Genomic DNA, 57,525 nt, shown 5'->3' on the forward strand with positions numbered 1-57,525 from the left:
GCGGCCGCCGCCGCGGCGGTGCTGATCGCGGTGCCGGTGACGGCCGCGGTCACCGACCGCGCTACCGCGCCCGTCCAGCAGGTGGTGGCGCAGGGGCCGCTGGAATCACCGGACCCGATCCCGATCACCGCGACCTTCGAACTGCTCGCGGTGAACGGGGAATCGCGCGTGGACATGTGGTGCGCTTACGCGGCCAGCGACTACGCCTATCAGTGGCGGCTGTCGCTGTGGGTGGTGCGCACGGACGGCACCGAGTCCAAGCTGGCGGAGTGGACCGCTGCGCCCGGACAGGAATTCACCCCGGACGGAACGACTTCCGTCCCCCCGGACCGGTTGCGGACCATCGAGGTGCGCGACGACGCGGGGCGGGTGCTGCTGTCGGCGGTACTCGAACAGTGACCGGACGCGGCGAAACCTCCTGCCGCGGCAGGAGGTTTCGCTCGGTCGATCAGTTGGCGCGCTTGCGGAACATCGCATTCGACCAGAGGTAGCCGAGCACCGCGAGGGCTACGCACCAGGCGATGGCCAGGATGCCGTTCTTGCCGATCTCGGTGCCCATGAGCAGACCGCGCAGGGTTTCGGTGATCGGTGAGAAGGGTTGGTACTCGGCGAACTGCCGCACCCCGGCGGGCATGGTGTCGGTGGGCACCAGACCGCTGCCGAGGAAGGGCAGCATGGTGATGGGCAGCGGCAGATTGCCCGCGCTCTCCGGAGTCTGGGCGACCAGGCCGATGCCGACTGCCAGCCAGTTCAGGGCAATGGTCACGAGCAGGATCAGGCCTAGGGCCGCGAGCCATTCCAGCGGATTCGCGTTCGTCCGGAAGCCGACGGCGAAGGCCACCAGGGTCATCACGATCACGCCGAGCAGCGCCTGCACGGCGGTGCCGATGACCTGGCCGTTCAGCATGGCCGACTGCGAGATCGACATGGAGCGGAACCTGTTGACGATGCCCTTGGTCATATCGCTGGCCACCATGACGGCCAAGCCCGCGCAGACGAATGCCGGGACCATCAGCATCATGCCGGGGGCCAGGTAGTCGATGTATTTCGCGTCCCCGGTGGCCGCCTTGAGCGCGCCGCCGAAGATGTAGTTGAACATCAGCAGCAGAATGATCGGCATCAGGACGACGCTGGCCGCCAGCCCGGGATAGCGCTTGGCGTGCAGCAGATTCCGGCGCAGCATCGTCGTGGTGTCGGCGATGCCGTGCGATCTGGTGTCATAGGTCCGGGTCGCGGTCGTCACGGTGCTCATCGCACGATCTCCTGTTCGATGCGGTCGGTGTCGGCTTGGTCGGATTCGGCGCGGTCGGTGTCGGCCGGTTCGGAGCCGGTCAGGGCGAGGAAGACGTCGTCGAGATCGGGAGTGTGCACGGACAGTCCCTCGGGTTCGATGCGCTCGGCGTCGAGGCGGTCCAGCACCTCGCGCACCGAACGAACACCGCCGTCGCTGGGAATCGCGAGGGTCAGGTCGCCATTGACCTGTGCGGCGCCGCCGAACACCCGGGCCGCGGCGGTCAATCCGTCCCGGTCGGCGAAGTCGAGGCGGATGTAGCCGCCGGGGACGAGGCGCTTGAGTTCGTCCGCGGTGCCCTCCGCGACGATGCGGCCGCCGTGCAGCACCGCGATGCGATCGGCCAACTGATCGGCCTCCTCCAGGTACTGCGTGGTGAGCAGCACGGTGACGCCACCCGCGACCAGGTCGCGCACGATCTCCCAGACCACACGGCGGCTGCGCGGATCCAGTCCGACGGTGGGCTCGTCGAGGAAGATGATGCGCGGACCGCCGACCAGGGTCATGGCCAGGTCCAGGCGGCGGGTCATGCCGCCGGAATAGCTGCTCGCGGGCTTGTCGGCGGCCTCCTCGAGGTCGAAGCGGCGCAGCAGCTCGTCGGCGATGGCGGCGCTCTCGCTACGCGGCAGATGGTGGAGGTCGCCCATGAGCAGCAGGTTCTCGCGGCCGGTGAGCAGTTCGTCGACGGCGGCGAACTGGCCGGTGACCCCGATGGCCGAGCGCACTCCGGCGGGCTCGGTCGCGAGGTCGTACCCGTCGACGGTGACCACGCCGCCGTCCGGGCGCAGCAGGGTGGCGAGGATGCGCACGGTAGTGGTCTTGCCCGCGCCATTGGGGCCGAGCAGGGCGAAGATGGTGCCCTCGGGGACCTGGAGGTCTATCCGATCGAGCACGATGTGTTCACCGAAGGATTTGCACAAGCCGTCGGCCAGGATGGCCGGGGTGCGGTGTGCGGCGGTCATGGGCGCCTCTCTCATTTTCAGATAAATGGATACGAATAAACGCATGGGTCAGGTAGGCCGTGACAGCCCGGTGGGCCGGTCAAGGTTTGTCGCGTTCGCTATTCGGTTGAGGGAGGGACGTCTCGACTCAGATGTCGAGGTCCTCCACCGGCGGCCGGTCGGCGATATCGGCGACGCGTCGGAACAGCTGGCCGGGGATCAGCCCCCGCAGCTCCTCGATGTCGTCCACGATCGTCAGGTTGTAGTCACCCCAGTCCGGGTCACCGACGCCGAACATGCGTCGCCAGCTCTTCATGTCCTTCAGCGATCCGGTGACCATGTCGTCCCATTTGGCGACATGCTCGTGGGCGACGAACTTTCCCTTACGGCTGCGGTACACCCGCACGTGCTGCTGCGCGACGGTGTCGTTCATGTCGCGCCATTCCCCGAGCAGCGCCCCGGAGAAGCGGACCTGGCGCACACCGTTGTGCCCCACGGGGAGCACAATCTCCTCGAAACCCTCGAGCCGCCCCTCCTCCAGTTCGATGTAGCGACGCAGCGCCGTCACGATCGCACCGGACAGATTGCCGCCGACCAGCTCCTGAGCACGGCTGAACAGCGTCAGGTCGTCATCGGATACATAGATCGTCTTGTTCGGCATGACTTCACTATACGTAGACGTATACGTACACACAAGACCCAGCTTCCCCGCCCCGGTCGGACCGCCGATAGTGCAGCGTTGAACCACTCGGAGATCAGCTCCGTATCTCCCTACACGCGGCGGGCACCGGCTCTCGGCAGCCCGCCGGCATCGAGAGGAACGTGTATGGACAGCGGGGCCCGGGTCGCCGACTACCTGGTTCGAGCCGTTTCGCGACTGGGGATCCGGCATCTGTTCGGCGTGGACGGCGCGAATATCGAAGACCTCTACGACGCCGTATTCGACCACAACGCGTCCATCGGCCCGGATGCCGCCGACGATCGCGTACCGCTCACCGCTGTGGTGGCCAAACACGAATTCTCCGCCGCCACCATGGCCGACGGCTACGCCCGCTCCACCGCCGGACTCGGCGTGGTCGTCGCGACCTCCGGCGGCGGCGCGGTGAACCTGGTCGCCGGACTGGCCGAATCCTTCGCCTCCCGGGTTCCCGTCCTCGCGCTCGTCGGGCAGCCCCCGACGGTCCTGGAAGGCAGGGGCGCCTTCCAGGACTCCAGCGGTCGAGCGGGGGCATTCGACGCCGTGCGGTTGTTCTCACCCCTCACCCGCTACTGCGCGCGCGTCGAATCCCCCGCCGACCTCCCGGCACAGCTGTACGACGCGGTGGCGGCGGCCCGGTCCGGTGGCCCCGCAGTGCTGTTGCTGCCCAAGGACATTCAGCAGGCCGAGCTGTCGACGCCGCCCGAATTCCAACCGCCCGCACGGGCGCACCGCCGCGATCACGACGGGCTGGAGCGGGTGCTGCGGGCGCTGCGCACCGCCCGCCGCACCGGCAAGGTGGTGATCATCGCCGGTGACCAGATCGCCCGCGACGACGCCCGCGACGAATTGGCCCGGCTCGCACGCCTGCTCGACGCCTCGGTCGGCGTCGCGCCCGACGCCAAGGACGTCTACGACCACCACGCGCCCGGATACTGCGGGGTGGCTGGCAGCATGGGGCACCCCGAACTGCTCGACGCCCTGCACCGGGCGGAGCTGTGCCTGCTCGTCGGCACCCGGATGCCGATCACGGCACGGGCCGGGCTGGAGGACGCGCTGAGCGCGGTCACGCTGGCCGGTATCGGAGCCGAACCACCGTTCCTGCCCGGCCTGCACGCCCACACCACCGAACTGGCCACCACTCTCGCCGACCTGTGCACCGATCTCACCCGCCCCAGCCTCACCCAGCCCCACGGCGACCTCACCCGCGCCAACGGCGGAACCGCACCCGCCGTCCGCGATCCCGGCCACACGGCACGGCAATCCGATGTTGTGACAAGCGAGTCCGCGACCACGGACGTGCCGCGCGGTTCCGGATCGGAATTGCCGACGACCGCCGCGGAGTGGCGGGTGAACATGCTCACCCCGCTCGACGTCCCACCGTCCGACGGACCCGGCCTGCGGTATCGCGCCATCGTCGAGGCCGTCAACGACGCGCTGCCCGACGGCACGGACGTCTTCGCCGACGCGGGCAATACCGGTGCGTCGGTGGTCCACCATCTGCGCATGCCGCGCGGCGGCCGCTTCACCGTCGCGCTGGGCATGGGCGGTATGGGGTACGCGTTCGGAGCCGGAATCGGGTCCGCCTTCGCCCGGTGCCGCCGCGCCGACGGCGAGGTGCGGCACACCGTCGTCATCGCCGGAGACGGCGCGTTCTTCATGCACGGCATGGAGATTCACACCGCCGTCGAACACCGGCTGCCCATCACCTTCGTGGTGCTCAACAACAACGCGCACGCCATGTGCATCACCCGCGAACAGCTCTTCTACGGAGACCGCTACAGCTACAACCGTTTTCGACCCGCCGATATCGGCGCGGGCGTGGCCGCCATGTTCTCGGGCCTGCGCACCCACCGACCCACCACCCTCGCCGAACTGGCCGCGACGCTGCGCCGGTGCGTCGAGACCCCGGGGCCCTCGTTCGTGGCCGTGGACTGCGATCCGGACGAGATTCCCCCGTTCACCCCCTTCCTGACCGCTTCGAGGAGGCTCCCTTGACCACCGCCCTGCCCGCTCTCAGCGATATTCCGGAGGAGGTGGTGCCCGGAGTGCTGCGGATCGAGAACTCCGACCGGGAGACCACCACACCGATCATCATGGACATGCTGCGGTCGGTATATCCGCACGATCAGATCTTCGGGCAGTACTGTCCGGTCCAGGACTACATCGCCGCGCCGCCCCGGGAGGTCTACGAATACCTCGCGGACACCAGGAGTCTGGAGGAGTGGACCTACAGTCTGCGCGGCTTCACCGAGACCGAGGAGCCGGGGCTGTGGTTGGCCGCCGACCGGCTGGGTCCGAATACGAAGATCTACACCCGCACCGTCGCCAATCCGGACGCCATGACGGTGGACTACCACTGTGCCTGGGATCAGGGCGAACACCTGTGGATGATCTACCTGATGCGCGTGGTCGACGCCCAGGTGGTGTTGAACAAGCCGGGATCGGTGGTGCTGTGGACTAATTGCCGCCACCCGTTCTACGACGAGAACCCCTATCCGGAGGCCGCGCCCCCGGGCCGCTCGGTCTGGGTGGGTGACTTCTGGGAGATGTTCTCCGCCGGGCACAAGCTCGAACTCGACAATCTCAAGGCGATCTGCGAATACCGTGCCGCGCACGGCCTGCCGATCAAGCCCGACTGGATGAAGTGAGGTAGCGCAGTGGATTTCACCGACCCGGAGCTCGCACTGCCACCGGTCAGCCTGGTGGACGTGGCGAGTTATCTGCCCGGCGACCCGGTCGGCACCGAGTACTTCACCCGGTTCTCCCGCTCGGAGCGGATGGCGAAGAACGTCATGTTCCGCGCTCCGCGCGCCCGCCATCACATCGGCCGTGACGAGACCGCGGTGGACATGGTGGAGCGTGCCGTGCAACCACTCATCGAACGCCATGGGCGCGAATACATCTCGTCGATCGACATCCTGCTCACCCATACCCAGCTGCCGGACAATCCCGTGCTGGGGGCCGGTCCCGAGGTCGCGCGGCGGCTGGGTATGCGCCCGCGACACGTGATCGACGTGCACAACGGCGGCTGCGCGGCGTTCGTGCACATGATGTCGCTCGCACGGGATCTCATGCGCGCCACCGACGCCCGCACCGCGCTCATCGCCGCCACCCAGAACTGCGCCGGACCGGTCTTCACCCAGTCCGAGATTCGTGGCAAGGCACAAGCCCCGGTGCCCGGTGACGGCTGCGGCGTGGGCCTGCTGGTGAAGGACAACAGCGCGCCCATTCTGGATGTCGAATGCCGTACCTATCCCGAATTCGCCGGGGATATGGACTTCTCCACCGGTTCCGAGCGCAAGTACTGGGAGCCGGGCGAGGGGCAGGGCTGTGTGACCTTCAGCGAATCCAAGATCACCAAGGTGTTCGCGCGCGGCAATCGGCTGGTGCCCGAGGTGGCGCTGGCGGTCTGCGACCGCATCGGGGTGAAGGGCCGCGATATCGACACCTTCGTCACCAATCAGCCGAACCGGCTGTTCCTACGCAACTGGCACGACGCCCTGGAACTGCCCGCCGAACGTCACCCCGACACCTTCGACGAATGCGGAAACCTGTTCGCCGCGGCCATTCCCGTCACCCTCGACACGGAGCAGCGGGCGGGGCGGCTGCGGCCCGGATCGGTGGTGCTCCTGTCGGCCTTCGCCCACGCCGGGGATTTCGCGGGCGCGGCGGCCGTGCGCTGGGGTGCGGTCGGATGACCGCGCTGCCGGTGCCCGGCACCCCGGAACCGGGTGGCGCACCGGTTCGCTACGACCTGAGTCTGAGCGAGAATCCCTTTCCCCCACTGCCTTCGGTGCTGCGGGCGCTGAGTGCGGAACTGCCCCGCACGAATCTGTACCCGGAGTTCGAGCCGCGGCGGCTGCCGCGGCTCATCGCCGAGCACGTGGGGGTGACGCCGGACCAGGTGGTGGTCGGGACCGGAGCCACCGGGGTGACCATGCAGATCATGCAGACCCTGGCCGCCCCCGGCCGTCGCATGGTGTTCGCGACGCCCACCTTCGACGGCTACCCGATCATGGCGGCCATGACCGGGCTGGAATCGGTGGGCATACCGCTGGATTCGTCCGGTCGGCAGCGACTGTGGGAGATGGCCGCGGCGATCGACGACCGCACCGATCTGGTGGCGGTGTGCCGCCCGCACAATCCCACCGGAACCGTGGTCTCCGGCAGCGAGCTGAAGGCGTTCCTGCACGCGGTGCCCGCCCGGATACCGGTGATCCTGGACGAGGCGTACGTCGAATTCCTCGGGGCGGCCGATGTTCTCGACGTGGTCGAGCTGGCCCGGCGACATCCGAACCTGCTCGTGCTGCGCACCTTCTCCAAGGCGTACGGGCTGGCCGGACTGCGGGTCGGCTATGCCTTCGGGTCCGAGGAACTGATGCGGCGGGTGCGGCGGCTGCAACTGCCGTTCGGGATGCCGAGCGGCGCGGTGGCGGCGGTGGCGGCCTCCTACGCGGCGGACGACGAACTCGCGATGCGTGTGCTGCGCATCACCACCGAGCGGGAACTGCTGCGGACCCGGCTGCGCCGCAGCGGTATCCGGGTTCCGCGCGGCAGCGGCAACTTCCTCTATCTGCCGGGCAGCGATGTCGCGGCCGCGCTGGCGCGGGCCGGGATCGTGGCCAAACGCTATCCGGACGGCAGCGCGCGCATCGCGGTCGGCGAGCCCGCGGCCGGACGGGCGGTGCTTCGGGCGCTCACCCACGGGCCGGGGGCGGCGCGCCGCCCGCTCTCGCCCGAGGACAGTATCCGTGCCCGCACCGTGCGCGCGGCTGACGACCTCAGTCGGCGGTCCGCGCCCACCGCTGCGCCAGGGCCGCGCAGGTGATCAGCTGCACCTGGTGAAAGATCATGAGCGGCAGCACGATCAGGCCGACCGGCGCGCCCGCGAAGAGCACCGTGGCCATGGGCAGACCCGTGGCCAGGCTCTTCTTCGAACCGCAGAACACCACCACGATCCGGTCGGCCCGATCGAACTTCGCGAGATCGCCCACGAAGGCCGTCGCCGCCAGCACGATGGCCAGCAGCACACAGCACACGGCGGTGAGTCCGACGATCCGCCACGGCGACATGGACTGCCAGATGCCCTCCACCATGCCCGCGCTGAACGCGCTGTACACCACCAGCAGGATCGAGCCGCGGTCCACCAGTTTGGTGGATTCGGCGTGGCGCACCATCCAGCCGGAGATCTTGGGCCGCAGCAACTGTCCGGCGATGAACGGCACCAGCAGTTGCAGCACGATGTCCACGATCGCGCCGGGATCGACCTCGGCCTGGCCGGTGGTGTTCATGAGCAGGAGCACCAGCGCCGGGGTCAGGAAGACGCCCAGCAGATTCGACAGGGTGGCGCTGACGATGGCCCCCGCCACATTGCCCCTGGCGATGGAGGTGAACGCTATGGAGGACTGCACGGTGGAGGGCACCAGGGTCAGGAAGAGCAGACCCGTGTACAGATCCTCGGTGAGCACGGTCGGGACCAGCACGTGGGAGGCCAGGCCGAGCAGCGGGAACAGCACGAAGGTGCAGGCCAGCACGGTGAGGTGCAGACGCCAGTGGGTGAGACCGGCCAGCGCTTCCCGCGGGTGCAGGCGCGCGCCGTACAGCAGGAACAGCAATGCGATGGCAATTTTGGTCAGCCAGCCCACCACCTCCGCGCCGTCACCCCGGGCCGGAAAGACACTGGCCAGGACGACTACCGCGAGTATCGACAGGATGAACCCGTCGATGTAGAACTTGCTGAGAAATCGCACCGGTCGAGATTAGTCCTGAATGTCGGACCGCTCGGTCGCGGAGGTTTGAAATGATGCGTGAGTGCTAATGTCAATATGAGTTAGCTGACAGGACCGGAATGCTTCGGAAAGGAACCTCGATGACAATGGCTCACGCAGTTCACGAAGCGCACGACCACAAGCACGGCCCCGAATGCGGACACGTTGCCGTACCGCACGGCGATCACACCGACTACGCCCACGACGGCCACCTGCACCGCGCCCACGACGGGCACTACGACGAATGCGAGCCCGCCGGGCACGCCGCGCACGACGCCCACGAGCACGCCCACGGCGAGGGCTGCGGCCACGTGGCCGTGCCGCACGGGGACCATGTGGACTACATTCACGACGGCCACCGCCACGCCGCACACGATGGGCATTACGACGAGCACTGAGTACCGACCGAATCCCGCGCCCGCGACGGGGACGGCCAGCCGCGAGCTGGTTCGCTTCACCCTCGCCGGGCGCGAGTTCGTAGTGCGGCAGACCATTGTCGAACCCGGTGGCCAGAGCGGCTGGCACTATCACGACGGCACGCTGTTCGTGCTGGTCACCGGGGGCGACCTCGACCACCCGTGGACCGATTGCGTACCGCTCACCCATCGGCGCGGGCGTATCTTCCGAGAGCCCAGCGGACCGGAACACGCGCATCTGGCGCGCAATCTCGGGACGAAACCGCTGCGGCTGACCGTCCTCTACGTCAATCCGGCCGGAAGTCCACTGTCGCGCGGTATCCCTCCCCCGCCCTGCGCGCGCTGAACGACGACTCCGGCATGCTGGCACCATGATCGAGATCGTCACCGTCGCCAGCGAGCGGGACCGGGCCGACGCCTACGCCATTCGCATGGCGGTATTCGTCGAGGAGCAGGGCGTGCCCGCGGAGATCGAACTCGACGAACTCGACGCGACCGCCGACCACTTCCTGGCCCGCCTCGACGGGGAGCCCATCGGGGCCGGTCGGCTGACGCGCCGCGACGACATCGGCGTGCTCGGACGGCTGGCGGTGGCGAAACGGGCGCGTGGCACCGGTTTGGGTGCGGCGCTGGTGCACGCCATCGAGGAGCGGGCGCGCGAGCGGGGACTGGTCGCGGTGGAACTGCACGCGCAGACCCAGGCGCAGGGCTTCTACGAACGGCTCGGCTATTCGGCCTTCGGCGAGCCGGACTGGGAGGACGCGGGGATCGAGCACATCTGGATGCGTAAACCGCTGTGAGCCGCGCAGGCTCGAGGAAGGTCACGGCCGGATGCGTCGCGACGAGGGGAACCAGGTTCGGTGTGAACGGTGCGCCGAAGCCTCGCTCGTATCAGCACGCGGCGGATGGAATCAGTGCGCGGCGGGTTCGCAGGCGTCGCGCAGCGAGCAGGACCCGCAGGCGCTGCCGCAGCCGCCGACCTGCTCGGCCGGTGCCAGCCCCTCGATGGCCTGGGCGGCGGCATTGGCTCCCGCGCCCAGCGTGAGGAAGGCGATCACCGCCGCGCCGCCCGGCACCAGAATCGCGGCGAGACCACCGGCGACCAGCGCCACCACCCCGCCCGCGGCGAGCAGGACCCCGGCCCCGATGGATGTGGGCCCGGCCACCCGATTGGCCAGCCGAAAGGCTTCCTCCGAGGCCAGCGCCTCATCGGTGTGCACCCCGAAGTAACGGTTCCCGGGCAGTGTGCCGGTCAGACCGAGCACCCCGGTGACGACGGCGACCGCCGCCAACACGAACAGGATCATTGCCACCACGAACACTCCAGCAGCGTAGCCCAGGGCCATCGGGACACCGCCGGGCCGGTCGGCGCGTCGACACGGTATGTGACCTGGGGCTCAGTGCGCTACCGACCGGTCCTACCCTTTTTGGGCGGCGGCACCACGACGCTTTACCCTGGTGAGCGACCTTATCGGGGATCGGCTAGAGCAGAAGGCAGGACCGTGCAGGACACTCGTGCGACCGACAGCACCGGCACCATCGAAGCCGGGAACGGAGACGTGCCCGCACACCGCTACAACGCCGACCTCGCGGGACGGATCGAACGCAAGTGGCAGGACAACTGGCGGCAGCGCGGAACCTTCCACGCGCCCAATCCGGTCGGCCCGCTGGCGGGTGACACCCCGGCCGACAAGCTGTTCATCCAGGACATGTTCCCCTACCCCTCGGGCGCGGGCCTGCATGTCGGCCACCCGCTGGGCTACATCGCCACCGACGTCTTCGCCCGCTACCACCGCATGCACGGCCGGAATGTGCTGCACGCCCTGGGCTATGACGCCTTCGGCCTGCCCGCCGAGCAGTACGCGGTGCAGACCGGCGCGCATCCGCGGGTGACCACCGAGTCGAATATCACCACCATGCAGCGGCAGCTGGATCGCCTGGGCCTGGGCCACGATCGCCGCCGCTCCTTCGCCACCACCGATCCCGAGTACTACAGGTGGACGCAGTGGATCTTCCTGCGCATCTACAACGCCTGGTACGACGAGAAGCTGGGTAAGGCCCGTCCGATCGACCAGCTGATCGCGGAGTTCGAGGGCGGCACGCGGTCCGCCGACGGCCGCGATTGGGCCGAGCTGACCGTCGCCGAGCGCAATGCCGTGATCGACTCGTATCGCCTGGTCTACCAGACCGATTCGGTGGTCAACTGGTGCCCGGGGCTGGGCACGGTGCTGTCCAACGAGGAGGTCACCGCCGACGGCCGCTCCGAGCGCGGGAACTTCCCGGTGTTCCGTAAGCGCCTGTGGCAGTGGATGATGCGCATCACCGCGTACTCCGACCGCCTGGTAGACGATCTGGACGAGCTGGACTGGCCGGAGAACGTGAAGGCCATGCAGCGCAACTGGATCGGGCGTTCCCGGGGCGCGCAGGTCACGTTCGAGGCGAACACCGCCGCGGGCGAGGGCGACGCCATCGAGGTGTTCACCACCCGGCCCGACACCCTGTTCGGCGCGACCTATGTGGTGCTGGCGCCCGAACACGAACTGGTGGACCGGCTGACCGCCGCCGACTACCCGGCGGGCACCGATCCGCGCTGGACCTTCGATTCCGCGAATCCCGCCGAAGCCGTTGCGGCCTACCGCAAGTCGATCGCCGCCAAATCGGATCTGGAGCGGCAGGAGAACAAGGAGAAGACCGGCGTCTTCCTGGGCTCGTACGCCACCAATCCGGTGAACGGCGCGCGCGTGCCCGTCTTCATCGCCGATTACGTGCTGAGCGGCTACGGCACCGGCGCGATCATGGCGGTGCCCGGCCACGATCAGCGCGACTGGGAATTCGCCACCGCCTTCGGCCTGCCCATCGTGGAGGTCATCTCCGGCGGCGACATCTCGCAGGGCGCGTACTCCGGTGACGGCCCGCTGGTGAACTCCGGTGAGCTGGACGGCATGACCGTGGAGGCCGCCAAGGCCGCCGTCATCGAGCGGCTGGAGGCCGACGGCCACGGGCACGGCAAGATCCAGTACAAGCTGCGGGACTGGCTGTTCGCGCGGCAGCGCTACTGGGGTGAGCCCTTCCCCATCGTCTACGACGAGGACGGCCAGCCGCACGCGCTGCCGGAATCCATGCTGCCGGTGACGCTGCCGGAGATCGAGGACTTCGCACCGGTCACCTTCGACCCCGACGACGCCGACTCCGAGCCGTCGCCGCCGCTGGCCAAGGCCACGGACTGGGTGAATGTCACCCTGGATCTGGGCGACGGCCCGAAGCGGTACCGCCGCGACACCAATGTCATGCCCAACTGGGCGGGCAGCTCCTGGTACCAGCTGCGCTACGCCGACCCCACCAATGCCGAGGCGTTCTGCGCGCCGGAGAACGAGAAGTACTGGCTGGGACCGCGTACCGCCGAACACGGCCCGAAGGATCCGGGCGGCGTGGATCTGTACGTGGGCGGTGTGGAGCACGCGGTGCTGCACCTGCTGTACGCGCGGTTCTGGCAGAAGGTGCTGTTCGATCTGGGTGACGTGTCCGGCTCCGAGCCGTACCGCCGCCTGTTCAACCAGGGCTACATCCAGGCGTACGCCTACACCGACGAACGCGGTGCCTACATCCCGGCCGCCGAAGTGGTGGAGCGGGACGGCAGGTTCTTCTGGACGCCGCCTGCGGCCGACGGCGAGTCCGGCACCGAGATCGAGGTCTTCCAGGAGTACGGCAAGATCGGCAAGTCGCTGAAGAACGCCATCTCCCCCGACGAGATGTGCGATCTGTACGGCGCGGACACCTTCCGCTTCTACGAGATGTCCATGGGTCCGCTGGACACCTCGCGGCCCTGGGCCACCAAGGACGTCGTCGGTGCGCACCGCTTCCTGCAGCGGGTGTGGCGACTGGTGGTGGACGAGGAGACCGGCGCGGCCAAGGTCACCGACGCCGCACCGTCCGGCGAGACGCTGCGACTGCTGCACAAGACCATCGCCGGGGTGGACGACGACTACGCCAATCTGCGCGACAACACCGCGGGCGCGAAGCTGATCGAGCTGACCAACCATCTGACCAAGCACTACCCCGACGGCGCACCGCGCTCGGTGGCGGAACCGCTGGTGCTGATGCTGGCCCCGATGGCCCCGCACGTCGCCGAGGAACTGTGGGAGCGCCTGGGCCACACCACCGCCCTGGCCCACGGCCCCTTCCCGGTCGCGGATCCCGCACTGCTGGTGGCGGATTCGGTCGAGTACCCGATCCAGGTCAACGGCAAGGTCCGCTCGCGTGTCTCGGTCCCCGCCGACGCCGACAATGCCGCGGTGCAGGCGGCGGCGCTGGCGGACGAGAAGATCGCGGAACTGCTGGGCGGCAAGGAACCCCGCAAGGTGATCGTGGTGCCGGGGCGTTTGGTGAACGTGGTCGCCTGACAGCTGGGACGGCCGGGCTCAGCCACGCCCGGTGGCGCTGCCGTCAGAGTCGCTGCGCCGCGCGGTATTCCGCCGGTGATCGCCCGTGCTGGCGCTTGAAGGCGCGGGAGAAGGCGAACTCCGAGGCGTAGCCGACGCCGTGCGCCACGGCCGCGACGGAGTCCGCGCTGTCGCGGAGCCGCCGGGCGGCCAGCTCCATGCGCCAGCGCGCCAGGTAGGCCAGCGGCGGTTCGCCGACCAAGGCGCTGAACCGCCGGGCGAGGGTGGCGCGGGAGACGCCGACCTCGGCCGCGAGTTCTTCCACGGTCCAAGGGCGAGCGGGGCTTTCGTGCAGCAGCGCCATGGCCTTGGCGATCTCCGGATCGCGCAGTGCCATGAGCCAGGAGGCCCCGTCCTCGGCGCGGTGCTCGGTCCACACCCGCAGCGCCTGCACGAACAGCACATCGACGAGCCGGTCGGTGACGGTCTGGGTGCCGGGCCGGTCCTCACCGATTTCGGCGGTGAGCATGCGCAGCGTGTCGGCGAGTTCACGGCCGGCCGCCGATTGGTCGGCGGGCAGGTGCACCAGCGGCGGCAGCAGGCGCATCAGCGGATGCGCCGGGTAGGCGTCGTAACGGTAAGAGCCGCAGACGATCCGGGTCTCGCAGCCGTCACCGGGCAGCCGGATGACGCGCTGGCCGGGCGACGGCGCGATCCGCTCGAACGGCAGCAGCGGTACCTCCGGTGAACTGCACAGGGCATGTCCCGAACCCATGGGCAGCAGCGTGAAATCACCCGCCGCCAACTGCACCGGACGTTCGCCGGGCAGCCGTATCCAGCAGCTGCCGCGCACCACAGCGTGGAAGGCGGCCTTGGGCATATCGTCGAGCTGAATGCCCCAGGGCGCGGCCGCCCGCAGCTGCGCGGTCACCGCCCCACCGACCTTGGTTGCCGCGAGTACATCGGTGAGCACATCCATGCGGCTCATCCTATGAGACGATCTGCTATGTATCAGCGCGTCTGGGTCATGGTCCGTGCGGACCACGCCGCATAGCGTCTACGCCATGGGAAATACATACGCGGAACAGGTAATTCGCATGTACGAGCAGATGCGTGGCACGGTACCGGAGGAGCTGGTCGCCCGGCTGCATCGCAATGCCGAAAAGCTCAGCCCGCTGGGCGACAAGGCTCTACAGGTGGGGGACCGAGCTCCCGATTTCACCCTCCCGGGCGCGACCGGCGCGGAGTTCACCCTCTCCGACGCCCTGCGCTCCGGACCGGTGGTGCTGACCTTCTACCGGGGCAACTGGTGCCCCTACTGCAATCTCGAACTGCGCGTTTTGCAGTCCAGGATCGACGACTTCCGAGCCCTCGGTGCCCGCCTGGTCGCCATTTCCCCACAGTCCCCTGATGATTCGCTCTCCATGACCGAGAAGCACGAGCTCGACTTCGATGTGCTCTCCGACGGCGGCAATCGGATCGCGGCCGACTACGGGCTGCTCTTCACCGTGGACGAGGCGATCCGCGCCGACTATCTGACCGTCGGCGCGGACCTCTCCGCCGGAGACTGGGAGCTGCCCGTCCCTGCCACCTATGTCATCAGCTCGGACGGCCGCATCGTGTACGCCTTCACCGACGGTGACTACCGCCAGCGCGCCGAGCCCGAGGACATCCTCACGGCCCTGCGTCAGCACTTCTCCCAGTAGCCCGGGCGCTGGCGGCCGATGACCGCGGTCGCCCGTGTTCATCGAGCGGCGGCCCCCGTTCATACCGGGGGCCGCAGCACGTCGTTCAGGGTGACCATGGACAGGTTGCGTTCCCGGATGATGTCGGTGAGCTGGCCGTAGCAGCGGGTGACCGGGGGGAAGTTGGCGTGGCCGATGACGATCGACTGCGGTTGGAAGTACTTGTGAGCGCATTCGATCAGATACTGCTCGGTGATCAGGCCGGAGTCGGAGAGGGAGCCGTACCACATGACGGGGACGGTGTAACCGAGATCGGCGGCGATGCGGTCGACGGTGGCATTGTGGCGGCCGAAGGGCGGGCGGTAGTACGGGGTGCCGTCGACGCCGAAGTTGTCGCGGAGGAAGGTCTTCGCGCGCTGGAGTTGGGAGGCGGCGGCCGTGCCGGACACGGCGGTGAGGTCGGCGTGGTCCCAGGTGTGGTTGCCGAGCTGGATCTGGCCGGATTCCACCAGGGGGCGCAGGGTGTGGCGGTGCTCCATCCAGGAGTCGTAGTACGCGGTCACGAAGAAGGTGAAGCGCGCCCCGGTGTCCTGCGCGAACCTGATGTACGCGCCGACCACCTCGGGGCTGGCGCCGTCGTCGACGGTGAGCGCCATACTGCTTCCCGGGCCGGGCAGCGCGGTGATGGTGCCCGCCGGAATCGGCGTCTTGGGTCCGGTCGGCGGCGCGGGCAGCGGGCGCGGGGCGGCCGGGGGCGGCGCGGGCACCGCCGGGATGTCGCCGACCCCGAGCTCCGGCGTGCCGCTGTGCGCCCGCGTGCAGCCGGTCAGGGCGTACGCGGTCCCCGCGGCGAGCAGTCCGAGCAGATTACGTCGGTCCATACGCGTGATCACTCCGAAGTATCGAACCATCCCCAGCAACCCCACAGTTATAGCCCTGATCGGCGCCCGACCGCGACCAACGCGCGGCACGGTCGGCAAGCCGCACCGGTCGCGCGAACCGCGCGCCACCCGCACCGGACGCGAACGAACGCGCGATCGGACCCGGCACGCGGCCAGCCCGCTACGCACAACCGATTCCGGAAGCGGTCGGATGCCGGTGCACGGTTCGATCCGAGGCCCGGCAGGCTCGGGCACGGCGGGGCTGGCGTGCGACGGCCGCGGTGGGGCTCAGCGTGGGATCGGGCGGAGCACGATTTCGGTGGGATGGGCGTCGCGCGGGGTCTCGATGGCTGTGCGCACCGCGCGTGCCACCGTCGAGGGCTCCAGGAATTCGCGCGGCTGGTAGTCGCGGCCCTCCCCCGCCACGATCTCGCGCTGCATATCGGTGTCGATCCGGCCGGGGTGCACCGAGGTGACGCGCAACGCGGTCTCCTCCAGTCGCAGCGCGTCGGCGAAGGCGCGCAGCCCGAACTTGCTCGCGGCGTACACGCCCCATCCGGCATTGGCGCGCAGTCCGGCCCCCGAATTGATCAGCACCACATGCCCGTTGGCGGCGCGCAGCGCGGGCAGCAACACCCTGGTCAACTCGGCGACCGCGATCAGGTTGGCCTCCAAGGTATTCCGCCACTGCGCCACCGAGGAATCGGCTATGGTGCCGAGGTCGGCGACCCCGGCATTGTGGACCAATACCTCCAGCCGCTCGATCGGTTCCGCCGCGCGGGCAACAGCCTCGTAGTCGGTGAGCTCCACGGGAAATCCGGTCGCACCGGGCAATTCGCTCAGAATCGGAGCGAGCGACCGCTCGGTGCGCGCGCCCAGCACCAACCGATGCGTGGGCGCGAGTTCGCGCGCGACGGCTGCCCCCAGCCCCCGGCTCGCACCCGTGATGAGCGCCGTCGGACGGTTGTCGCTGCTGCTCGCGTCGGAGGTGGCCATGCGACCACCGTAACGGGGATGGACAGCGGGCGATGATTCCGGGCGACGGCACCGACGGCCCGCGGCGAATGAGCGCGCGGGCCGCGGCGACCGCCGTGAACAACGAGCTCCGCCGCGTGTATGCATGTCCATTCGCACCAGACGAAGGCCGACAAGGGTGAACGCTGCCGAACCCGAAACATCCCCGGATCACACCCCCGAACCCCGCGTCCACCGCGCATACCTGCCGGTGCCGTCGCAGAATAGGGCGATGACACACCCCGGGTTCACGCCCACTCAGCTCGCGGCCCGCGCCGCCTATCTGCTGCGCGGCAACGATCTGGGCACCATGACCACCGCCGCGCCGAAGCTGTATCCACACATGTGGAGCTGGGACGCCGCCTTCGTGGCTGTCGGCCTGGCCCCGCTCAGCGTGGAGCGGGCCGTGGTCGAGCTGGACACCCTGCTGTCGGCGCAATGGCGCAACGGGATGATCCCGCACATCGTGTTCGCCAACGGCGTGGACGGGTACTTCCCCGGGCCCGCCCGCTGGGAGTGCCGGCAACTGGCCGCCGACGCCCCCGACGGACCGGACACCTCGGGCATCACCCAGCCGCCCGTGCACGCCATCGCGGTGCAGCGGATTCTCGACCATTCGCGCCGCCACGGCCGCAGCACCCGCGCGGTCGCCGAGGACTTCCTGCATCGGCGCTGGCCCGACCTCATGCGCTGGCACCGCTGGCTGGCCTACGCGCGCGATCCCAAACAGCACGGCCGCATCACCATCTACCACGGCTGGGAATCCGGGATGGACAACTCGCCCCGCTGGGACCGCGCCTACGAGAACGTGGTGCCGGGCGATCTGCCGCCCTACCAGCGCGAAGACCTGCACGTGGTGGACGATCCCAGCCAGCGGCCCTCCGACCGCGAATACGACCGCTACATGTGGCTGGTCGAGCAGATGCGCCGAGCGGGCTACGACGACTACCAGCTGGCGTCCACCATGAGCTTCGCGGTGGAGGACGTGTTCGTCACCGCCATCTTCTCGCTGGCCTGCGAGGTGCTGGCCACCATCGGCGACGACTACCGGCTGCCCAATGCCGATGTGCGGGAGCTCTACGAATGGGCCGACTACTTCCGCGCGGGCGTCATCGCCACCACCGACGCGCGCAGCGGGGTGGCCAAGGATTTCGATCTGCGGGCCGACCGCTGGATCGAGACCGAGACCCTGGCCGTCTTCGCACCGCTGCTGTGCGGCGGCCTCTCCCGTGATGCCGAGCGGCGGCTGCTGCGGCTGTTCGAGGGTCCGCGCTACTGCGGCCATCCGGATCTGCGCTACGCGCTGCCGCCCTCCACCTCACCGGTGTCCAAGGACTTCCGGCCGCGCGAGTACTGGCGCGGCCCGGTGTGGCCGGTGATGAGCTGGCTGTTCTCCTGGGTGTTCGCGCGCCGCGGCTGGGCCGAGCGGTCGTTCATGCTGCGCGCGGAGGGGCTGCGTCAGGCCGGTGACGGCACCTTCTCCGAGTACTACGAACCGTTCACGGGCGAGGCGCTGGGCAGTATGCAGCAGTCCTGGACGGCGGCCTCGGTGCTGGACTGGCTGGGCTGACGGCGCTCGCTTTGTAGCGAATTCGTAGCGAACACCACAGCGGTGATTCGCGTGAGACGCGTCACCGGCGCTCTACTGTCGAGCGGCATGGACCGGAACCACCCGCTCGTGGCCCGCACCCACCTCGCCGCCGCCCTCGCGCTGGCCGCCCTGCTACCGCTGTCCGGCACGGCGGCCGCCGCACCGCACGGCCCCGACGTCTCCTCCTGGCAGCATCCGGGCGGCAGTGGGATCAACTGGTTCGCGGTCCGCGCCGCCGGACACCCCTTTGCCATGGTGAAGGCCACCGAGGGTCTGAGCTATGTGAACCCGTACTTCGTGCCGGACAGTCTGATCATGCGGGCGGCCGGAGTCGCCCGGGGCACATACCATTTCGCGCGCCCCGCGCTGCCGCCCGAACCGCAGGCGGTCTTCTACTCGACGGTGGTGCTCGGGCAGAACGGCCCGATGGATCTGCCCGCGGTGCTGGACCTGGAGGATTCCGGCGGGCTCCCGCCCGCCGCCCTCGTCGACTGGACCCGCCGCTACCTGAACACCGTCGAGGCGCTGACCGGTCGGCCGCCGATCATCTACACCGGCGTGCACTTCTGGAAGACGGCCATGGCGAATTCCACCGAATTCACCCGCTACCCGCTGTGGATCGCGGACTATCGCGGCAATGCCGAACCGGAGGTGCCCGGCGGCTGGCCCACCTGGACCTTCTGGCAGTACACCGACTCGGGCAGTATCTCGGGCATTCCGGGACCCACCGATATCAACGTATACAGCGGAGCCCAAGGCGATCTCGGCGCATTCGCGCGCATGCCGGGCAGCGGCAGCGCGGGCGGATAGCACGCCCGCGCCGCCGATCGGACACGAGGACGTCAGACGCCGATACTGCCGCCGTCCTGCTTCCACACCGTCACGACGGCCGGGCGGGGCTGGGCGCTGCCGCCGTCGGGCCAGTGCGAGGCGGGCTTCTCGACGGAGGCGTCGTCCACCTCGCCCGGATGCTGCACGCTCACCAGCACGCGACGGTCGGTGACGATCGGACCGCAGGTCTCCGCGCCCACCGGCACCGTGAGGAACTGCTTGGTCTCGCCCCGGCGCTCACCCTCGAGCGTGACGGCGAAAAGTCCGTCGTTGGACTTCAGCGCATTGCCGTCGGTGGAGATCCACAGGTTGCCGTGCGGGTCGAAGGCCAGGTTGTCGGGGCAGGAGATGGGGCTGACCTTGGACTTGTCGAAGCCTGCGAAGTAGGTGTCGGCGGCCTGGGGATCGCCGCAGACCAGCAGCAGCGACCAGGTGAACGCGGTGCCGGTGTGGTCGTCGACGATCTCGAGGACCTGGCCGTTCTTGTTCTGGTTGCGCGGATTGGCCTCGTCGACACCGGGTTTGCCGTCGGTGCCACGCTTGCTGTTGTTGGTCAGCGCCACGTACACCTTGCCGGTCGTGGGATTCGGCTCGAAGTCCTCGGGGCGGTCCATCTTGGTGGCGCCGACCTTGTCACCGGCGAGGCGGGTGAACACCGCCACCTCCTCGGCGCTCATGCCCTCGACCAGCGACCTGCCCTTGCCGTCCGCGCCGGTCTCCAGCAGCGGAATCCACTGGCCGGACCCGGTGAAGCCGTTGTCCGAGGGCACCTTTCCGCTGCCGTCGATCCGATCCGGGTGGTCCCCGGTCAGTTTCGCGACGTACAGCGTGCCCTCGTCCAGGATGGTCATATTGTGCTTGCGCGCCGCCGCCGTGTTGCCCTGCTGGATCTTCTTGGCGGAGACGAACTTGTACATGTAGTCGAAGCGCTCGTCGTCACCGGAGTACGACACCACGGTGCCGTCCGGGGTGACGTAGATGGTCGCGGCCTCGTGCTTGAACCGGCCCATGGCGGTGTGCTTGACCGGGGTGGAGGCGGGATCCCACGGATCGACCTCGACCACCCAGCCGAAACGGTTGGGTTCGTTGGGCTCCGCCGACAGATCGAAGCGCCTGTCGAAGCGCTCCCAACCGCGCGGCTCGTTGTTGTCACCGCCGATGCCGTAGCGCTTGCCGCGCTCCTTGGCGGCCGGGTCGGCGAACTCACCGGCGAAGTACTGGTTGAAGTTCTCTTCGCCGGAAAGAATGGTGCCCCACGGGGTTACACCGCCCGAGCAGTTGTTGAGGGTGCCCGCGACCTTCAACCCGAAGGCGTCGGCGGAGGTCTTCACCAGATCGCTGCCCGCGGCCGGGCCGGTGAGCTGGAATTCGGAGGTGGCCGTGATGCGGCGGTTGTACTTGCCCAGCACCGGGGTGAGCTTGCCGGAACCGGCCTCGCCCTTGACCTCGACCACGGTGAGACCGTGTGCGGCCCATTCGATCTCGACCTGCTCGCGGGTCGGGTTCTGCTCGTCGTACCCCGCGAACATGAACGGGCCGGTGGTGTACTCGTGGCTGGCCACCAGCAGGTAGCCGTTCTCCTGGCCCTCGATGGGCAGCAGCGCCGAGAAGTCGTTGTTGTAGCCGAACTGCTTGGCCTGGGCCGCGGCGGTCTGGTTGGCGAAGTCGAACTGCGGCGCGTCCGGCAGCACCGGATCGCCCCAGCGAATCACCACGCTCTGCTCGTAGCCCTCGGGCACGGTCACCGCATCGGCCTTGTTGGGCGCGACCGGGGTGAAGTCGGTGCCGGTGCCGGGGCTGGTCTCGGCGGCGGTCCGCACATCGTCGCCGTCACCGCAGGCGGCCAGCAAACCGGCCGTGCCGGTCGCCAGCACCACGGCCGCGCTGCCCTGCAGCATGCGGCGGCGCGACATGGCGGCCACGATATCGCCGAAGTACTCTCCGGCCGATTTGTTGGGAACCTCGTGGGCGCAGGCATTGCCGCACTTGTAGCGGCAGGTGACGGCGGCGCGCGCGGACGCGCCGTCATGCTTCACGAAGAGGGCGAGGGGTTTCAACACTGCATGCTCCCGGGGTCGTCTTGTCGGGCGCACCGTAACCAGGCCAGAAGAGCCGGAGGAGACGCGCAGATGAACAGCCGACCAATTAGGTAGCCCTAAGTTTGCCGGGAGGATGCGGCGCACCCTCCCGGACCACTAGAGCACCTGGGAGAGGAACTGCCGCAGCCGCGGCGTCTCCGCGCTGTCGAAAAGCTGATCCGGCGTACCGGTTTCCACCACCTGCCCGTGGTCCATGAAGACCACGCGATCGGAAACCGAACGGGCGAAGCCCATTTCGTGCGTGACCACGACCATGGACATACCGTCCCGCGCCAGCTCGGCCATGAGCGCGAGCACGCCCTTCACCAGCTCCGGGTCCAGCGCCGAGGTGGCCTCGTCGAAGAACATGAGCTGCGGTTTCATGGCCAGCGCGCGGGCGATGGCCACGCGCTGCTGCTGACCGCCGGACAGATTGGCCGGGCGCACATCCGCCTTGCCGGACAGGCCGACCTTCTCCAGCTGTTCCAGTGCCAGCGTGCGCGCCTGCTCCTTGGACAGACCGTGCAGCTTGCGTGGACCCAGCTCGATATTCTCCGCGACCGTCTTGTGCGGGAACAGGTTGAAGTGCTGGAACACCATGCCGATCTGCTGGCGCAACTTGTCCGGATTCTCGGTGAGCACCGACTTGCCGTCCAGCAGGATGTCACCCTTGTCCGGCTCGTGCAGGCGGTTGAGCACGCGCAGGAGCGTGGACTTGCCCGACCCCGAGGGACCGATCACCGTGGTGGCCTTACCCGCGTCCACGTGGATGTCCACCCCGCGCAGAATATGCGTGCGCCCCAGCGTCAGATGCAGCCCGGTACCAGTAAGAGAGGCACTCATGCTGCTGCGTCCTTTCGAGCATGAGCGGGGCGCTCCGTGGTCACGCTCCGCTGCCGCCTCCGCGCCTGACCGCTCATGCTGCTGCGTCCCTTCCGAGCATGAGCGGGGCGCTCCGTGGTCACGCTCCGCTGCCGCCTCCGCGCCTGACCGCTCATGCTGCTGCGTCCCTTCCGAGCATGAGCGGGGCGCTCCGTGGTCACGCTCCGCTGCCGCCTCCGCGCCTGACCGCTCATGCTCCTCGCCCTTCCGTGATCACGGCCTGCTCGACCGGGTCGATCGGCTCTTCCTTGCGCCCGGTGCGCAACCGGCTGTCGATGTAGTTCACCAGGTGCGTGAGCGGCACCGTCAGCAGCAGGTACACCAGACCCGCGGCCACCAGCGGCGACAGATTTCCGGTCTGCGCGTTGAGATCCCGGCCCACCGCGAACAGCTCCCGCTGTGAGGCCAGCAGCCCCAGGAAGTAGATCAGCGAGGAGTCCTTGATGAGCGCGATGAACTGGTTCATGAGCGCGGGCAGCACCCGGCGCACGCCCTGCGGGATCACCACCAGGGTCATGGCCTGCCGGTAGCCGAAGCCGATGGCGCGGGCCGCCTCCAACTGCCCCGGCTCCACCGACTGGATACCGGAGCGGAAGATCTCGCCGATGTAGGCCGACGACAGCAGCGCCAGCGCGACCGCGCCCAGCCAGTACGGATTGTTGCCGGTGAGCTCCTTGACCACCGGACCCACACCGAGGCCGATGAGCAGGATGATCACCACCGCGGGCAGCCCGCGGAAGATGTCGGTGTAGACGCGGGCGGGCCAGCGCAGCCAGCGGGTGCGCGAGATGCCCGCCACCGCGAGCAGCATGCCGATGACGGTGCCCAGCACGCCCGAAACCACCGCCAGGATCAAGGTATTCGGCAGACCCGTCTTGATCAGGTCGGGAAACGCCTGCTTGTACAGCTCCCAGTCGAAGAAGGTGTCCTTCAGCTGCCGCAGCGTCGACTTCGGCTCTACCCCACCGTTATCGGCCCGGTTGTCCGCGTTCTGCGCGGCGATGGCGGCGAAGTCGGGCAGCTCCGGCAGCGGCGCGGACTTGGAACCCGGCTTCCAGCCCGGTGGCAGTTCGCGCGGCACCCAGTCCTCGTAGAGCCGCGCGTAGGTGCCGTCCGCGATCACCGCGTCCAGCCCGGCATTGAGGGCGTCGATCAGCGGCTGGTTGTCCTTGCGCACCGCCCAGGCCGCGAAGTTGTTGAGGCTGAAGGTGTTCTGCGCGATGGTGGTGGCGTCGCCCGGCTTGATCGCGCCCACCGCCTGCGCGGACGGGGCCACCCAGGCGTCGATCTGCCCGGACTTCAGATTCGCGTACGCGGTGTTGTAGTCCGGGAACTTCACCGGGTCCAGGTGCAGTTCGTTGACGACGTACTCGTCCTGCACCGTGCCCTGCACCACGCCGACGCGGGTGCCGCTGTTCAGGTCGGTGAACGAGCCGATGGCGCTGTTGCTCGGCACCACCAGCGAGAAGTAGCCGAAGTCGTAGCCGTTGGTGAAGCCCACCAGCTGGCGGCGCGCGTCGGTGGTGGTGATGTTCGAGGAGCCGACGTCGAAGCGGCCGTTGGCCACCTGCGCCAGCAGTCCCGCGAATTCGGTTCCGGTGAACTCGATCTGCAGGCCCAGCTTGGCGGCGACGGCCCGCAGCAGCTCATTGTCGAAGCCGGTGAACGCGCCCTGGGAGTTCACGCAGATGCTCGGCGGCGCGTCCGAGAGGGTGCCGACGCTCAGCTTGCCCGGGGTGATGAGTCCCAGCCGCGTGCGGTCGATGCCGTCGAGCGGTCGCACGTTCGGCGTGGTGTACCGGTCCGAGGACGCGCCCTGCTGGGCTGTCGACAGTTTGGGTGGCAGCGCGGTGGCGGCGGCGGGTCCCGGGGGCGAACACAGGTCGTTCTCGGGTGCGGCGGCGCTGGGCCCGGTGCCCAGCGCCAGCATTCCGGCGAGTGTGACCAGCAACACCCCTGCGACCGCCGTCATGCGAGGTCGCCGCCCTGTGGGCCGGGACCTGACCGTGCGCAAGCAAACCATGACGAAACACCCTAGTCGGGGCGATTCGGCACACCAGAGTTGCGGTCAGCCCGCGCCCAAAGGTGTCAGGCGATACCCGCCACCGACTCGGGATTGAACTGATCGCGCCAGCGGATGGCCTGCTCGACGGTGCTCAGGTCGTAGTCGGGGCCGCCGGTGCCCACGGTGAACAGGGTCGCGCCCGCCGCGACGAAATCGGGGGCGGAGTCCACACCGGGCCACTCCACCGATTTCTCGATCCTGCCCGCGTCGGTGCCGACCTCGGCGCAGTGGTCGGCCAGAATGCCGGACTTGCGCTTCAGCACCTCGAGGTCGGCGAAGCTGTGCCAGATATCGGCGTACTCGGCGACCAGGCGCAGCGTCTTCTTCTCCCCACCGCCGCCGATAAGGATGGGGATATCGCGCACCGGCTGCGGATTCAGCTTGGCGAGCCGGTCGGCGATGCGGGCCATCGACTCCTTGAGCAAAGCCAAACGGCTTCCGGCGGTGCCGAATTCGTAGCCGTACTGTTCGTAGTCCTTCTCGAACCAGCCCGCGCCGATGCCGAGGATGAGCCGGCCGCCGCTGATGTGGTCCACGGTGCGGGCCATATCGGCGAGCAGATCGGGGTTGCGGTAGCCGCCGCCGGTGACCAGCGCGCCGAGTTCCACCCGCTCGGTCTGTTCGGCGATCGCGCCGAGCATGGTCCAGCACTCGAAGTGCGCGCCCTCCGGATCGCCGTAGAGGGGATAGAAGTGATCCCAGTTGAAGACCACGTCGACACCCAGATCCTCGGCGCGGCGGACGGCGTCGCGGATCAGCCCGTAATCGGGCGCGTGCTGTGGTTGCAGTTGGACTCCGATACGAACCGGTCGGCTCACGTGGCACTCCCTAGTCGCGGCATGGACTATCCGTCTCGCGGATCGAGGCTACCGATCCGGAGGTGCGCCCGCCGGTTGAACGGGGCCGCGTTCACTCCTGGAATAACACATGCAGACATACGCATGTATTCATGTTACGGTGGCGGCATGAACACTTCGGCGGGTCACAGCCACCTCGCGGGGCCGCGCATCGAGATGGCCTTCGCGATCGGCTCCGGCATCACCTACGCCAGCGGCATGGTCGCGCGCTACCTCCTCGACGGCCCGCCCTGGATGGCGACCGGACTGTTTCTGGCCACCTACCTGCTGGGCGGCTTCTTCACCGTGCGCACCGCCCTCGCCACCGTGCGGCGCGGCCGCTTCGAGGTGGACTTCCTCATGCTGGTCGCGGCGGTCGGCGCGGCGGCGGTCGGCAAATGGGCCGAGGGCTCGGTGCTGCTGTTCCTGTTCAGCCTGGGACACGCGCTCGAGGAATACGCGATGGGCCGGGCGCAGAAGTCCATCGCGGCGCTGGCCGAACTCGCACCGCGCACCGCACTGGTGCGGCGCGGGCCCGACACCGTCGTCGAGGTCGACGTGGACACGCTCGAGATCGGCGATGTCATTGTGGTGCGGCCGAATTCACGGCCGAGCGCGGACGGCATCGTGGTCGCGGGCGTGAGCGCCGTCGACGAATCGGCGGTCACCGGCGAGAGCATCCCGGTGGAGAAGCGAGCGGCCGACGATCTCGCCGCACTGACCGGCCGCACCCCGGTACCCGAAGCCCAGCGGGTGTTCGCGGGCACACTGAACGGGTCCGGCGTGCTCGAAGTGATGGTCACCGACCGCGCCGCCGACAGCACCCTGGCCCGGGTGATCGCCATGGTGCGCGACGCCGAGACGCAGCAGTCGCCGACCCAGCGGTTCATCGACCGGTTCCAGCGGTACTACGTGCCCGCCGTACTCCTGGGCGTGCTGGCCGTCATGGCCTACGGCGCCTACGTTCGCACCGAGCCGTTCGCGGACAGCTTCTACCGCGCCATGGTGGTGCTGGTGGCCGCCAGCCCCTGCGCACTGGCCATCGCCACCCCGAGTGCGGTCCTGGCCGGAGTGGCGCGAGCCGCGCAAGCCGGGGTGCTGGCCAAGGGCGGCGGGCCGCTGGAATCGCTGGGACGGGTGCGGTCGGTGGCCTTCGACAAGACCGGGACGCTCACCTGGGGACAGCCCCGCGTCACCGATATCGAGCCCGCCCGCCCCGCCCTGCGAGCGGAACTGATCGGCACGCTGTTCGCGGTGGAGTCCTACAGCGACCACCCACTGGCCTCGGCCATCACCCGCGATCTCGCCGGATTGGTCCCCGCGGGAGCGGAATTCGCTGCCACCCGCGTGAATTCGGTGACCGGACGCGGGGTGACCGCACTGGTGGACGGCCAGGCAACCGAGATCGGCAACCTGACCATGTTCGCCGAACTCGACAGCGACGGCGTGCCCGCCGAGATCGCGGCGGCGGTGGAGCGGCTGCACGCGGCCGGGCGCACCACCATGATCGTACGGCGCGCGGGCGTCTATCTGGGCGTGGTCGGCGTGATGGATACCCCGCGCGCGGAGGCCGCCGCGGTCATGGCCAGGCTGCGCGACCTCGGCGTCACGGAACTGGTGGTGATCTCCGGCGACAACCAGCGAGTGGCCGACGCGGTCGCCGACGGGCTCGGACTCGACGCCGCCCACGGCGGTCTGCTGCCCGAGGACAAGGTCGACATGATCGGCAGGCTGCGCGCCCGCGGCGGCACCGCCATGGTCGGCGACGGCGTGAACGACGCACCCGCCATGGCGAACTCCTCGGCCGGAATCGCCATGGGTGCGGGAGGATCCGCCGTGGCTCTGGAAACCGCCGACGTCGCGCTCATGTCCGACGATATCGGTCGCCTCCCCTTCGCGGTGGCGTTGAGCCGTCGGGCCGCCGCGATCATCCGACAGAACCTGGCCATCGCCCTGATCATCGTGGCCGGCCTGGTTCCCGCCACGCTGATCGGCCTGCCCATCGGTCCCGCGGTCTTCATTCACGAGGGCTCGACCCTGCTGGTCGTCGCCAATGCCCTGCGCCTGCTGCGGTTCCGCCGCGGAGCCGAGCACGAGGGCATCGAGCACGAAACGCGCCCCGGCACCTGACTCCGCCCCGCGGCGCACGGCCGGTGCGCCCGGATCAGGGACCACTTAGCATCGTGCGGGAGCCCGCGCGGCTCACCACCCTCTACAACGGATCGTCCGGCACGTTCCTGCCGGTGAAGGGATGCAATTCCATATGGCTACGGTCACCTTCGATCGCGCCTCCCGGGTGTACCCGGGTGCGGTCAAACCCGCTGTCGACGCCCTGGACCTGGAGATCGCCGACGGCGAATTCCTGGTGCTGGTCGGCCCGTCCGGCTGCGGGAAGTCCACCTCGCTGCGCATGCTCGCCGGGTTGGAGGAGGTGAGTACGGGGCGCATCCTGATCGGCGCGAAGGACGTCACGCACGCCGAGCCCAAGGAACGCGATATCGCCATGGTGTTCCAGAACTACGCGCTCTACCCGCATATGAGCGTGGCGGAGAACATGGGCTTCGCGCTCAAGATGGCGAAGGTGTCCAAGGAGGAGCGCGAGCAGCGGGTGCTGGAGGCGGCCAAGCTGCTCGACCTCGAGCCGTACCTGAACCGCAAACCCAAGGCGCTTTCCGGCGGTCAGCGGCAGCGCGTCGCCATGGGACGCGCCATCGTGCGGCAGCCGCACGTGTTCCTGATGGACGAGCCGCTGTCCAATCTCGACGCCAAGCTGCGGGTGCAGACCCGCACCCAGATCGCCCAGTTGCAGCGCCGCCTCGGCACCACCACCGTCTACGTCACCCACGACCAGGTCGAGGCCATGACCATGGGCGACCGGGTGGCGGTGTTGAAGGACGGGCTGCTCCAGCAGTGCGCCTCCCCGCGCGATCTGTACCGCGATCCGGCCAATCTGTTCGTCGCCGGTTTCATGGGCTCCCCCGCCATGAACCTGTTCACGCTGGCCGTCGAGGGCGGTGCGGTGCAGCTCGGCGGACACCGGCTGCCGCTCCCGCGCACGGTCGCCGACGCCAGCGACGGCAGCGTCGTGGTCGGCATCCGGCCCGAGCACTTCGAGATCGCGGGATCGGCGAACGGACTCGGCCAGCAGTCGGACGGGATCACCATGGAGGTGGACGTGGTCGAGGAACTTGGCTCCGACGCCTACGTCTACGGCCGTGCCCTGGATAAGAGCGGCAGCGAAACCATTGTGGCGCGGGCGGATTGGCGCAACCCGCCCGCCAAGGGCACCCGACTGGTGCTCCAGGCCGATGCCGAGCACACCTACTTCTTCGCGCCCGAAGACGGGCGACGGCTGGGCTGAGCACAAACCTGCCCGCCCGCCGGTGCACGGCGGGCGGGTCGATCGTTCGGACGCGGGCGCGTCGTCCATGTCGGACGCGACTCCGATATCGCACAGTGCCGACCACCGTCACCGGTGGAGCATGCGTGCTGCTCGTCGCGGCCTAGCGGTACCCGTCGGCTACCCGCGCCGCTTCTCAGGAGGCGGGTGGGAGGCGGCCGTGGCGGCGCAACCAGCTCTTGTTGACACGCACACGCACGCGCTCCGGGGGCACCTCGTTGCCGGAGGCGCTGACCAGCTCGACGCGCACGGGCTCGCCCGTCGTGTCCTCCAGGCGTTCCAGCGGCGGGGTGCCGTCCTGGAGGTACTTGTCGCCCCACTGCCAGAGGGCTACCACCGCCGGTATCAGGTCCCAGCCCATCGGGGTGAGGACGTATTCGTGCCGGGTGCGTTTGCCCTCTTCCTGATAGGGGCGCTTCTCCAGCAGCCCCGCGTCGGTGAGTTTGCGTAGCGCGTTCGCGGCCGCAGCGTCGGTGATGCCCACGCGCGCGGCGAATCCGTCGAAGCGGCGGGTGCCGTAGTACGCCTCGCGCAGGATCAGGATCGCCGAGCGGGTGCCGACGATGTCGAGGGCTTTGGCGATGGAGCAGCCCTCGGGTTTCCATGCGCTCAGATCCCTGAGCGGTCCTTCCAAGACGAACGACATGACGCTCATCATACTCCCGCTGACTTGCCTCAAGTATTGCCAGCTCCTACGCTGACTTTAGAGCGGTTGAGCCAGCCGCCGGAAGGTCGGCCGCGACGCAGCGGCCTTTGCGAAGGAATCGCCATGAGAGACGCAGTCATCGTCGAAGCCGTCCGCACCCCCGTGGGCAAGGGCAAGCCCACCGGAGCCCTGCACGGCGTCCATCCCGTCGATCTGCTCGCGCACAGCCTGCGAGAAGTGGTGGCGCGCAGCGGCATCGACCCCGAACTCATCGACGACGTGATCGGCGGCGTGGTCACCGCCGTGGGCGAGCAGGGTTCCAACCTGACCCGCCGCGCCGCCCTCGCCGCCGGGTTTCCCGAATCCGTCCCCGCCACCACGGTCGACCGTCAGTGCGGCAGCAGCCAGCAGGCCATCCACTTCGCCGCCCAGGGCGTCATCGCGGGCGCGTACGACATCGTGGTGGCCGCGGGCGTGGAGTCCATGAGCCGGGTTCCCATGGGGGCCAATCTCATCGGCGCGGAGGATGTCACCGGTGTCGGCTTCGCCGAACGCTACCCCGAGGGCCTGGTCCCGCAGGGCATCAGCGCCGAACTCATCGCCGCCCGCTGGAATCTCGGCCGCACCCAGCTCGACGAGTTCGCTCTGTCCAGCCACGAAAAAGCCGCCCGCGCAACAAAAGACGGCTCCTTCGACGCCCAACTGGCCCCGCTGGCCGGACTGACCGCCGACGAGGGCATCCGGCTGGGCAGCACCCTCGAAACACTGTCGGGCCTGCGCCCCGCCTACTACAGCGAGGCCATGGCCGCCCGCTTCCCTGAGATCGACTGGAATATCACCGCGGCCAATGCCAGCCAGATCAACGACGGCAGCTCCGCCGTCCTCATCATGACCAGCGAACGAGCCGCCCAGCTCGGCCTGCGCCCCCTCGCCCGCGTCCACAGCTTCGCCGTCGCGGGCGACGACCCCCTGCTCATGCTGACCGCCGTCATCCCCGCCACCCGAAAGGTCCTGCACCGAGCCGGACTCCAACTCTCCGACATCGACCTCTTCGAGGTGAACGAGGCATTCTCCTCCGTGGTCCTGGCCTGGGCCCACGACACCGGCGCCGACCTCGCCAAGGTCAACGTCAACGGCGGCGCCATAGCCATCGGCCACCCCCTCGGCGCCTCCGGCGGCCGCCTCGCCACCACCCTCGTCCACGCCATGCACGACCACGGCGCCCGCTGGGGCCTGCAAACCATGTGCGAGGCAGGAGGTCTGGCCAACGCCACCATCTACGAACGGATTCGGTAGTCGAGCACCGTCACCGCCCCCGGTGCGTCGGCGCTACCGGCGACACCTCGCCACGCCCACCGGTAATTCGACCGATGCGGGTACCGATAGGCCCACTCATACCGTCTTCCTCGTGATGACAGCGACCGCATCCGCGGTGAGCACGCAGAGGAGATGACGATGAGCGAGCATGTCGATCAGGCAGTGGATCCCGCATTGGATCGGCTGGTGGGGACATGGCGGGTCACCGGGGGTGCGGTGGGAACCGTCACCTACCGCTGGATGACCGGGCGGCGGTTCCTGATCCAGGATGTGGAGTTGGAGCAGTACGGGGAACGGATCGTCGGGATGGAGGTGATCGGGCGGGAGCGGCCCTTCGGGGCACAGGAACCCAGCGCCGACATCAAGAGCAGGTATTACGGCGACAAGGGCGAGACGCTGGATTACGTGTACGAGATGGACGGCGACGTGCTCACCATCTGGGCCGGGGAGAAGGGGTCACCGGCGTATTTCCGGGGCTCGCTAGACCCCGCCGGTGACGTGATGGACGGGGCCTGGGTGTACCCCGGGGGCGGCGGTTACGACTCCACCATGACCCGCGTCGGCCAACGGTAGACCGAGGGCGCGCCGGACCTGGACCACACCGGTCCGGCTTCGCCCCCCGCGAGCGCGGCCGGTTGTTACCGTGCAGTGGTGATACTCGGGCGGGCGGACGAGTCGGCGCGCATCGAGCGCCTGCTCGCGAACGCGCGCGACGGGCACGGCGGCGCTCTGGTGATCCGCGGTGAGGCCGGGATCGGCAAGACCGCACTGCTCGACCACGCCGAACGCGCCGCGGCGGGGCTGCGCGTGCTGCGCGGCGTGGGCATCGAGTCGGAGGTCGAGGTCCCCTTCGCCGGATTGCACCTGCTGTTCCACACCTACCTGGATCGACTCGCCACCTTGCCGGAGCCCCAGGCGCAGGCATTGCGCGCCGCCTTCGGCCTGTCCGACCACGATATCGGCGAACGATTCCTGACCAATGTCGCCGCCCTGTCGCTGCTGTCCGAGCTGGCCGCCGACGGCCCCGTGGTATGCCTCGTCGATGACGCGCACTGGTTCGACCGAGCCTCCCTCGATGCGCTGTTGTTCGCCGCCAGGCGATTACGGCAGGAGCCGGTGGCCATGGTGTTCACCGCGCGTGCGGATGTCCCGGACTTCCCGGCCGCCGGGCTGGAGACCATGCGGCTCGCCGCGCTGGACCGCGTCGGCGCGACCGCACTGCTCGATCAGCGGGCGGGCGACCTGACCGGTCCGATGCGCGCCCGGATCCTGGCGGACGCACGCGGAAACCCACTCGCCATCATCGAATTCACCGCGGCGATCACCTCGCGCGCGGCGACGGGCAGCACGTGGTCGCTACCCGTCGAGCCGCTGCCCGTGGACAGGCAGGTGCAGGCCGCTTTCAGCGCCAGAATCGGAACGCTTCCGGAGGCGACGCGGCGGCTGCTGGTGCTGGCCGCGGCCGATGTCACCGCGGATCCGCCGATCGTGGTGCGTGCCGGGGAGCGGCTCGGACTGAGCGCCGCCGACCTGGAACCAGCCGAGCAGGCTGCCCTCATCGAGCTGTCCGCCCAGCGAATCTCGTTCCGGCATCCCCTGATTCGGACCGCCGCCTACCAGAGTGCGCCCCGCCACTGGCAACTCGACGCGCACCGGGCCCTCGCCGACACGCTGACCGGGGCCGACTACGCCGACCATCGCGCCTGGCATCTGGCCGCGGCCACCATCACCGTCGATGAGACCGCCGCCGCCACCCTGGAGCAGGTGGCCCGGCGTGCCGCCCGACGCGGCGGTGCGGCCGCGGTCGCGCACGCACTCGAACGCAGTGCCCGGCTCAGTCCCGATCCGGAACAGCGCAGCCGACGACTCGCCGCCGCCGCTCGCGCGGCCTATGACGCCGGAGCCCTCGACCAGGCCGCCGACTGCGCGCGCGTCGCAGCGGAAATCGCCACCAGCGGAACCGTTCTCGCCGACCTCAGCTGGGTCCGAGCTCAGATCGCCTACGAGCGTGATTCGCCGACCACCGCCGCCGCCCTGATGCTGGCGGGCGCGGCACCGATAGTCGGCACCCTGCCGCGGCAAGCGGTCTCGATGCTCACCGACGCCATCGGATGCGCCAAGGACGGCGGCGCGCACGACCTGGTGAGCCGTGCCGCGCGACTGCTCGCCGACGTGCGGCTCGCACCGGACGATCCGCTGCGGCCGGTGGTCGACGGCATGATCGGCGTTGGCGAGCTGTTCGACGGCCGCGCCCGCGCGGGCACGGCCGGTATGCGTCGGCTGATATCCGCAGCGCGCGAGGGACGCGCGCCAGGCATGGTGGAGCGGGTGCTGGCCGGATATCTGGCGCTCATCATCGACGATCGGGCCGCCGCCGAGATACTGGAGGCGCTGGTCGCCGATATCCGCCGTTCGGGTGCGCTCGGCTGGCTACCGTATGCCCAGGAGCCGCTGGCGATCGCGCTGCTGCTCCAAGGGCGCTTCCGCGACGCGGAAACCGTTGTCACCGAGGCACTGTCGACGTCCACCGAACTGGGCCAGCACACCCAGGCACTCATCATGTCCGCCATCCCGGCGTGGCTGGCGGCGGTGGCGGGCGACGCCGACAGCTGCCGCACCCACGCCGCGACCATGCTCCGCGACCGAGCTCGGCATCCCACCAATGCCGCCCTCGCCACCTGGGCGCTCGGTCTGCTCGACCTCGGTCAGGGCCGATTCGACACGGCCACGGAATATTTGGAGTCCGTCTGCACCGGGCCCGGTCGCCGGGACTTCCTGGTTCGAGCCATTCCGGATCACATGGAGGCGGCCATCCGTGGCGGCCGGACGGCACAGGCGGATCGGCACCTGCCCGCGCTCGCCGAGTGGGCCGAGCACACCCGCCGGCCGCAGGCCGACGCGCTGGTGCAACGCTGCCTCGCCCTGGCGGCGACGGACGACCCGGAAAAGTGTTACGGCACCGCCCTTCGACTGCACGCGGAGTCCGAACACACCTACGACTACGCACGCACCGCACTCCTCTACGGCGAATGGCTCCGCAGGCAGCGCCGCCGCACCGAGGCCCACACCCACCTGTCCGAGGCGTCGCGCATCTTCGAGCGACTCGCGGCCACCGCCTGGGCGGACCGGGCCCGCGCCGAACTGACCGCCCTCGGCGACCGCCCGGTCGCCCGGCCGCACGATCACGACCCCGCGGCTCGCCTCACTCCCCAAGAGCTGCAGGTGGTCCGGCTCGCCGCGGCCGGGCTCAGCAACCGCGACATCGCCGCCCAACTGTTCCTCAGCCCCCGCACCGTCGGCCACCACCTCTACCGCGCCTACCCGAAGCTCGGCATCACCAAGCGCACGGAACTCGTCCGATTCACGCTGTGACGCAGGGGATGCCGAGCATCGATCGATCCGCCGAGCGGTATCACGCGATACCGACGGCGGTCGCCTCCACAGCCGTGCGGCGGCGACGGGACGGCTGCAGCATGGTCGGATGCGAGATGCTCCAGGCCGCGGTCTTGCAGATGAGCTCCTTGACCCGTGCGGCCGACCGGCCGGTGAGGGCGGAGGGCTTGGGCCGGTCGTCGGGGGTCACCCACTGCACGATGGCGTCGCGGCGGCCGAGGCTGATGCACTGGCCCGTGTAGCCGATCTCGTTGCGAGGCATCGTGCGGCCGGTCAGGCGAGCCGCGATGGCGTCGGCGGCCAGATGGGCCGTGGGGACTCCGGAGGCGCAGGACATGCGCAGCGGATCGCCGTTCCCGCCGGGGGCGCGGGCGGCGTCGCCGACGGCGTAGACATCCGGGTGCGAGAGCGACCGCATGGTGTCGTCGACCACGATCTGCCCGGTCTCCGAGACCTGCACGGTGGTGGCCGCGGCGATCGGATGGACCGCGAAACCGGCTGTCCACACTGTCAGTGCGGACCCGATCTCGCGACCGTCGGCGGTGACCACGCCGTCCGGTTCGACGCGGGCGATATCGGTGTTCTCGTGCACGGTGATACCGAGCCGGTCGAACGCCGCACGCAGATGCCGCCTGGCCTTCGCACCCAACCAATCACCGAGGCCGCCGCGTGCGACCAGCGCGACCTCGAGATCCGTTCGCGCCTCGGCGATTTCGGTGGCCGCCTCGATACCGGTGAGGCCGCCGCCCACGACCAGCACGGTCGCGCCCGCGCTGAGATCCGCCAGGCGCTCCCGCACCCGCAGCGCGGACCCCTTGCCCGCGATGTCGTAGGCGTGTTCGGCCGCACCGGGCACGCCGCCGTCCGCGGCGGCGCTGCCGAGCGCGTACACCAGGGTGTCGTAGGCGATGTCGCGGGTGCCCTCGGCATCGACGACGGCGACCTTTTTGCGATCGGCATCCAGCGCCGTCACCCGCGCCACGTCCACCCGCACGCCGGTGCCGGCGAAAACGTCGGTCAGCACGCGGCGGCGCAGCTCCTGGCCCGTCGCCAGCTGGTGCATGCGCACCCGCTCGACGAATTCGGGATCGACGTTGACGAGGGTGATGTCGACATCGGCGGGGTGCAGCCGCTTGGCCAGGCGACCGGCGGCGTTGGCTCCGGCGTATCCGGCTCCGAGAACGACGATGCGGTGCTTCATGGTCTCACTCCTGTCTGGGTGGTGTTCGCTACCTGAACCGGGCAGCGGCGCGAAACCTGACAGACACGGACTGTGAGCTAGGTCACCACCCCGTGGTGAGGGGGTCCGGGTGCTCCGACACAGCCCAGTGCCGGGTGGCGCGGTCGAGCTTGGCCGGGTTGGCCTGGGTGTGCACGGCCGTGATTCCCTCGGTGGTCACCTCCAGGGTGATGATGCCGACGATCCGTTCGCCGACCGTGATCACCAGCGCCGGAACGCCATTCGCCACCGCGGCGAACATGTCGGCGCGACCGCCGATCATCGCCCATTTGCCCTCGGTGGCCTCGAACAGGCGGCGCAGGAACCGCGCCACCCGCAGTGCCCCGGTGACCGGCTCCGGCAGCGAGAACACCACACCGCCGCCGTCGCCCGCGCTGATCGCGTCGTCGGCCAGCATGCGCACCAGTGCGTCGGTGTCACCGCTGAGCGCGGCCGCCAGGAATTCCTCGACCACCTTGCGCGCGGCGGCGTCGTCGACCTCCCGGCGGGTCCGGTCGCTGGCCAGATGCTGTTTGGCGCGCCGATAGATCTGATAGCAGTTCGACTCGGTGAGCTCGAGCATGTCGGCGATCTCACCGTGCGAGTAGCCGAAGGCCTCCCGGAGCACGTACACGACGCGCTCCCTGGCCGTCAGCCGTTCCATCAGGGTGAGCATGGCGATGGACACCGATTCGCGTTGTTCGACGGTGTCGGCCGGGCCGAACATCCGGTCCCCGGCGAAGACCGGCTCGGGCAGCCACTGCCCCACATAGGATTCGCGCCGCGCCCGCGCCGAGGTGAGCTGATTCAGGCAGATATTGGTGAGCACCTTCGTCAGCCACGCCTCGGGCGTCTCGACGAGTTCGTGGTCGGCGGCGTGCCAGCGCACGAACGTGTCCTGCACCGCGTCCTCGGCATCACTCGCCGACCCCAACAGCCGATACGCGATCGCCTCCAGGCGAGCCCTGGACCTCTCGAACACTTCGACCTCGTGCACACCGACCACCATGGCCTGAAGTTAACCGTACGAGACGCCGACCGGTCACTACCCTGTCTGCGCGCAGAGCACGTGGTACGCGCGGACGGCGTCCTCCGGGAAGACGAGCACCCGCCAGCACGGGCGGTCCGACCGTCTCGCGGTCGCGGTGGTGGCGCGGATATCGTTGGCTCGGAGAAGAGCTCGAACGGAACCCGCCGCGGCTTCGGTGGCGGCGGTGGCTATCGCGAACAGCAGGCCGAAATCCTCCGCGGCTGGCTCGGTGCGCCGGGCGCGGCGGCCGATCATCGGTCGCCCGCTTCGCCGACTCGACGCCGCTGGTTGTCGCGAAGCACGGTCAGCTGCCGACGCTCCTCCTCGTGGTCGATGGCCACGAGCAACTCCGCCTCGGATGCGGGGTCCGGGCGGAGGAACGAGCCCGATCCCGGTCGACCGGCCGCGCCGAGCCGGTTCATCTTCTTCGGCACCGGTGCGCCCTCGTATGCGAGCGGAACCGGTCGGCCGTGGTCGTCGCTCGGTCCCAGCGGTTGGTGCAGCTCGAGATATTCACCGTGCGGCAGGCGTGTGATCATGCCCGTCTCGATGCCGTGCTCGAGTACGGCCCTATCGCTGCGCTGCAATCCCAGGCACAGTCGATAGCTCGCGTAGTAGGCGAGCGGCGGTGCCAGCAGTGCGGCGAACCGGAAGAACCAGGTGGTGGCGTTCAACGAGATGTCGAATGTCAAGGCGATGACATCGTTCACGCACGCCAGCGTCACCACCAGATAGAAGGTCAGGGCCATGGCGCCGATCGCGGTGCGCACCGGCACATCGCGTGGCCGCTGGAGCAGATTGTGGTGCGCGGTGTCGTTCGACAGGCGCTTCTCGATCCACGGGTAGGTGATCAGGAGCGCGAATACGATGCCCATCGCCGCGGCGACCCAGAAAGCGCCGGGAATCGTGTAGCGGCCCAGATAGATTTCCCACGGCGGCATCAGGCGCAGCATGCCGTCGGCCCACATCATGTAGAAGTCGGGTTGGGAGCCCGCCGATACCTGCGCCGGATTGTAGGGCCCCAGATTCCAGACCGGATTGATCTGGAGCAGCCCGCCCAGCAACGACACCGTGGCCAGGGTGAACATGAAGAACGCACTCTGGTCGAGGGAGAACACCGGCACGATCCGAGTGCCCACCACATTGTTCTCGGTGCGCGCCGGACCGGGGAACTGAGTGTGCTTCTGGTACCACACGATTCCGATATGGGCGATGACCAGCGCCACCATGATCGCGGGAAACAGCAGCACGTGTGTGATGTACAACCGCGGAATGGTGATGGTACCGGGGAAATCACCGTCGAAGAGCATCCAGTGCAGCCAGGTGCCCACGATCGGCACCGACATCGTGATACCCGAGAAAGCCGCGCGCAGACCGGTACCCGACAGCAGATCGTCGGGCAGCGAGTACCCGAAGAATCCCTCGAACATGGCGATGATCAGGAGCAGGCAGCCGATCACCCAGGTGATCTCACGCGGGCGGCGGAACGCACCGGTGAAGAAGATCCGGCACATGTGCACGATCATCGAGGCCACGAAAAGCAGTGCGGCCCAATGGTGGAGCTGCCGCACGAACAGCCCGCCCCGCACCTCGAAGCTGATGTGCAGCGTCGACTCGTACGCCCGCGACATGGTCACCCCGCGCAAGGGTTGATACACACCGTCGTACACGACCTCACTCATCGACGGGTCGAAGAACAACGTCAGATACACCCCGGAGAGCAACAGAATGATGAAGGTGTAGAGCGCGATCTCCCCGAGCAGAAACGACCAGTGCGTCGGAAACACCTTGTTGATCGAGCGTTTGACGAACGCCGCCGCCTGGTAACGCTCATCCGCCCCGTCCACCCCCCGCACCACGGCACTCATGAGTTCACGACCTCCTGCCCGTCGACAACCGCTGCCCACATGACGCCGCGAGCCGCCGATTCCTGACAGGATGTGACTCAGATCACCAGCTGCCGTTCGCGCCCCCGAAGGGGGACGCCACACCGGTCAAACGCCTTGTATCAGGCAGGAGAGTGCGTTCGCCGCCCGGTGCCGCGTCCTCGCCACAACGATCGGCTCACAGCCGTAAGCGGTACCCTCACCGGCCCAGCCGCCATGCTGTTGATGTGGGTACCATTGCGTTCTTCATCGCACCCAACGATCAGGCTGCCGCCGGGACACGATCGGGGGGCCAGGGACAAACTATCCCTCGGTCATATGCCAGGGCTTCGATCCCGATGATGCAGTTGTCGAGTGGGACATGTACTTCGAGGCTCCTTCCGCGAAGCTTCCACCTCTCGAGACGCTTCGCACGAGGCAATGGCCGATCTCGGTAGCCGAGATCGTCAACGATGGCACCGGCGTGTTCGTTGTCCCGGATCGATTGGCCCACGCGCTCGCCCACGCCGGCCCCAAGGACCTGGACGAACTCACCTACCGTCGGCCCGCGGGGTTACGTCAGGTGGGCGGAGAGTCAACATGACCTGCGACAACCCGTGGGAAATCCTGCAAAAGGTTGCCCGGTTCGCCGCTACCGCGGTCGGCACGGGTGACCGACTCTATTGCTGGCATTTCCTGAACGGCTAACGCTGCGATCGGACTCAACCGGGCGTTCCGCCGGTCTCGGATCCGTTCGGCCTGTCGATCTTCGGCCGGCCCGAGATGGCCTGTTCGGCCAGCCGTGCGGACTCTGATCAGCACGACGATCGGGTCTGCGGGCGCGGGAGGCGGAACAGCCGGCGTAGTCGGTGCAGGGCCTGGAGGTCGCCGGATGCGGAGGCGGCGCCGTTGTCGATCGCCTCGGCGAGGGTTGACCGGCCCGCGGCGAGGTCGCGGAAGGCCTCACCGCCGGTCGTGATGGTCACGTCGGGGTGTTGGGCCGGTCCGTGCAGCGTTTCGATGGCGCCGTCGTCGATGCGGGCGTGGAAGATCTCCTCCTCGACCCGGAACTCGTACAGTGCGTGCAAGCCGGCGGCCGCTTCGGGATCGAAGCAAGCTCTCAGGCCGAGCACGGCCCAGCCGGGGTGGAAGGTCTCCTGTTCCCGGGGTTCCTGCATTGCCCATTTCAGGCCCCACCGGGCCAGGGCCAGCACCGCTGGGCCAAGCTCTTCGCCGGCCTGGGTGAGGGCATAGGCGGGGGTGCGGGCCGGTGGCGGGAGAGTGATCTTGTGGACGAGCCCTTCGCGTTCCAGATGCTTCATCCGTGCGGCCAGCAGGCCGGTGCCCAGGCCACGCAGGCTGTGCTGTAGATCGCCGAAGCGCTTGGGGCCCGTCAGCAACTCGCGGATCAGGAGCAGGGTCCAGCGTTCCCCGACGAGATCGAGGGTGCGTGCGGTCGCGCAGTACTGGTTGTAGGTTCGCTGTTCCACTTCAGCATTCTAATTCTGAAGGTTCCTGTTATTGAACCGGATGGCGTGGGCCTCCATGAGGAGGCGGGCGAGCGCCTCCGGGTGGGTGAGCATCACGTCGTGTGGACCGTCCAGGGCGATGGTCAGATACCCGACCGCCGTGGCGAACGCGTCGAAGGCGTAGGTCTGCGGTCGGCAGTAGATGCCTGTGCCCGGTATCCGGTCGACGGCTCCGCTCAGCCGGGTTGGCTCGGTGAAGGTGCGCAGTGGCTGGGTCCGCAGCCGCGGAGCGAGCCAGGCTGCGTCGTCGGGATCGGTGATACCGAACATCGCCGGAGCCGGGGCTGGGATCTGGTTGGCAGCGCTGGTGCGGGCGGCGGTCTGGATCGCGTGGACGAAAGCGGCAGGCGCGAGACTGAACATGCTGTCGCCGTCGTGGCCGGCCCAGCCGTCCAGGAGGATGACGTGGTCCACCAAGTCGGGCCGCAGGTCGGCCGCCTGCCGGACGACCAGGCCCGCGTAGCTGTGCCCGACCAGCACCAAACCGTCTGTCAGTGTGTCCTCGGCCGCAGCGTCGAGGGCGGTGAGCACGTCCTGGACGTGTGTGTGCAGGCCGATGTCGTTGTTCATAGTGAGGGCGGGGGTGATGGTCCGCGCTCCGGCTCGGTGCAGGAAAGGGGTCAGGCGATCCCAGGCCCAGGGGCCGTGCCAGGCGCCGTGGACGAGTACGAAGGTGGTCACAGGTGTCCTTCCGTGCGGATCAGGGGCATAACGAGGTCGGCGAACTCTTCCAGGCCCGCGTGATGGTTTTCGGCGGCCAGTCGGATCACCACGTGGTGTGCGCCGGCGCCGGCGTAAGCGCTGAGCCATTCGGCGGCTTCGTGTGCGGTGCCGGCGAACAGTGCCTGGATGGTCTCGACCGCCTCCAACGGGGCGTTGTAGTAGCGCTCGATGCTGGTGCGCAGGCGCCCGCGCGCCCGCTCGGGGTCCTCGTCCAGGCACAGCGTCGCATACAGCGCCGGAGTCGGCGTTCGGGCCGCCGACTGCTGAATGACGGCCAGGTCGCGGGCATAGTTCTGAACGGAGGGTGGATAAGGCAGCCAGCCGTCGGCCAGCCGCGCCACCCGCCGCAGCGCCGCAGCGCCGTCTCCCGGCAGCCAGATCTCCGGGCCTTGTGGCCGAGTCGGCGCAGGAGCCAGCTTCACATGCTGGAAGTCGAAGTGGTGACCGGTGTAGGAGACCTCTTCTCCGGTCCACAGCCGCCGCATTGCTTCGATCGATTCCTCCAAGCGGCCGATACGACGAGCGAAGGCGACGCCGACTGCGGTGAATTGGGCCTCGGTGTTGGCGTTGGGGAATCCGCCGCCCATGCCGACGATCAACCGCCCGTCGGCGAGCCGGTCCAAGGTGGCGAGTTGGTGGGCCAGCAGAATCGGATGACGTAGCGCGGGTAGCAGCACCGCGGTGCCGAGCGTGACGCGTCGGGTGGCGGCGGCCACGGCACCCAGCAGCAGCAGTGGGTCGGCGCGTGGCCTGGTCACGGGGCTGTCTCCCGCCCAGACGGAGTCGAAACCGAGAGCTTCGGCGCGGCGCGCCTGGTCGATCAGTTGCCTCGAATCGTGGTCACCGCTTACGGCTTGATCGCGTGTCGGCAGCAGGTAGCCGATCTTCAATGGAGTCATGTGTGGAGTCATGTGGTCACCTCTCAGGAGCCATCAGGTTCCACATCCTAAGGCTCAGACTTCCTGATTGTGAAGTAGTGGCTTCATTTTCGGGAATTTGCCTAGTCCGGCTGGAGTCCGCGCGGCGGTAATACCCGCTATGGGGAAAGGAGCTCTTAGGTGAAGTCGCCCGGAGTCGAGCAGGTACCGGCCGGCGTGTCAGACCAGCGGTGTGGATGGTGGCATCGGCTGGTTGGCCTCCGGTGAAATCACCTGGGGCGCTGTCACTTCGGTGATCGGTTCGGCGGGCCGGCGACGTAGTGCTCGGCTCCCAGTTCGTCAACCGTATCGAGCATCGTCCGCACGAACGCTTGCAGTCGTGCCGTCTCCACGCCCGGCATCCACACCGGTCGCCACGCATGCCCTTGCCCGTCGTCGAAGGGCACATAGACCGTTCCGCGCCGCGGGTAGTGCAATTCGGCGTGGCTGCCGGCGGGGTGCACACCCGCGCCGAAGGCGACCGCGGTCAGCACATCCTCGAAGGTGTGGGCGCCGATCGGCCTGGCCGGAGCGATATGCCAGGTCTCGTCGAGGTAGCGGTGCCAGTAGGCACTCGCCGGTCCGCCGATGGAGACCACGTCGATTCCCGTCGCGGTGCTGCTGATGGAACTGCTGCGGGCGATGCGGTGATCGCGCGGCACGATGAGTCCGGTCGGTTCGGTGAGCAGGACCGGCCCGGCGACCAGGTCGAGTTCATCGCGCCGCAGCGGCCCGAACACGTCGCCGAGGTGGACTTCACGAGCGCGCACCTCGCATTCGGGGTGGCGGGCCCGAAACATCAGGACGGAGTCGACCAGCAGACTTGCGGCGAGGCCACCTGATCGTCTGGCTGACTCTGGCCTGCGACAGCTGGCTTTTCAGAACAACTCTCACCGAAGGATGCACTCTCGCATGACCCTGTTATCGACCGGCCCGCCCGGGACGCAAACCGTGCGTCGGCCGGAACTCGCGCTGGGCGCGCTGGCTCTCGGCGCGTTCGGCATCGGCCTCACCGAGTTCGTCATCGTGGGTCTCCTGGGGGTGCTCGGCGACGACCTGTCCATCGCGGTGCCGGCCGCTGGCCTACTGGTCTCCGGCTACGCCGCCGGTGTAGCAGTCGGGGCGCCGCTGATGACGGCGCTGAGCGCCCGTGTTCCCCGCAAGACGATGCTCGTGTCGCTGATGGGGATCTTCATCCTGGGCAACCTGCTGTCAGCACTGGCACCGAATTACGAATTGCTGCTCGTCGGCCGGATCGTCGCCGCGCTCACCCACGGCGCGTTCTTCGGAATCGGCTCGGTCGTGGCCGCCGGTCTGGTCGCACCCGATCGACATGCCAGCGCCATTGGGTCTCGGCGGGGCCAGCTGCCGAACACGGCTGGGCGCAGCAGGGTGCGCCATCAGGGACTCGAACCCCGAACCCGCTGATTAAGAGTCAGCTGCTCTGCCAATTGAGCTAATGGCGCGTGCACTCGTGAGTGGTGCGGCAGGAACCTTAGCAGGCAGGGCCGGGAATGACCGAAACGTGCGGGTCAGTGCGGTCAGGCCGAGATGACGGCGATGAGGAAGCCGAGTATCCAGGAACCGGCGATGAGGGGGAAGGCGACCAGGGCCAGGGTCCACGCGCGCAGCTTCCAGCGGATGGCGCGGGCTATCCACAGGGCCACCAGCATGAGGGAGGTGGCGATGCCGAACCAGGCGACGGCGTAGGCCAGGGGGAGGTATCGGGTGTCGCCCGATTCACGTGTCGCTATCTCGTACACCGGAACGGTTTTCGCCGCGAAGACCGCCGTGGCGCACGCGAGAGCGTAGATCACCACGGTGGCAAGGCGATCCGTCCAGCGCACCGGCGGCTGCCACCACTGCGCCATGGCCCCAGCATGACCGATCGCGGAATTCCCAAGGACGGGAATGCCCGATACTCGGCGATAGACCGTCCGATGCCCATGGGTGAACGAGGTTAACGATGGTGTGCGCAAACCAGCCGATACCGAGTCGTGCCGGATCGAGTGCGGGCCCGGTGCTGCCATGACCAGTCGCGCGGACCTGGTCGGGTTCATCGATCTGTACGTTCCCAAGATCGCCGGTGGCTTCGTGAAATCGACCATCGAGGCCGCGGAGGAGTACTTCGAGACCGCGATCCTGCTCTTCGCCTCCGGAGAGGGTAAGCGGCAACCCGACCTGGTGAGCTGGATGGACGAGCGGCGGCTGTTCAGCGACAAGGGGTTGTCCGCGCCGCCGGGTGAGGCGGTGATGGCCGAGGACTACACCTCGCGGCAAAGCGAGGTGGACGAAGAGAAGCGGCAGATCGACGAGCAGGGCGACGCGGTCCGCGATTCCGCGTTCGCGACCTTCGACCTGTCGAATTCGACATATGTGTCGATCAAGGAACGCATCGAACGTCTCGACACCGAACTCCGCGGCATCACCGAACGCACCGATGTACGCGATCTGGACTCCGACGGCAATACCGGGGAGTATCTGCCGCTGACCGCCGCGCAGAACATGCAGGCGCTCCGTCTGGTGCTCAACGCGGTGTCGGATGTCCACGGTGCGGTGGAGAACGCGTCGGCGACGAGCCGGAATCATGCCGGCGATATCGACCGCTCCCATCCCGCGCCGATGAGCTACTCGGCTCCCGTAGCGCCCGTAGCACCCGTGGCGCGCTACAACGGGACCACTCCCTGGACACCCACCAATGCGAGCTATGTGGCGTCCGACGTCACCGATCCCGCGGCCCGTGCCCTCGCGGCCGCCCGGAGTCAACTCGGCGTCCGCGAATTCGGCAACAACTCCGTGAACGCCCCGTACAACATCAACGACGCGTGGTGCGCGTCGTACGCCGACTGGGTCTGGGATCAAGCGGGCCATCAGGTCGACTGGACCAACAAGAACTACGTACCCGCTATCTGGAACGACGCGCAGAGTATGGGGCTGGCGGCATCCCCCTACGACGCCGAGCCCGGCGATATGGTCATCTTCAACTGGGACGGTGGAGAACCCGACCATGTCGGAATCGTCGTGGCCCGGGTGGGCGACACCATCTACACCATCGAGGGCAATACCACCGGACCGGACGGGGTCGACGGTGTCTACGAGAAGCAGCGCACGATCAGCTCCGGCCAGATCGTCGGCATCGTGAAGCAGCCGCCCACCACCGCAGCGCCACAGGAACGCCCCGGAGAACTGCTGGTCTGAGTGCGTCAGCCGACAGCGCCGCCGACCAGGAAATGCCCCACCGCACCGGATATCACGATCACCGGCAGCGCGATGGCGGGCCAGAGCCAGGCGCTGCGGCGGGTCACGGCCGATACGGCGGCGAGCACCAGGGCGCAACCGAGGGCGAGGGTGATGCCGCCACCGGCGATCACGAAACCCACCAGCGCCTGCGCGGGCGGACGAATCACGGTGCACTGCACCGAGAAATCGCGTTGCGCGGTGCAGCGGTTGCGGATCAGGTCGAATGCCTTGCCGAAGAGGTCATAGGCCCAGAAGAGGGCGACCAGCACCCCGACCGCGTAGACGGCGGTCGCGAGCAGCAGATCCTTCCTCCGCAACGGTTGGCGCGCCGTGGACTCCGTTGCGTCGCTGTCGCTTCGGGTCGCGGACATCCCGTCACCCGAGGGCTCCGCGGGCGACTCCACCGCCGGCTGCGCACCGCTCCGGGGATATCCCCGCTGCACGCCGGGCGCACCCGGATGCGGTGCGGCATCGCGGAATACGCCGGATGGGCCCTGCGGTCGCGATTCGCCGGGAGGAACTCGACGACCGGGACCGCCCCCCGGAACAGGACCGATCGGAGTACTGGGAGGTCCGTTCGGAACCGATCCAGGTCCACTCGGAACACCAATCGGGCGAACCGGGCCACCCGGGTTACCAGCGGGCCCACCCGGTGATTGCGGTGGCCCGCCCGGAGTTCCGAACGTTCCGCCCGGACCGCCTGCGGGATACGGGGGACGGGTGGATCCGCGTGGTGGCAGCGGGCGGCCGTCCGGCTGCCGGGGCGGCGGCTCGGAATTCGGCCCGCCGGCACCCGGCTCCGTGCCCACCGGCCCGCCCGGATAGCGCGGGCCCTGCGGCGGCAGCCCAGGATGTCGGGGCGCGTCGGGGGTCGGGTGTGGTCGCGGCGTACCCGAACCGGGGTGGCGCGAGTCGTCTGGCGCGGGCATGGCGGGCTCCCCCGGTTATAGAACGAATACCTTCCGCATTGTCGTCGTGGCGCGCCCGCAACGCCACTCCGATTCCCGTGGCACCGACGGCTTCCGCGGCCTGGCGGCGAGCAGACAGGAAGGAGTTCCGTCCGGTCGGCGGCGAGCAGAACGCGAGCTGCCCACCGTCCGGCGGCGTGCAGACTAAGGCATGTCCGCTGACCGGTGGCGACCGGAACGCGAGGCGAGCCCACAGGCCAACGGCGACCGGGACCTGAGGTGAGTAGGCTGCCGGTGGTGAGCGAGCACCTCAGTGCACTGGACTTCGACGCCGCGGTCGTGTACGCCATTCCCATGCGAACTCGGTTCCGCGGGATCACGGTTCGCGAGGGGATGGTGATTCCGGGGCCACGCGGGTGGGGTGAGTTCTGTGCGTTTCCCGAGTACGACGATCGGGAGGCGGCGGGGTGGCTGGCCACGGCCGTGGAGCAGATGACGGTGGGCTGGCCGGAGCCGGTGCGGGAGCGGGTGCCGATCAACTGCACGGTGCCCGCGGTGGATGCCGAGCTGGCACGGGAGATCGTGGCCGCGTCGGGCTGCCGCACCGCCAAGGTGAAGGTGGCCGACCACCCCGATTCGCTCGCCGAGGATCTGGACCGGGTGGCGGCGGTGCGCGATGCGCTCGGCACGGACGGCGCGATCCGGGTCGACGCCAATGCGGTGTGGGATGTGGACACCGCCGTGGCGCGGATCAAGCAGATCGACCGTGCGGCAGGCGGATTGGAGTATGTGGAGCAGCCCTGCCGCACCATCGAGGAGTTGGCCGCGGTGCGCCGCCGCGTCGATGTGCGCATTGCCGCCGACGAATCCATCCGGCGCGCCGAGGATCCCCTGAAGGTGGCGGTGGCCGGGGCCGCCGACGTGGCCGTGCTCAAGTGCACGCCGCTAGGCGGTGTGCGTCGCGCGCTGAACGTGGCCGAGGCAGCCGGACTGCCGACGGTGGTCTCCTCCGCCCTGGAGACCAGTGTCGGGCTCGCCGCCCAGCTCGCCCTGGCGGGAGCCCTCCCGAACCTCGAATTCGCCTGCGGCCTCGGTACCCTCGCCCTGCTGACCGGCGATCTGGTGACCGACCCGGTGCGCCCGCAGGACGGCTACCTCCCGGTCCCCCGCACCCCACCGACCCCGGACCCCCGACTACTGGAGCGCTACCGCCACCCGGACCCCGACCGCACGGCCTGGTGGCACGCCCGCTTGGACCGGGTGCGCCGACTGCTGGACTGAGCGCGTCACGCGGAACGTCGGCACCGCCCCGGGGAGGTCGAGACCGGACTGGGGCCTTACGCCCGGCGCGGCCTAGACCTCGTGCGCGACTCCACCGAGAGCGGTCGGCCGCCAATCCCCGCGACGCGTCGATCAGCGTCTTCCGACCGCTTCGAGGCGGAAGCGGTCGACGTGTTCGGTGACCCACTGCTCGAACGAACGGGCCGGGCGCCCGAGCAGGCGCTCGACGGTGTCGTCCACGGTGGCACCCTCGCTGGGAGGCGAGGCGTACCAACCGATCACGTACTCCGCGTCCGCACGCGACACCCCGGTGTCCATCAGCCGCTCGACGGCCTGCTCGTGGGTGATGCGGGCGAGGGTGAGTTCGCGGCCCACCGCGTCGGAGAGGATGCGCAGCCGTTCGGCAATGGTCAGCGCCCGGGGGCCGGTGAGGTTGTAGGCACGTCCGGAATGACCGTCCGCGAGCAGGGCGAGCGCCGCGACCGCCCCGATATCGGCCTCGTGCACCAGGGCGCTCGGATGGTCGTAGGGCTCCCGCACCACGCCTTCCGCACGGATCGAATCGACCCAGGTCAGCGTGTTGGACATGAATTCCTGCGGCTCCAGCCGGGTCCACTCCACACCGGATTCCGCGACGGCCTGCTCCACGGGGCCGACCATGCCGCCCCACACGACGGTGATCCGGCGTACACCCGCCGCCACCGCCCGCTCGACCAGTTCGGCACCGACCGCCGCGAGACCGTCGGTCACCGTGAGGTGCATGCGGCTCACCCCGCCGAGAGCCGCCTGCACCGTGTCGGGGTCGGTGTGCGTGCCTTGCACCAATTCCACCGTGGGCGGCAGCTTTTCGGCCGCCGCGCGGGGATCGCGGGTGAGCGCCCGCACCCGCTCACCCCGGCGCACCAGTTCCGCCACCACGTGGCGTCCGGTATTTCCGGTAGCACCCGTCACCAAGGTCGTCATCGTGTCTCCTTTCGCCGGTTCCGACGCTAGGAGCTCAACCTTGGTTCAGGTCAAGCACCACCGGTCAGTCCGCGACCAGGACGGTGCGATGTCGCCCGGAACCGGCGGCATGGCGCTCCCGTTGGCGGCGAACGACATACCGGCCGGGGGCGATTCCGCTGCCGCCGTGTTCGGGGTGGAGCAGATAGGCCGGGGCACGGGTGTCGAGGCATCCCAGGGCCAGGCCCTCCGGATCGGCGACGCGGGAGGTCCAGCGGCAGACACCCGGATCAGCCACCAGCACATGAGGATTGGCCCCGGCCGCGCCGCGGATCACCTCGATGCCGCCGGGTGGCACTTCGCGCAGGTGCGCGTCGACCACGCGCACACCGGTGAGCAGGTGGAAAGGGATCACGATGAGGTCGCCTTGGGCTTGCAGGCCCGCGACGACGGGTACGGCGGCTTCGCGTTCGAGGTGGTCGAGCACCGCGACGCCGGTTCGGACGGTCAGTTCGGAGACAGTCAGAGACATGGAATCACCTTGGGAAGTATGGGATCTCGGAGAGGAGTGATCAGGTGCGTCGCCGCAGCGACGCGTACTGGGTGCCGGTGAGCCCGTACGACCATCCGGCGGCGGCGAGCGGATCGGCGATCTGCTCGGGCACATTCAGTCCGTAGCGGCGGCGGGTGCCGTCGCGCTCGCACGAGCCGTTTACCACCAGCAGCACCCGCGATCGCTCCCGCCGGTGCCGCCGCGGCAGGTCGTAGAGCCGCAGTTCGGCGCCGGGATTGCTGGGGTCGGGGGCGGTGGAGACCAGCGCCAGACCGGCCTGCTCGATATAGGAATCCCAGCCGATCCGCTCGATGGCCGCCCGGCGGACCTCGATATTGCGTTCGGCCAGAATGCGGTCCACCGTGGGCGCGGTCAGCACCCAGTCCGGCACGAAGGTGCCGTGCAGGGCGAATACGCCGGAACCGTCGGTGAATTCGACGGCCCGGCGCTCGTCGTGATGCAGCCGCACCGCACCGTGAACGGACCCGGGCTGCGCTTCGGCATGCACCACCACCGGCCGCTCGGCGATGACGCAGCGCCGCCGTCCCGGCCACCACCACCCGGCGGACCGGGCCACGGTCGCCCACTGGTCCAACTGGTGGTCCAGCTCGTCGGCGTACCGCACCAGCCCCGCCGCCCGATAGACATCGAGGAACGGCACGGTCCAGATGTCGTATTGCTCGTACCCGGGCGGTCCGGCGGTGCCGCGGCCGTGGTCGAGCAGGGCGGTGCGCAAAGGCCGATACATATTGTCGCGCAGCGATTCCCGCAAGGGATTGTGTACGGACTCCGCGAGCAATCGACCGATCGAGGAGCCTTGCCACAGCGCCGTACCGTGCGGCGTGTCCATCCACGAATCCGGCAGGTTTCCGAATTCGAGCCGCCAGTAGCGGCGGTCGGCCTCGGTCACATCCGACAATCGCCGCCGCAACTCGTGTTTCACGCCGAGAAATCGTTGCAGAAACGGCCAGGACCGAAATGGCTGATCGAGCGACGGTGGACGCCGCCAGTCCCCCGGCCCGTCCGGGTCGTCGCGCACCACCTCCGCCGCGACGGAAGGCGATGGCACCCAGACGAATTCCGGTGGCGGCTCGCCCAGTAAACGATACAACTCACTGATCGCGCCTTCGGCGGCCGCGCGGTCCGACGGTGCCGTGGACAGTCCACGACGCAACCATTCGTCCCGTAATCGGAATGCGGCCTCGACACGCTCTACCAGGTGAATCCCGCGGGAATTGGACATCCGCGGGGACTCGAGCGGGGTCACCGCTCGAAGGCGTCGTACGCCTTTCGAGAGTAGGAGATCATCTTTCGATCATGACAGCCGTGTCGACAGCTGGCAACCCCTCAGAGACGCACACCGCAGCCGAGCATGGTGGTGCGCATGAGCAATGCGGCCTCCGGCCCGATCACGCCGTCGATCAATTCCAGATAGCGGTCACAGAATTCGGGGCCGTGCGGCGCGCATTTCTCCGAATCGGCCTCGAGATGGTGGGCGAGTTCGTGCAGGATCACCAATTCGCGGAGCGCCCAGGCACTTCCGTTGGCGTGCAGGGGGACGGCCAGCACGGCCCCCGTCACCTCGTAGTGCGCCGCCTTGGAGCCGGCGCGCGCACGCACGGTGACCGGTGTGGCGGCGCGCGGCCAGCGTGCGCGCACCCAATTCAGAGCCAGCACCCGGTCCGCGTAATCCTGCACCGATTCGACCGAGGCGAATTTGCGCTCCACGGGCAGGGTCAGCTGCGACCCGTGCACCTCCACCGTGCGCGCGCCGAATTCGTCGGCCCGTTCGAAGATTCCGCGCACCAGTGCCTCCGCGTCGTAGACCCGGGCGCGTTGGGAATCGCGGGTCACGATCCGCCGCCGGGCAGTTCGCCCCGGGCCGCGCCCAGTTCGGGTGCGGTACCCAGACGCGCGGCCCGTCCGGCGCGGTCCCCCGCCCGCCGCGCGGCCGACGAATATCCCGCCGACGCTTCCGGTCCGCGCCAGGTGCCGCGCGCCTCGGAGGTCTGCCGGTAGAAGTCCGTCAGGGCGATCTCCTTGTCGCGCAGGGCGAGTGCGGTGCCATTCGCGGTCCCGGCGGCGGCACTTCCCGCGCCGTCACCGGCCGCACTGCCACCCGCCGCGCCGCCATTCCCGGCGTTGTCCCCCGCCCCGTCGGTGCGCACCGCCTCGGTCTCCACCTCGGACTTCACCTCGGCGAGGCGGCGGCCGATACGGGCGGCGAAGGCCATCTGGAAGTTGAGCCGCGCGGTCACCGCCGCCACCGGGGCCCGCACCCGGGTGCGCACCGTGCGCCCGAAACGCTTCTCGGTGACCACCTTCTCGACCGTCCCGGACTTGTACGCTCCCGACTTGATGTACTGGTCCGACGCTCGCACCATCTGGATGAGCAGACTCGCGTACAGCGCCTCGCAGGTGTCGATATCGCCGTCGAAACCGTAGGCGTACACCTGGGTGGAGGTGCGGGCCACATCGCAGCGCACGTCGTTGGCGGCGGCGATGGCCACGAAAAGCTGTACGTAGGTGCGCAGTCCCCGCTTGCCGGGCTCACCGATCGGGATCACCCGCTGCACCGGCGTCGGTCGGCGCTCCCGACTCGCCACATGCGAGCGCGCCACCGCCAGGTCGATCGACGAGCGGGTCGCCAGTCGCTGCGCGGCCGCCATGAAGGCTTCCGCCTCGTGCTCGTTCTCGGTGGACTCCGCTTGGCGGAGCAAACCCCCGATCCGCGTCAACATCCGGTCCTGAGATGACATCGACCCAAGCCTAGCTGGCGGTACCGACGACGATCGGCGGCCCGATGCCTGAGGTAGTTCCGGCGCGAGACCACCCGACCATGTATCTTCCCTTGTGCAAACGGCTGAGTGTGCCGCCGCTCACGTCTCGAACCCCTGGAGTTACAGCGATGGCTTTGAAGAAGGTGTCGTCCCTACGTAAGTCGCTCGTGCCACGAGCCGCGCTGGCGGCCGCGGGTGCGGCGTTGCTGACGGCGACATTCGCCACCGGCTGCTCGAGCGACAGCGGAAACGATGCCGCCTCGGAGAACCTCACCGGGCGCGGACCGATCACCTACGTCGAGGGCAAGGACACCACCGAGACCGGTGCGGTCAAGCAGCTCATCGACCGCTGGAACGCCGCGCACCCGGACGAGCAGGTGACGTTCAAGGAGCAGTCGAACGACGCCTCCCAGCAGTACGACGACCTCAAGCAGCATCTGCAGGCCAAGTCCGCCGACTACGACGTGGTCGCCCTGGACGTGCCGTGGACCGCCGAGTTCGCCGCCAAGGGCTGGATCCAGCCGCTGCAGGACTCCTTCGCCATCGACACCTCGACGCTGCTGTCCCCGCCGGTCGCGAGCGCCACCTACAACGGCACCCTGTACGCCGCGCCGCGCAATACCAATGGCGGCCTGCTGTTCTACCGCACCGACCTGGTGCCGAACCCGCCCAAGACCTGGTCGGAGATGCTGTCCATGTGCCCGGTCGCGCGGGAGAACAATATCGGCTGCTACGCCGGTCAGCTCGCGCCCTACGAGGGTCTGACCGTGAACACCGCCGAGGTGATCAACGCCTACGGCGGCACCTTCGTCGGCCCGGACGGCAAGACCCCGACCGTCGACAGCCCGGAGTCGCGCGCCGGTCTGTCGGTGCTGGTGGACGCCTACAAGAACGGTGACATCCCGAAGGAGGCCATCTCCTTCACCGAGACCGAGTCGCAGAACGCGTTCGCCCAGGGCAACCTGATGTTCCTGCGCACCTGGCCGTCGTTCTACGGCATCGCCGGCGGCGAGGGCTCCGCGGTGGTCGGCAAGTACGGCGTGGCCCCGCTGCCCGGCAAGGACGGCGTCGGCGCCTCCACCCTGGGTGGCTACAACGCCGCCATCAGCGCCTACTCCAAGAACAAGGCCACCGCGCTGGACTTCCTGCGCTTCCTGATCAGCGAGGACGCCCAGCACATCGTCGCCTCCGGCGCGCTGCCATCGGTGCGGGCCTCCATGTACGACGATCCGGCGCTCATCGCCAAGATGCCGTACCTGCCCGCGCTCAAGGAGTCCATCGCCTCGGCGGTGCCGCGGCCGGTGACGCCGTTCTACCCGGCCGTCTCGAAGGCTGTGCAGGACAACGCTTATGCTGCCCTCGAGGGACGCAAGACCGTCGACGAGGCGATTACGGGGATGCAGCAGGGCATCGAGACCGCCGGGTCGTAACCGATTCGACGGTGTTGGAGTCCACCGCGCTGTTCCCTGGATAACTGAGTCAGTCCCGTAGGAGAGAAATACGGTGTCACGTCCTTCGGGAGCGACCGATGTCGCGACGCCCAGCCCGAAAGATCCCGCCACCGAACTGGTGAAGAAGAAGCGGACCAGCCGCGCTGTCTTCGCCGGATCGGGCCGGGCCTGGCTGTTCGTCGCGCCGGTGCTGATCACCCTGGCCGTGGTGATCGGCTACCCGGTGGTCCAGGCCGTGATCATGTCCTTCCAGAAGGACTCCGGCCTGGACCCGTCCACCGGCATGTTCGTCGAGGGCGGCAGCGCCGGGCTGGAGAACTACACGCACTGGCTGCTGCAGCAGTGCCGGAATTCGCTCGGTGAAACCGTCTCCTGCCCCACCGGCAACCTGGGTTCGGCGTTCTGGCTGGCCATCGGCGTCACGCTGTTCTTCACCGTGGTCACCGTGAGCCTGGAGGTGCTGGTCGGCCTCGGCATGGCCATGATCATGGGCAAGACCTTCGCCGGGCGCGGCCTGCTGCGCGCGGCGGTGCTCATTCCGTGGGCCATCCCCACCGCCGTCACCGCGCGGCTGTGGGAGTTCATGTTCCAGTACGACGGCGTGGTCAACCGAGTGCTGGGCACCAGCATCCTGTGGACCGCCGAGGAATGGCCCTCCCGGTTCGCGGTCATCGCGGCCGACGTGTGGAAGACCGCGCCGTTCATGGCGCTGCTCATCCTGGCCGGACTCCAGGTGATTCCGGACGGGGTGTACGAGGCGGCCCGCGTGGACGGCGCGTCGGCGTGGCAGCGGTTCGTGCACATCACGCTGCCGCTGCTCAAGCCCGCACTCATGGTGGCGATCCTGTTCCGCACCATGGACGCGCTGCGCATGTACGACCTGCCCGCCATCATGACCATGAACAACCCCAATACCCGCACCATCTCCATGCTCGTGGTGGATCAGGTGCGGCAGGGGCCCAATAGCGCGGCGGCGCTGTCGATGATCACCTTCCTGTTGATATTCGCGGTGGCGTTCGTGCTGGTGAAGTTCCTGGGGGCCAACGCGGTTCGCACCCAGGAAGAGCAGCGGGAGGCGCACTGATGACGACGACCACCGCTGCGCCGCGGGTGCGGCAGACGACCCCGTGGGTCAAGCGACTCACCAACGGTCGGGTGTATCTCGGCGCGCTGATCATCCTGATCTGGGGGCTGGGGCCGTTCTACTGGATGGTCGTCACGGCACTGCGCGATCCGGCCTACACCTTCGACAACACCCCGTGGCCCACCCATGTGACGTTCGAGAACTTCCGCAACGCCTTCGACACCAGCCGCGGCAACGACTTCGGGCGAGCACTGGTCAACAGCGTCATCATCGGGTCGATCACCACGGTCATCGCGCTGATCGTCGGCGTCATGGCGGCGTACGCGCTGGCGCGGCTGGCGTTCAAGGGCAAGTACCTGGTGGCGGGCCTGATCCTGTCGGCGTCCATGTTCCCGGTGGTGGTGCTGGTGACGCCGCTGTTCCAGCTGTTCACCGATATCGGGTGGATCGGGCAGTACCAGGCCATGATCATCCCGAACATCTCGTTCGTGCTGCCCATGACCGTGTACATCCTGGCGTCGTTCTTCAGTGATCTGCCCTGGGAGCTGGAGGAGGCCGCGCGCATCGACGGCGCGTCGCGCTTCCAGGCGTTCCGCCTGATCATGCTGCCGCTGGCCGCACCGGCCGTATTCACCACGGCCATCCTGGCTTTCATCGCCGCGGTCAACGAGTACCTGCTGGCGCGGCTGCTCTCCTCGGACAAGACCGAGCCGGTGACCGTCGCGGTGGCCCGGTTCTCCGGTAACGATCCGCAGGTCCAGCCGTACGCCGCCATCATGGCGGCGGGCACCATCGTCACCATTCCGCTGGTGATCATGGTGCTGCTGTTCCAGCGCCGCATCATCTCCGGTCTCACCGCGGGCGGTGTCAAGAGCTGAGCCCGGATCCGGGTCGCGTCCACTAGCATGGGTCGCGCCGCACGCTGGGCCGCGGCGCTTCTCCCGTACGCAGGCTTTGTCGACGCTCCGGAAGGAGATGCTCGTGAGCTCGTTCCGTCCGCGCGGCCGCAATCCGGAGCCGCCGCCGTATTCCAGTATGGCTGGATGGAATGACCTGGAGAGTGTCACCTCGCGGCGGCGGGCGCAGCATCGGAGTTCGCGGCCGCGGCGGCGCGCCCGGCCCGCACCGGGCGAGGGCGGGACGCGGCGACCGCGCCGCACGCGCGGGCAGCGGATAAGGCGGGTGCTGCTGTCGCTGTTCATGATCTTCGTGGCGGTGCCGGCGCTGTTGTTCGGGCTGGCGTACTGGAGCGCCGAGATTCCCGATCCGAACGCGGTGCAGTCCAATCAGATCGCCACCATCCTCGCCGCCGACGGCACGTCGGTCATCGCGAAGGTGGTTCCGCCGGAGGGCAATCGGCTGCCGATACCGCTGGCCGACGTGCCCGAGCACATGCGCCTGGCCATGCTCTCGGCCGAGGACCGCGATTTCTACACCAATCCGGGCTATTCGCTGTCGGCCTTCGTGCGCGCCGCACGTGACAATCTCACCGGACGCGAGGACGCGGGCGGTGGCTCGACGATTACCCAGCAGTACGTGAAGAACGCCTTCCTGACCTCCGAGCGGACGATGAACCGCAAGATGCGCGAACTCATCATCTCCGCCAAGATGGCCCGGCAATGGACCAAGGACGATATTCTCGCCGCCTATCTGAACACCATCTATTACGGGCGCGGCGCGTACGGAATCGCCTCCGCCGCCAAGGCGTACTTCGAGAAGCCGGTCCCCGAACTCACCCTCGCCGAGAGCGCGGTGCTGGCCGCGCTGGTACGCACCCCGTCGATCCTGGATCCGGAAACCCACCTCGACGATCTGAGGTACCGCTGGGCCTATGTGCTGGACGGCATGGTGGAGATGGGGGCGCTGTCGCAGGCAGAGCGGGCCGCCGTGCAATTCCCGGAGATCGTGCCCGTCACCCAGCTGGCGGACGCCAATGCCGCGCGCGGGCCGGAGGGCCTCATTCGCGCCCAGGTGCTGCGCGAACTGCGCGCCTCCGGGATCAGCGAGCACGAACTCAATACCGGTGCGCTGCAGATCGTCACGACCATCGACGCCCGAGCCCAGCAGGCGGCGCTGGCGGCGGTCGGGGATGTACTCGGCGGACAGCCCGCGGAACTGCGCACCGCGGTGGTCTCCATCGATCCGCGCAGCGGTGCGGTGCGCGCCTACTACGGCGGCGCAGACGGGATCGGCTTCGACTTCGCGCAGGCCCCGCTGCAAACCGGTTCGGCCTTCAAGACTTTCGCGGTGCTGGCGGCGCTACAGCAGGGCATCACACTGGGCTACAAGATCGACAGCTCGCCGCTCACCGTGAACGGGGAGAAGATCCACAACGTCGGCAATGAGAGCTGCGGGACCTGTTCGATGGCCGAGGCGTTCAAACGCTCCCTCAACACCAGTTTCTACCGGCTGTCGCAGGCCCTGTTCGCGGGGCCGAAGGCCATTGCCGACGCCGCGCACCAGGCCGGTATTCCGGAGGAGATTCCCGGGGTGCCCGGTAAGACCCTGTCGGAGAACGGTGGTCCGCCGCTGCCCGCCATCGTGCTCGGCGCGTATTCGGTACGACCCATCGACATGGCGTCGGCGTACGCGACCATCGCGGCGCACGGCGCCTATCGCAAACCCTATTTCGTGCAGCGGGTGCTCACCGGTGACGGCCGGGTGCTGCTGGACCGCGAGGACGGCGCGGCGCCGCCGCAGCAGCGTTTCCAGGCCACCGTGGCCGACACCACCGCCCAGGCCATGCTGCCCATCGCCGCCTATTCCAATGGCCACGCCCTCGCCGGGGGACGGCCGTCGGCGGCCAAGACCGGCACCACGCAGTTGGGGGAGACCGGACAGAACAAGGATGCCTGGATGGTCGGCTTCACCCCGTCGCTGTCCACCGCGGTGTGGGTGGGAACCGAACAATCCCAACCCATTCGAACGGCGGGGGGTGCGGCCGTCTACGGGTCCGGACTGCCCGCGGATATCTGGAAGCAGACCATGGACGGGGCGCTGGTCGGTACACCGGTGGAACAATTTCCCCATCCGGTGCCCCCAGAGGACTCGTCAGGGTCGAGCGGATTCGACATACTCGATCCGCAGCAGGGCGCACAACAGGCACCTGTCGTGATCATCCCGCCCGCGCCGCCACCGCGGCAGGTCGAGATATTTCCCGGCCTCAGCATCCCGGTGCCCGGCTGACACGGACTTGGTGTTGATCATGGAAAACGGTTAGCGGACCCATTCGGACCAACCCCCCGATATGGTGGAAACCGCCACCGGTGCCAGCCGCCGGAACGGGCGGTGGCAGGATGCGGGTGGAGTAGACGCGGGTGGGATACAGCACGAGACATAGGGGCGACGCCGGTGGAATTCAATGTCGTTGAACGCCACGAAACGCTGGTAGCCGGAACGGTGCTACGCAGTCCGGCGCTCGCGGTCGAGGGACCGCGCCGCGCGAAGGTCGAGGAGGCGTGGAAGCGCAACCTCTCCCGCAACCTGCCCGGACCTCCGGCCACCGCGTATGTCGACCACGCGCCCGAGATCGGTTCGTATCTGACCCATATCGTCGGCTACCGCTGCGAGAGCCTCGCCGATCTGGAGTCGGGCGACGTGCTGGCGCGCATCCCGGCCGGAGTCTTCGCGCGGTTCACCCGCAGCGGGGACAACCTGGGCGACACCATCGTGTCGATCTGGCGGGCGGTGTGGGACCTGGAGGCCAGCGGCGTCATCAACCGCGCGTACACCGGGGATTTCGAGCACTACCCGGATATGCACACCGTGGAGGTGTTCGTGGCGCTCGATCCGAACTCGGCCGACGGCCGGGACAAGGCGTAGGGGGATGACCGTGGACTTCGAAATCGTCACCCTGGACGAGGCACTCATCGGCGGGCTGACGGTGCCG

51 protein-coding genes, 1 tRNA gene and 2 pseudogenes (1 of these 54 only partly in view) are annotated in these 57,525 nt (G+C 68.7%); 26 read left to right on the forward strand and 28 right to left on the reverse strand.

The annotated features are described in order from the left end of the window. Positions 1-399 (forward strand): annotated as a pseudogene (locus tag ON31_RS28795) (zf-HC2 domain-containing protein); the annotation flags it as partial. A 49-nt stretch (positions 400-448) separates the two neighbouring features. Here the strand turns inward: ON31_RS28795 and ON31_RS28800 are convergent. The 3 genes from ON31_RS28800 to ON31_RS28810 form a co-directional block, all read right to left on the reverse strand. Beyond that, entirely contained in the window at positions 449-1,252 is an 804-nt protein-coding gene (locus tag ON31_RS28800) for an ABC transporter permease (RefSeq protein WP_051037898.1), read from the reverse strand. Beyond that, complete coding sequence (locus ON31_RS28805; RefSeq protein ID WP_039818122.1) at positions 1,249-2,253, reverse strand: daunorubicin resistance protein DrrA family ABC transporter ATP-binding protein; 1,005 nt, start codon at positions 2,251-2,253, stop codon at positions 1,249-1,251. Before ON31_RS28805 ends, ON31_RS28800 begins: the two co-directional genes overlap by 4 nt. A gap of 127 nt (positions 2,254-2,380) precedes the next feature. Beyond that, on the reverse strand, positions 2,381-2,893 hold the full coding sequence (locus ON31_RS28810) for an EXLDI protein (RefSeq protein WP_039818124.1): 513 nt from the start codon (positions 2,891-2,893) through the stop codon (positions 2,381-2,383). A gap of 165 nt (positions 2,894-3,058) precedes the next feature. Between ON31_RS28810 and ON31_RS28815 the strand changes: the two genes are divergently transcribed. The 4 genes from ON31_RS28815 to ON31_RS28830 are packed head-to-tail and all read left to right on the forward strand — an operon-like array spanning position 3,059 to position 7,760. Next, a complete protein-coding gene (locus ON31_RS28815) occupies positions 3,059-4,927 on the forward strand; it encodes a thiamine pyrophosphate-binding protein (protein WP_039818125.1) in 1,869 nt (622 codons plus the stop codon). Next, positions 4,924-5,580 (forward strand): DUF8713 domain-containing protein, encoded by a 657-nt coding sequence (locus ON31_RS28820; RefSeq protein ID WP_039818127.1) that lies wholly within the window; start codon positions 4,924-4,926, stop codon positions 5,578-5,580. Before ON31_RS28815 ends, ON31_RS28820 begins: the two co-directional genes overlap by 4 nt. Before the next feature lie 36 nt (positions 5,581-5,616). Next, complete coding sequence (locus ON31_RS28825) at positions 5,617-6,630, forward strand: 3-oxoacyl-ACP synthase III family protein (protein ID WP_039818176.1); 1,014 nt, start codon at positions 5,617-5,619, stop codon at positions 6,628-6,630. After that, the gene (locus ON31_RS28830) at positions 6,627-7,760 is read left to right on the forward strand and encodes an aminotransferase class I/II-fold pyridoxal phosphate-dependent enzyme (RefSeq protein WP_063821585.1); all 1,134 of its coding nucleotides are present in this window, start codon (positions 6,627-6,629) and stop codon (positions 7,758-7,760) included. Before ON31_RS28825 ends, ON31_RS28830 begins: the two co-directional genes overlap by 4 nt. Here ON31_RS28830 and ON31_RS28835 read toward each other — a convergent pair. Next, positions 7,714-8,682, reverse strand: coding sequence for a bile acid:sodium symporter family protein (locus tag ON31_RS28835; RefSeq protein ID WP_039818128.1), 969 nt, complete (start codon positions 8,680-8,682; stop codon positions 7,714-7,716). The genes ON31_RS28830 and ON31_RS28835 overlap by 47 nt on opposite strands. A gap of 125 nt (positions 8,683-8,807) precedes the next feature. Between ON31_RS28835 and ON31_RS35925 the strand changes: the two genes are divergently transcribed. From ON31_RS35925 to ON31_RS28850, 3 genes are read left to right on the forward strand one after another with little or no spacing between them, the layout of a single operon-like run. Beyond that, entirely contained in the window at positions 8,808-9,098 is a 291-nt protein-coding gene (locus ON31_RS35925; RefSeq protein ID WP_200881382.1) for a hypothetical protein, read from the forward strand. Then, the gene (locus ON31_RS28845; RefSeq protein WP_039818130.1) at positions 9,076-9,462 is read left to right on the forward strand and encodes a cupin domain-containing protein; all 387 of its coding nucleotides are present in this window, start codon (positions 9,076-9,078) and stop codon (positions 9,460-9,462) included. Before ON31_RS35925 ends, ON31_RS28845 begins: the two co-directional genes overlap by 23 nt. 25 nt (positions 9,463-9,487) lie before the next feature. Continuing rightward, positions 9,488-9,916: a GNAT family N-acetyltransferase gene (locus ON31_RS28850; RefSeq protein ID WP_039818131.1), complete on the forward strand. Its 429-nt coding sequence runs from the start codon at positions 9,488-9,490 to the stop codon at positions 9,914-9,916. 111 nt (positions 9,917-10,027) lie between these two features. Here the strand turns inward: ON31_RS28850 and ON31_RS28855 are convergent, their stop codons facing one another. After that, positions 10,028-10,438 (reverse strand): SdpI family protein, encoded by a 411-nt coding sequence (locus tag ON31_RS28855; RefSeq protein WP_039818179.1) that lies wholly within the window; start codon positions 10,436-10,438, stop codon positions 10,028-10,030. A gap of 180 nt (positions 10,439-10,618) precedes the next feature. On the opposite strand from ON31_RS28855, the gene leuS reads away from it, so the two are divergent. Continuing rightward, positions 10,619-13,516, forward strand: coding sequence for a leucine--tRNA ligase (leuS, locus tag ON31_RS28860; protein ID WP_051037899.1), 2,898 nt, complete (start codon positions 10,619-10,621; stop codon positions 13,514-13,516). A gap of 43 nt (positions 13,517-13,559) precedes the next feature. Here the strand turns inward: leuS and ON31_RS28865 are convergent, their stop codons facing one another. Beyond that, positions 13,560-14,474, reverse strand: coding sequence for an AraC family transcriptional regulator (locus ON31_RS28865; RefSeq protein WP_039818132.1), 915 nt, complete (start codon positions 14,472-14,474; stop codon positions 13,560-13,562). A gap of 85 nt (positions 14,475-14,559) precedes the next feature. Between ON31_RS28865 and ON31_RS28870 the strand changes: the two genes are divergently transcribed. Continuing rightward, the gene (locus tag ON31_RS28870) at positions 14,560-15,201 is read left to right on the forward strand and encodes a peroxiredoxin-like family protein (protein ID WP_063821586.1); all 642 of its coding nucleotides are present in this window, start codon (positions 14,560-14,562) and stop codon (positions 15,199-15,201) included. Positions 15,202-15,260: 59 nt separating this feature from the next. Here the strand turns inward: ON31_RS28870 and ON31_RS28875 are convergent, their stop codons facing one another. Then, on the reverse strand, positions 15,261-16,061 hold the full coding sequence (locus ON31_RS28875; protein ID WP_039818135.1) for a polysaccharide deacetylase family protein: 801 nt from the start codon (positions 16,059-16,061) through the stop codon (positions 15,261-15,263). Between the two features lie 288 nt (positions 16,062-16,349). Next, positions 16,350-17,057 (reverse strand): SDR family oxidoreductase, encoded by a 708-nt coding sequence (locus tag ON31_RS28880; RefSeq protein ID WP_039818136.1) that lies wholly within the window; start codon positions 17,055-17,057, stop codon positions 16,350-16,352. A 250-nt stretch (positions 17,058-17,307) separates the two neighbouring features. On the opposite strand from ON31_RS28880, the gene ggh reads away from it, so the two are divergent. Next, complete coding sequence (gene ggh, locus ON31_RS28885) at positions 17,308-18,645, forward strand: glucosylglycerate hydrolase (protein ID WP_039818138.1); 1,338 nt, start codon at positions 17,308-17,310, stop codon at positions 18,643-18,645. A gap of 87 nt (positions 18,646-18,732) precedes the next feature. Then, positions 18,733-19,476 carry a glycoside hydrolase family 25 protein gene (locus ON31_RS28890; protein ID WP_085996505.1) on the forward strand — a complete coding sequence of 248 codons (744 nt, stop codon included), beginning with the start codon at positions 18,733-18,735 and terminating at the stop codon, positions 19,474-19,476. 32 nt (positions 19,477-19,508) lie between these two features. On the opposite strand, the gene ON31_RS28895 is transcribed toward ON31_RS28890, so the two are convergent. The 4 genes from ON31_RS28895 to ON31_RS28910 all read right to left on the reverse strand — a co-directional run bounded on the left by ON31_RS28895 (position 19,509) and on the right by ON31_RS28910 (position 25,340). Then, positions 19,509-21,554 (reverse strand): PhoX family protein, encoded by a 2,046-nt coding sequence (locus ON31_RS28895; RefSeq protein ID WP_039818184.1) that lies wholly within the window; start codon positions 21,552-21,554, stop codon positions 19,509-19,511. Positions 21,555-21,692: 138 nt separating this feature from the next. Further along, a complete protein-coding gene (locus ON31_RS28900) occupies positions 21,693-22,418 on the reverse strand; it encodes an amino acid ABC transporter ATP-binding protein (RefSeq protein ID WP_039818139.1) in 726 nt (241 codons plus the stop codon). Positions 22,419-22,647: 229 nt separating this feature from the next. Continuing rightward, positions 22,648-24,480: an ABC transporter substrate-binding protein/permease gene (locus ON31_RS28905; RefSeq protein WP_085996506.1), complete on the reverse strand. Its 1,833-nt coding sequence runs from the start codon at positions 24,478-24,480 to the stop codon at positions 22,648-22,650. A 65-nt stretch (positions 24,481-24,545) separates the two neighbouring features. Next, positions 24,546-25,340 carry an LLM class F420-dependent oxidoreductase gene (locus tag ON31_RS28910; protein WP_039818142.1) on the reverse strand — a complete coding sequence of 265 codons (795 nt, stop codon included), beginning with the start codon at positions 25,338-25,340 and terminating at the stop codon, positions 24,546-24,548. A gap of 147 nt (positions 25,341-25,487) precedes the next feature. Between ON31_RS28910 and ON31_RS28915 the strand changes: the two genes are divergently transcribed. Then, positions 25,488-27,488, forward strand: coding sequence for a heavy metal translocating P-type ATPase (locus ON31_RS28915; RefSeq protein WP_039818143.1), 2,001 nt, complete (start codon positions 25,488-25,490; stop codon positions 27,486-27,488). 133 nt (positions 27,489-27,621) lie between these two features. Further along, a complete protein-coding gene (locus tag ON31_RS28920; protein ID WP_039818185.1) occupies positions 27,622-28,719 on the forward strand; it encodes an ABC transporter ATP-binding protein in 1,098 nt (365 codons plus the stop codon). A 175-nt stretch (positions 28,720-28,894) separates the two neighbouring features. On the opposite strand, the gene ON31_RS28925 is transcribed toward ON31_RS28920, so the two are convergent. Continuing rightward, positions 28,895-29,416 (reverse strand): winged helix-turn-helix transcriptional regulator, encoded by a 522-nt coding sequence (locus ON31_RS28925; RefSeq protein WP_085996507.1) that lies wholly within the window; start codon positions 29,414-29,416, stop codon positions 28,895-28,897. Positions 29,417-29,527: 111 nt separating this feature from the next. Between ON31_RS28925 and ON31_RS28930 the strand changes: the two genes are divergently transcribed. From ON31_RS28930 to ON31_RS28940, 3 genes are all read left to right on the forward strand, one after another. Beyond that, on the forward strand, positions 29,528-30,700 hold the full coding sequence (locus ON31_RS28930) for a thiolase family protein (RefSeq protein ID WP_039818144.1): 1,173 nt from the start codon (positions 29,528-29,530) through the stop codon (positions 30,698-30,700). A 159-nt stretch (positions 30,701-30,859) separates the two neighbouring features. Beyond that, complete coding sequence (locus ON31_RS28935; protein WP_039818187.1) at positions 30,860-31,294, forward strand: hypothetical protein; 435 nt, start codon at positions 30,860-30,862, stop codon at positions 31,292-31,294. A gap of 78 nt (positions 31,295-31,372) precedes the next feature. Continuing rightward, positions 31,373-34,093, forward strand: coding sequence for an ATP-binding protein (locus tag ON31_RS28940; protein WP_147287014.1), 2,721 nt, complete (start codon positions 31,373-31,375; stop codon positions 34,091-34,093). A gap of 40 nt (positions 34,094-34,133) precedes the next feature. Here ON31_RS28940 and ON31_RS28945 read toward each other — a convergent pair whose 3' ends face one another. The 7 genes from ON31_RS28945 to ON31_RS28985 all read right to left on the reverse strand — a co-directional run bounded on the left by ON31_RS28945 (position 34,134) and on the right by ON31_RS28985 (position 42,218). Continuing rightward, on the reverse strand, positions 34,134-35,315 hold the full coding sequence (locus ON31_RS28945; RefSeq protein ID WP_039818147.1) for an NAD(P)/FAD-dependent oxidoreductase: 1,182 nt from the start codon (positions 35,313-35,315) through the stop codon (positions 34,134-34,136). 82 nt (positions 35,316-35,397) lie between these two features. Continuing rightward, a complete protein-coding gene (gene sigJ / locus ON31_RS28950; RefSeq protein WP_039818149.1) occupies positions 35,398-36,342 on the reverse strand; it encodes an RNA polymerase sigma factor SigJ in 945 nt (314 codons plus the stop codon). 272 nt (positions 36,343-36,614) lie between these two features. Next, positions 36,615-38,231 carry a cytochrome bc1 complex cytochrome b subunit gene (gene qcrB / locus ON31_RS28960; protein ID WP_039818152.1) on the reverse strand — a complete coding sequence of 539 codons (1,617 nt, stop codon included), beginning with the start codon at positions 38,229-38,231 and terminating at the stop codon, positions 36,615-36,617. Positions 38,232-39,043: 812 nt separating this feature from the next. Then, a complete protein-coding gene (locus ON31_RS28970; RefSeq protein WP_039818154.1) occupies positions 39,044-39,718 on the reverse strand; it encodes a winged helix-turn-helix transcriptional regulator in 675 nt (224 codons plus the stop codon). A 9-nt stretch (positions 39,719-39,727) separates the two neighbouring features. Continuing rightward, a complete protein-coding gene (locus ON31_RS28975; protein WP_039818156.1) occupies positions 39,728-40,438 on the reverse strand; it encodes an alpha/beta hydrolase in 711 nt (236 codons plus the stop codon). After that, positions 40,435-41,391 (reverse strand): LLM class flavin-dependent oxidoreductase, encoded by a 957-nt coding sequence (locus ON31_RS28980; RefSeq protein WP_039818158.1) that lies wholly within the window; start codon positions 41,389-41,391, stop codon positions 40,435-40,437. Before ON31_RS28980 ends, ON31_RS28975 begins: the two co-directional genes overlap by 4 nt. 251 nt (positions 41,392-41,642) lie before the next feature. Continuing rightward, positions 41,643-42,218: a LysR substrate-binding domain-containing protein gene (locus ON31_RS28985; protein ID WP_255222301.1), complete on the reverse strand. Its 576-nt coding sequence runs from the start codon at positions 42,216-42,218 to the stop codon at positions 41,643-41,645. A 91-nt stretch (positions 42,219-42,309) separates the two neighbouring features. Between ON31_RS28985 and ON31_RS35930 the strand changes: the two are divergent. Beyond that, positions 42,310-42,744, forward strand: a pseudogene (locus tag ON31_RS35930) (MFS transporter); the annotation flags it as partial. Positions 42,745-42,790: 46 nt separating this feature from the next. Here the strand turns inward: ON31_RS35930 and ON31_RS28990 are convergent. After that, positions 42,791-42,863, reverse strand: a tRNA-Lys gene (locus ON31_RS28990). 75 nt (positions 42,864-42,938) lie between these two features. Next, positions 42,939-43,268, reverse strand: a complete 330-nt coding sequence (locus ON31_RS28995; protein ID WP_039818160.1) for a hypothetical protein — start codon at positions 43,266-43,268, stop codon at positions 42,939-42,941. Positions 43,269-43,425: 157 nt separating this feature from the next. Here ON31_RS28995 and ON31_RS29000 point away from each other — a divergent pair, with 157 nt between their 5' ends. Continuing rightward, positions 43,426-44,595: a CHAP domain-containing protein gene (locus ON31_RS29000; RefSeq protein WP_039818161.1), complete on the forward strand. Its 1,170-nt coding sequence runs from the start codon at positions 43,426-43,428 to the stop codon at positions 44,593-44,595. Between the two features lie 5 nt (positions 44,596-44,600). Here ON31_RS29000 and ON31_RS29005 read toward each other — a convergent pair whose 3' ends face one another. Beyond that, positions 44,601-45,008, reverse strand: a complete 408-nt coding sequence (locus ON31_RS29005; RefSeq protein WP_039818162.1) for a hypothetical protein — start codon at positions 45,006-45,008, stop codon at positions 44,601-44,603. A gap of 831 nt (positions 45,009-45,839) precedes the next feature. Here ON31_RS29005 and ON31_RS29010 point away from each other — a divergent pair. Then, a complete protein-coding gene (locus tag ON31_RS29010) occupies positions 45,840-46,826 on the forward strand; it encodes an o-succinylbenzoate synthase (RefSeq protein ID WP_370450450.1) in 987 nt (328 codons plus the stop codon). Between the two features lie 132 nt (positions 46,827-46,958). Here the strand turns inward: ON31_RS29010 and ON31_RS29015 are convergent, their stop codons facing one another. The 5 genes from ON31_RS29015 to ON31_RS29035 all read right to left on the reverse strand — a co-directional run bounded on the left by ON31_RS29015 (position 46,959) and on the right by ON31_RS29035 (position 51,080). Further along, a complete protein-coding gene (locus ON31_RS29015; protein ID WP_039818163.1) occupies positions 46,959-47,789 on the reverse strand; it encodes an NmrA family NAD(P)-binding protein in 831 nt (276 codons plus the stop codon). 64 nt (positions 47,790-47,853) lie between these two features. Then, the gene (locus ON31_RS29020) at positions 47,854-48,300 is read right to left on the reverse strand and encodes a DUF8820 family protein (RefSeq protein ID WP_029930346.1); all 447 of its coding nucleotides are present in this window, start codon (positions 48,298-48,300) and stop codon (positions 47,854-47,856) included. 40 nt (positions 48,301-48,340) lie between these two features. Next, on the reverse strand, positions 48,341-49,564 hold the full coding sequence (locus ON31_RS29025) for a DUF6745 domain-containing protein (protein WP_039818165.1): 1,224 nt from the start codon (positions 49,562-49,564) through the stop codon (positions 48,341-48,343). A 104-nt stretch (positions 49,565-49,668) separates the two neighbouring features. Continuing rightward, complete coding sequence (locus ON31_RS29030) at positions 49,669-50,178, reverse strand: TIGR04338 family metallohydrolase (protein ID WP_039818166.1); 510 nt, start codon at positions 50,176-50,178, stop codon at positions 49,669-49,671. Then, positions 50,172-51,080: a DUF2786 domain-containing protein gene (locus tag ON31_RS29035; protein WP_255222298.1), complete on the reverse strand. Its 909-nt coding sequence runs from the start codon at positions 51,078-51,080 to the stop codon at positions 50,172-50,174. The genes ON31_RS29030 and ON31_RS29035 overlap by 7 nt, the downstream gene beginning before the upstream one ends. A 149-nt stretch (positions 51,081-51,229) precedes the next feature. Between ON31_RS29035 and ON31_RS29040 the strand changes: the two genes are divergently transcribed. From ON31_RS29040 to ON31_RS29065, 6 genes are all read left to right on the forward strand, one after another. Continuing rightward, the gene (locus ON31_RS29040) at positions 51,230-52,531 is read left to right on the forward strand and encodes an ABC transporter substrate-binding protein (protein ID WP_039818170.1); all 1,302 of its coding nucleotides are present in this window, start codon (positions 51,230-51,232) and stop codon (positions 52,529-52,531) included. Positions 52,532-52,667: 136 nt separating this feature from the next. Continuing rightward, complete coding sequence (locus ON31_RS29045; RefSeq protein ID WP_255222302.1) at positions 52,668-53,636, forward strand: carbohydrate ABC transporter permease; 969 nt, start codon at positions 52,668-52,670, stop codon at positions 53,634-53,636. Next, complete coding sequence (locus tag ON31_RS29050; RefSeq protein ID WP_081592815.1) at positions 53,636-54,514, forward strand: carbohydrate ABC transporter permease; 879 nt, start codon at positions 53,636-53,638, stop codon at positions 54,512-54,514. The genes ON31_RS29045 and ON31_RS29050 overlap by 1 nt, the downstream gene beginning before the upstream one ends. Positions 54,515-54,611: 97 nt before the next feature. After that, entirely contained in the window at positions 54,612-56,822 is a 2,211-nt protein-coding gene (locus ON31_RS29055; RefSeq protein ID WP_039818172.1) for a transglycosylase domain-containing protein, read from the forward strand. Between the two features lie 165 nt (positions 56,823-56,987). After that, complete coding sequence (locus ON31_RS29060) at positions 56,988-57,458, forward strand: GyrI-like domain-containing protein (RefSeq protein ID WP_029930354.1); 471 nt, start codon at positions 56,988-56,990, stop codon at positions 57,456-57,458. A 4-nt stretch (positions 57,459-57,462) separates the two neighbouring features. Continuing rightward, on the forward strand, positions 57,463-57,525 hold the 5' end (the start) of the coding sequence (locus ON31_RS29065; RefSeq protein ID WP_255222299.1) for a GyrI-like domain-containing protein. It continues 369 nt past the right edge of the window; only the first 63 of its 432 coding nucleotides appear in the window; it begins with the start codon at positions 57,463-57,465; the stop codon falls past the right edge of the window.

Origin of the sequence: Nocardia otitidiscaviarum NBRC 14405 (assembly GCF_000308635.1) — a bacterium.
In the GTDB taxonomy this organism is placed as follows: Bacteria; Actinomycetota; Actinomycetes; order Mycobacteriales; family Mycobacteriaceae; genus Nocardia; species Nocardia otitidiscaviarum.

Bases quoted from the DNA above. Each gene is read 5' to 3' on its own strand.
- ON31_RS28800 (WP_051037898.1), bottom strand. From the start codon at position 1,252: ATGAGCACCGTGACGACCGCGACCCGGACCTATGACACCAGATCGCAC.
- ON31_RS28805 (WP_039818122.1), bottom strand. From the start codon at position 2,253: ATGACCGCCGCACACCGCACCCCGGCCATCCTGGCCGACGGCTTGTGC.
- ON31_RS28810 (WP_039818124.1), bottom strand. From the start codon at position 2,893: ATGCCGAACAAGACGATCTATGTATCCGATGACGACCTGACGCTGTTC.
- ON31_RS28815 (WP_039818125.1), top strand. From the start codon at position 3,059: ATGGACAGCGGGGCCCGGGTCGCCGACTACCTGGTTCGAGCCGTTTCG.
- ON31_RS28830 (WP_063821585.1), top strand. From the start codon at position 6,627: ATGACCGCGCTGCCGGTGCCCGGCACCCCGGAACCGGGTGGCGCACCG.
- ON31_RS35925 (WP_200881382.1), top strand. From the start codon at position 8,808: ATGGCTCACGCAGTTCACGAAGCGCACGACCACAAGCACGGCCCCGAA.
- ON31_RS28845 (WP_039818130.1), top strand. From the start codon at position 9,076: ATGGGCATTACGACGAGCACTGAGTACCGACCGAATCCCGCGCCCGCG.
- ON31_RS28850 (WP_039818131.1), top strand. From the start codon at position 9,488: ATGATCGAGATCGTCACCGTCGCCAGCGAGCGGGACCGGGCCGACGCC.
- ON31_RS28865 (WP_039818132.1), bottom strand. From the start codon at position 14,474: ATGGATGTGCTCACCGATGTACTCGCGGCAACCAAGGTCGGTGGGGCG.
- ON31_RS28870 (WP_063821586.1), top strand. From the start codon at position 14,560: ATGGGAAATACATACGCGGAACAGGTAATTCGCATGTACGAGCAGATG.
- ON31_RS28875 (WP_039818135.1), bottom strand. From the start codon at position 16,061: ATGGACCGACGTAATCTGCTCGGACTGCTCGCCGCGGGGACCGCGTAC.
- ON31_RS28880 (WP_039818136.1), bottom strand. From the start codon at position 17,057: ATGGCCACCTCCGACGCGAGCAGCAGCGACAACCGTCCGACGGCGCTC.
- ggh (WP_039818138.1), top strand. From the start codon at position 17,308: ATGACACACCCCGGGTTCACGCCCACTCAGCTCGCGGCCCGCGCCGCC.
- ON31_RS28890 (WP_085996505.1), top strand. From the start codon at position 18,733: ATGGACCGGAACCACCCGCTCGTGGCCCGCACCCACCTCGCCGCCGCC.
- ON31_RS28900 (WP_039818139.1), bottom strand. From the start codon at position 22,418: ATGAGTGCCTCTCTTACTGGTACCGGGCTGCATCTGACGCTGGGGCGC.
- ON31_RS28905 (WP_085996506.1), bottom strand. From the start codon at position 24,480: ATGGTTTGCTTGCGCACGGTCAGGTCCCGGCCCACAGGGCGGCGACCT.
- ON31_RS28915 (WP_039818143.1), top strand. From the start codon at position 25,488: ATGAACACTTCGGCGGGTCACAGCCACCTCGCGGGGCCGCGCATCGAG.
- ON31_RS28920 (WP_039818185.1), top strand. From the start codon at position 27,622: ATGGCTACGGTCACCTTCGATCGCGCCTCCCGGGTGTACCCGGGTGCG.
- ON31_RS28925 (WP_085996507.1), bottom strand. From the start codon at position 29,416: ATGATGAGCGTCATGTCGTTCGTCTTGGAAGGACCGCTCAGGGATCTG.
- ON31_RS28930 (WP_039818144.1), top strand. From the start codon at position 29,528: ATGAGAGACGCAGTCATCGTCGAAGCCGTCCGCACCCCCGTGGGCAAG.
- ON31_RS28935 (WP_039818187.1), top strand. From the start codon at position 30,860: ATGAGCGAGCATGTCGATCAGGCAGTGGATCCCGCATTGGATCGGCTG.
- ON31_RS28945 (WP_039818147.1), bottom strand. From the start codon at position 35,315: ATGAAGCACCGCATCGTCGTTCTCGGAGCCGGATACGCCGGAGCCAAC.
- sigJ (WP_039818149.1), bottom strand. From the start codon at position 36,342: ATGGTGGTCGGTGTGCACGAGGTCGAAGTGTTCGAGAGGTCCAGGGCT.
- qcrB (WP_039818152.1), bottom strand. From the start codon at position 38,231: ATGAGTGCCGTGGTGCGGGGGGTGGACGGGGCGGATGAGCGTTACCAG.
- ON31_RS28980 (WP_039818158.1), bottom strand. From the start codon at position 41,391: ATGACTCCACACATGACTCCATTGAAGATCGGCTACCTGCTGCCGACA.
- ON31_RS28995 (WP_039818160.1), bottom strand. From the start codon at position 43,268: ATGGCGCAGTGGTGGCAGCCGCCGGTGCGCTGGACGGATCGCCTTGCC.
- ON31_RS29000 (WP_039818161.1), top strand. From the start codon at position 43,426: ATGACCAGTCGCGCGGACCTGGTCGGGTTCATCGATCTGTACGTTCCC.
- ON31_RS29005 (WP_039818162.1), bottom strand. From the start codon at position 45,008: ATGTCCGCGACCCGAAGCGACAGCGACGCAACGGAGTCCACGGCGCGC.
- ON31_RS29015 (WP_039818163.1), bottom strand. From the start codon at position 47,789: ATGACGACCTTGGTGACGGGTGCTACCGGAAATACCGGACGCCACGTG.
- ON31_RS29020 (WP_029930346.1), bottom strand. From the start codon at position 48,300: ATGTCTCTGACTGTCTCCGAACTGACCGTCCGAACCGGCGTCGCGGTG.
- ON31_RS29025 (WP_039818165.1), bottom strand. From the start codon at position 49,564: ATGTCCAATTCCCGCGGGATTCACCTGGTAGAGCGTGTCGAGGCCGCA.
- ON31_RS29035 (WP_255222298.1), bottom strand. From the start codon at position 51,080: ATGTCATCTCAGGACCGGATGTTGACGCGGATCGGGGGTTTGCTCCGC.
- ON31_RS29040 (WP_039818170.1), top strand. From the start codon at position 51,230: ATGGCTTTGAAGAAGGTGTCGTCCCTACGTAAGTCGCTCGTGCCACGA.
- ON31_RS29050 (WP_081592815.1), top strand. From the start codon at position 53,636: ATGACGACGACCACCGCTGCGCCGCGGGTGCGGCAGACGACCCCGTGG.
- ON31_RS29055 (WP_039818172.1), top strand. From the start codon at position 54,612: ATGCTCGTGAGCTCGTTCCGTCCGCGCGGCCGCAATCCGGAGCCGCCG.